The organism is Yinghuangia seranimata (assembly GCF_029953285.1).
Lineage (GTDB): Bacteria > Actinomycetota > Actinomycetes > Streptomycetales > Streptomycetaceae > Yinghuangia > Yinghuangia seranimata.
The window spans coordinates 230,687-283,126 of record NZ_JASAOI010000019.1; the positions used below are offsets into that span (position 1 = coordinate 230,687).

At 72.2% G+C, this 52,440-nt stretch carries 45 protein-coding genes (1 of these 45 running past the window's edge); 25 read left to right on the forward strand and 20 right to left on the reverse strand.

Features of this window, described 5'->3' with window-relative positions:
- From QI554_RS13870 to QI554_RS13900, 7 genes are all read left to right on the forward strand, one after another.
- Positions 1-3,315 carry the 3' portion of a type I polyketide synthase gene (locus QI554_RS13870; RefSeq protein ID WP_281469817.1) on the forward strand. The gene continues 1,872 nt to the left of window position 1, outside the view, so 3,315 of the gene's 5,187 nt are visible here — the last part of the coding sequence; its start codon lies off the left edge, out of view; the stop codon is at positions 3,313-3,315.
- A complete protein-coding gene (locus QI554_RS13875; RefSeq protein ID WP_281469819.1) occupies positions 3,312-3,662 on the forward strand; it encodes an acyl carrier protein in 351 nt (116 codons plus the stop codon). The genes QI554_RS13870 and QI554_RS13875 overlap by 4 nt, the downstream gene beginning before the upstream one ends.
- A gap of 4 nt (positions 3,663-3,666) precedes the next feature.
- Positions 3,667-4,638 carry an alpha/beta fold hydrolase gene (locus QI554_RS13880; RefSeq protein WP_281469821.1) on the forward strand — a complete coding sequence of 324 codons (972 nt, stop codon included), beginning with the start codon at positions 3,667-3,669 and terminating at the stop codon, positions 4,636-4,638.
- Positions 4,635-5,810 carry a glycosyltransferase gene (locus QI554_RS13885; RefSeq protein WP_281469823.1) on the forward strand — a complete coding sequence of 392 codons (1,176 nt, stop codon included), beginning with the start codon at positions 4,635-4,637 and terminating at the stop codon, positions 5,808-5,810. The genes QI554_RS13880 and QI554_RS13885 overlap by 4 nt, the downstream gene beginning before the upstream one ends.
- Positions 5,811-5,856: 46 nt before the next feature.
- Positions 5,857-8,343 carry a class I SAM-dependent methyltransferase gene (locus tag QI554_RS13890; RefSeq protein WP_281469825.1) on the forward strand — a complete coding sequence of 829 codons (2,487 nt, stop codon included), beginning with the start codon at positions 5,857-5,859 and terminating at the stop codon, positions 8,341-8,343.
- Positions 8,344-8,651: 308 nt separating this feature from the next.
- A complete protein-coding gene (locus tag QI554_RS13895; protein ID WP_281469827.1) occupies positions 8,652-9,707 on the forward strand; it encodes a hypothetical protein in 1,056 nt (351 codons plus the stop codon).
- A gap of 528 nt (positions 9,708-10,235) precedes the next feature.
- Positions 10,236-11,021: a DUF1775 domain-containing protein gene (locus QI554_RS13900; RefSeq protein WP_281469829.1), complete on the forward strand. Its 786-nt coding sequence runs from the start codon at positions 10,236-10,238 to the stop codon at positions 11,019-11,021.
- A gap of 10 nt (positions 11,022-11,031) precedes the next feature.
- Here QI554_RS13900 and QI554_RS13905 read toward each other — a convergent pair whose 3' ends face one another.
- Both QI554_RS13905 and QI554_RS13910 read right to left on the reverse strand, forming a co-directional pair.
- The gene (locus QI554_RS13905; RefSeq protein ID WP_281469831.1) at positions 11,032-11,919 is read right to left on the reverse strand and encodes a LysR family transcriptional regulator; all 888 of its coding nucleotides are present in this window, start codon (positions 11,917-11,919) and stop codon (positions 11,032-11,034) included.
- A gap of 120 nt (positions 11,920-12,039) precedes the next feature.
- On the reverse strand, positions 12,040-13,482 hold the full coding sequence (locus QI554_RS13910; protein WP_281469833.1) for a putative Ig domain-containing protein: 1,443 nt from the start codon (positions 13,480-13,482) through the stop codon (positions 12,040-12,042).
- A 378-nt stretch (positions 13,483-13,860) separates the two neighbouring features.
- Between QI554_RS13910 and QI554_RS13915 the strand changes: the two genes are divergently transcribed.
- From QI554_RS13915 to QI554_RS13960, 10 genes are all read left to right on the forward strand, one after another.
- A complete protein-coding gene (locus QI554_RS13915) occupies positions 13,861-15,546 on the forward strand; it encodes a putative Ig domain-containing protein (RefSeq protein ID WP_281469835.1) in 1,686 nt (561 codons plus the stop codon).
- Between the two features lie 210 nt (positions 15,547-15,756).
- Positions 15,757-17,070: an MFS transporter gene (locus QI554_RS13920; RefSeq protein ID WP_281469837.1), complete on the forward strand. Its 1,314-nt coding sequence runs from the start codon at positions 15,757-15,759 to the stop codon at positions 17,068-17,070.
- On the forward strand, positions 17,067-18,080 hold the full coding sequence (locus tag QI554_RS13925; protein WP_281469839.1) for a TolB family protein: 1,014 nt from the start codon (positions 17,067-17,069) through the stop codon (positions 18,078-18,080). The genes QI554_RS13920 and QI554_RS13925 overlap by 4 nt, the downstream gene beginning before the upstream one ends.
- A 41-nt stretch (positions 18,081-18,121) precedes the next feature.
- Positions 18,122-18,367, forward strand: a complete 246-nt coding sequence (locus QI554_RS13930; protein ID WP_281469841.1) for a FitA-like ribbon-helix-helix domain-containing protein — start codon at positions 18,122-18,124, stop codon at positions 18,365-18,367.
- Positions 18,364-18,786, forward strand: coding sequence for a type II toxin-antitoxin system VapC family toxin (locus QI554_RS13935; RefSeq protein WP_281469842.1), 423 nt, complete (start codon positions 18,364-18,366; stop codon positions 18,784-18,786). The genes QI554_RS13930 and QI554_RS13935 overlap by 4 nt, the downstream gene beginning before the upstream one ends.
- A 44-nt stretch (positions 18,787-18,830) precedes the next feature.
- The gene (gene hrpA, locus QI554_RS13940; RefSeq protein ID WP_281469844.1) at positions 18,831-22,748 is read left to right on the forward strand and encodes an ATP-dependent RNA helicase HrpA; all 3,918 of its coding nucleotides are present in this window, start codon (positions 18,831-18,833) and stop codon (positions 22,746-22,748) included.
- Positions 22,749-22,833: 85 nt separating this feature from the next.
- Complete coding sequence (locus QI554_RS13945; RefSeq protein ID WP_281469846.1) at positions 22,834-23,193, forward strand: hypothetical protein; 360 nt, start codon at positions 22,834-22,836, stop codon at positions 23,191-23,193.
- Entirely contained in the window at positions 23,190-23,471 is a 282-nt protein-coding gene (locus QI554_RS13950) for a hypothetical protein (protein WP_281469848.1), read from the forward strand. The genes QI554_RS13945 and QI554_RS13950 overlap by 4 nt, the downstream gene beginning before the upstream one ends.
- 134 nt (positions 23,472-23,605) lie before the next feature.
- Positions 23,606-25,471 carry an alpha/beta hydrolase domain-containing protein gene (locus QI554_RS13955; protein ID WP_281469850.1) on the forward strand — a complete coding sequence of 622 codons (1,866 nt, stop codon included), beginning with the start codon at positions 23,606-23,608 and terminating at the stop codon, positions 25,469-25,471.
- A gap of 21 nt (positions 25,472-25,492) precedes the next feature.
- Positions 25,493-25,990: a low molecular weight protein-tyrosine-phosphatase gene (locus QI554_RS13960; protein WP_281469852.1), complete on the forward strand. Its 498-nt coding sequence runs from the start codon at positions 25,493-25,495 to the stop codon at positions 25,988-25,990.
- Between the two features lie 70 nt (positions 25,991-26,060).
- Here QI554_RS13960 and QI554_RS13965 read toward each other — a convergent pair whose 3' ends face one another.
- On the reverse strand, positions 26,061-27,587 hold the full coding sequence (locus tag QI554_RS13965; protein ID WP_281469854.1) for an MFS transporter: 1,527 nt from the start codon (positions 27,585-27,587) through the stop codon (positions 26,061-26,063).
- Between the two features lie 152 nt (positions 27,588-27,739).
- Positions 27,740-28,339 carry a TetR/AcrR family transcriptional regulator gene (locus QI554_RS13970; RefSeq protein ID WP_281469856.1) on the reverse strand — a complete coding sequence of 200 codons (600 nt, stop codon included), beginning with the start codon at positions 28,337-28,339 and terminating at the stop codon, positions 27,740-27,742.
- 258 nt (positions 28,340-28,597) lie between these two features.
- Here QI554_RS13970 and QI554_RS13975 point away from each other — a divergent pair, with 258 nt between their 5' ends.
- Complete coding sequence (locus QI554_RS13975) at positions 28,598-29,185, forward strand: TIGR03086 family metal-binding protein (RefSeq protein ID WP_281469858.1); 588 nt, start codon at positions 28,598-28,600, stop codon at positions 29,183-29,185.
- Positions 29,186-29,192: 7 nt separating this feature from the next.
- On the opposite strand, the gene QI554_RS13980 is transcribed toward QI554_RS13975, so the two are convergent.
- Genes QI554_RS13980 through QI554_RS14005 form a run of 6 tightly spaced genes read right to left on the reverse strand, consistent with a single transcriptional unit; the run spans position 29,193 to position 34,346 of the window.
- On the reverse strand, positions 29,193-29,585 hold the full coding sequence (locus QI554_RS13980; RefSeq protein ID WP_281469860.1) for a hypothetical protein: 393 nt from the start codon (positions 29,583-29,585) through the stop codon (positions 29,193-29,195).
- Complete coding sequence (locus QI554_RS13985) at positions 29,578-30,447, reverse strand: heavy metal-binding domain-containing protein (protein ID WP_281469862.1); 870 nt, start codon at positions 30,445-30,447, stop codon at positions 29,578-29,580. Before QI554_RS13985 ends, QI554_RS13980 begins: the two co-directional genes overlap by 8 nt.
- Before the next feature lies 1 nt (position 30,448).
- Complete coding sequence (locus QI554_RS13990; RefSeq protein ID WP_281469864.1) at positions 30,449-31,321, reverse strand: heavy metal-binding domain-containing protein; 873 nt, start codon at positions 31,319-31,321, stop codon at positions 30,449-30,451.
- The gene (locus QI554_RS13995) at positions 31,322-32,713 is read right to left on the reverse strand and encodes a vWA domain-containing protein (protein ID WP_281469865.1); all 1,392 of its coding nucleotides are present in this window, start codon (positions 32,711-32,713) and stop codon (positions 31,322-31,324) included.
- 1 nt (position 32,714) lies between these two features.
- Positions 32,715-33,590, reverse strand: a complete 876-nt coding sequence (locus QI554_RS14000; RefSeq protein ID WP_281469868.1) for an AAA family ATPase — start codon at positions 33,588-33,590, stop codon at positions 32,715-32,717.
- A 51-nt stretch (positions 33,591-33,641) separates the two neighbouring features.
- The gene (locus tag QI554_RS14005) at positions 33,642-34,346 is read right to left on the reverse strand and encodes a nucleotidyltransferase domain-containing protein (protein WP_281469869.1); all 705 of its coding nucleotides are present in this window, start codon (positions 34,344-34,346) and stop codon (positions 33,642-33,644) included.
- Between the two features lie 299 nt (positions 34,347-34,645).
- Here QI554_RS14005 and QI554_RS14010 point away from each other — a divergent pair, with 299 nt between their 5' ends.
- Complete coding sequence (locus QI554_RS14010; protein WP_281469872.1) at positions 34,646-35,848, forward strand: alpha/beta hydrolase; 1,203 nt, start codon at positions 34,646-34,648, stop codon at positions 35,846-35,848.
- Between the two features lie 55 nt (positions 35,849-35,903).
- Here the strand turns inward: QI554_RS14010 and QI554_RS14015 are convergent, their stop codons facing one another.
- On the reverse strand, positions 35,904-36,026 hold the full coding sequence (locus tag QI554_RS14015) for a hypothetical protein (protein ID WP_281469874.1): 123 nt from the start codon (positions 36,024-36,026) through the stop codon (positions 35,904-35,906).
- Positions 36,027-36,081: 55 nt separating this feature from the next.
- Positions 36,082-36,663: a helix-turn-helix domain-containing protein gene (locus tag QI554_RS14020; protein ID WP_281469876.1), complete on the reverse strand. Its 582-nt coding sequence runs from the start codon at positions 36,661-36,663 to the stop codon at positions 36,082-36,084.
- Between the two features lie 62 nt (positions 36,664-36,725).
- Between QI554_RS14020 and QI554_RS14025 the strand changes: the two genes are divergently transcribed.
- Positions 36,726-37,331: an LURP-one-related family protein gene (locus QI554_RS14025; RefSeq protein WP_281469878.1), complete on the forward strand. Its 606-nt coding sequence runs from the start codon at positions 36,726-36,728 to the stop codon at positions 37,329-37,331.
- A 59-nt stretch (positions 37,332-37,390) separates the two neighbouring features.
- On the opposite strand, the gene QI554_RS14030 is transcribed toward QI554_RS14025, so the two are convergent.
- On the reverse strand, positions 37,391-38,908 hold the full coding sequence (locus QI554_RS14030) for an APC family permease (protein ID WP_281469897.1): 1,518 nt from the start codon (positions 38,906-38,908) through the stop codon (positions 37,391-37,393).
- Positions 38,909-39,024: 116 nt separating this feature from the next.
- Complete coding sequence (gene pucD / locus QI554_RS14035) at positions 39,025-41,346, reverse strand: xanthine dehydrogenase subunit D (protein ID WP_425527969.1); 2,322 nt, start codon at positions 41,344-41,346, stop codon at positions 39,025-39,027.
- A 149-nt stretch (positions 41,347-41,495) separates the two neighbouring features.
- On the opposite strand from pucD, the gene QI554_RS14040 reads away from it, so the two are divergent.
- Positions 41,496-42,431, forward strand: coding sequence for an alpha/beta hydrolase (locus tag QI554_RS14040; RefSeq protein WP_281469880.1), 936 nt, complete (start codon positions 41,496-41,498; stop codon positions 42,429-42,431).
- 32 nt (positions 42,432-42,463) lie between these two features.
- Here the strand turns inward: QI554_RS14040 and QI554_RS14045 are convergent, their stop codons facing one another.
- Together QI554_RS14045 and QI554_RS14050 are read right to left on the reverse strand one after the other, a co-directional pair.
- Positions 42,464-43,582, reverse strand: coding sequence for a PP2C family protein-serine/threonine phosphatase (locus tag QI554_RS14045; RefSeq protein WP_281469882.1), 1,119 nt, complete (start codon positions 43,580-43,582; stop codon positions 42,464-42,466).
- 66 nt (positions 43,583-43,648) lie between these two features.
- Positions 43,649-44,590, reverse strand: coding sequence for a DUF7064 domain-containing protein (locus QI554_RS14050; protein WP_281469884.1), 942 nt, complete (start codon positions 44,588-44,590; stop codon positions 43,649-43,651).
- A 90-nt stretch (positions 44,591-44,680) separates the two neighbouring features.
- On the opposite strand from QI554_RS14050, the gene QI554_RS14055 reads away from it, so the two are divergent.
- Positions 44,681-45,391: a M50 family metallopeptidase gene (locus QI554_RS14055; RefSeq protein ID WP_281469885.1), complete on the forward strand. Its 711-nt coding sequence runs from the start codon at positions 44,681-44,683 to the stop codon at positions 45,389-45,391.
- Positions 45,392-45,483: 92 nt separating this feature from the next.
- Here the strand turns inward: QI554_RS14055 and QI554_RS14060 are convergent, their stop codons facing one another.
- Together QI554_RS14060 and QI554_RS14065 are read right to left on the reverse strand one after the other, a co-directional pair.
- On the reverse strand, positions 45,484-45,921 hold the full coding sequence (locus QI554_RS14060) for an SRPBCC family protein (protein WP_281469886.1): 438 nt from the start codon (positions 45,919-45,921) through the stop codon (positions 45,484-45,486).
- 120 nt (positions 45,922-46,041) lie between these two features.
- Positions 46,042-47,169, reverse strand: coding sequence for an LLM class flavin-dependent oxidoreductase (locus tag QI554_RS14065; RefSeq protein WP_281469887.1), 1,128 nt, complete (start codon positions 47,167-47,169; stop codon positions 46,042-46,044).
- 93 nt (positions 47,170-47,262) lie between these two features.
- Here QI554_RS14065 and QI554_RS14070 point away from each other — a divergent pair, with 93 nt between their 5' ends.
- Positions 47,263-48,171 (forward strand): IclR family transcriptional regulator, encoded by a 909-nt coding sequence (locus QI554_RS14070; RefSeq protein ID WP_281469888.1) that lies wholly within the window; start codon positions 47,263-47,265, stop codon positions 48,169-48,171.
- A 243-nt stretch (positions 48,172-48,414) separates the two neighbouring features.
- Complete coding sequence (locus QI554_RS14075; RefSeq protein WP_281469889.1) at positions 48,415-50,775, forward strand: collagenase; 2,361 nt, start codon at positions 48,415-48,417, stop codon at positions 50,773-50,775.
- A 131-nt stretch (positions 50,776-50,906) separates the two neighbouring features.
- On the opposite strand, the gene QI554_RS14080 is transcribed toward QI554_RS14075, so the two are convergent.
- Positions 50,907-51,776 carry a hypothetical protein gene (locus QI554_RS14080; RefSeq protein ID WP_281469890.1) on the reverse strand — a complete coding sequence of 290 codons (870 nt, stop codon included), beginning with the start codon at positions 51,774-51,776 and terminating at the stop codon, positions 50,907-50,909.
- A gap of 37 nt (positions 51,777-51,813) precedes the next feature.
- On the opposite strand from QI554_RS14080, the gene QI554_RS14085 reads away from it, so the two are divergent.
- Positions 51,814-52,038: a hypothetical protein gene (locus tag QI554_RS14085; protein WP_281469891.1), complete on the forward strand. Its 225-nt coding sequence runs from the start codon at positions 51,814-51,816 to the stop codon at positions 52,036-52,038.
- 121 nt (positions 52,039-52,159) lie between these two features.
- Here QI554_RS14085 and QI554_RS14090 read toward each other — a convergent pair.
- On the reverse strand, positions 52,160-52,440 hold a 281-nt coding region (locus QI554_RS14090; RefSeq protein ID WP_281469892.1), incomplete at its 5' end, for a hypothetical protein.

Consider the following 52,440-nt stretch of genomic DNA (forward strand, 5'->3'; position numbering starts at 1 on the left):
ACCGCAAGCGTCGGCCCCGACAGTCTGCATGCCACGACTGCGACCAACGCGCACGCGGCCACGCAGGCGCACTCTGCCTCAACCACACCGCCCGTCAACGGCGCGGCGCAGCCCGCGGGGCGCATCAGCGCGGCCGCAGCGTCGGGTGCGAGTGCGAACGGCATCGCGCAGGTCGCGGGCTTTGTCGGAGGCATCGGGGCGGGCGGGGCTTCGCGGGAGGGGCGTTCGGCTGCCACGGCGCGGGTTCTGGATTCGCGGGTTCTGGTGCTCTCGGCCGGGAGCGTCGCGGAGTTGGCGACCTTGTTGGCCAAGGGGGTCACGTCGTCCGCGAGCGACGGGCCGTGCCGGCTTGCCGTTGTCGATCCCAATCCTCGTCGGCTCGAGCTTGCGGGCCGGGTGGTTGCGCGCGGGGAACCCTGGCGTGGGCGTAGCGACATCTGGTTCACGCCTCGGCCGTTGCTCGGGGCGCATGCGCGGCAGCCGGGGAAGGTGGCGTTCCTGTTTCCCGGGTTGGAGCCCGAGACGCAGCCGCCCCTCGACGATGTCGCGGACGCGTTCGCGTTGCCGCGGCTCGTCGCCAACGACGCCGGCGAGATCGTGGGGCGGGCGCTCGACGCGCTCGGGAGCGGGCGGTTGCTCGCGGCGGCGCTCGGCGGGCTCGGGGTCCGTCCCGACGTCGTCGCCGGGCACAGTCTCGGTGAGTGGACGGCCATGGTCGTCGCCGGGATGTACCCGACCAGTGCCGTGGACGTGTTCCTCGACTCGCTGCGGCCCGGGTCGCTCGCCGTGCCGGATCTCGTCTATGCCGCCGTCGCGTGCGGTGCCGAGCGTGCCGCGGCCGCGTGTGCGGTCGTCGGCGGGGTGGTGGTATCGCACGAGAACTGCCCGCACCAGTGCGTGGTGTGCGGTCCCGCCGACGCGGTGCGTCGGGTGTTGGAACGGCTGCGCACGGACGGCGTCCTCGGTCAGGAGCTGCCGTTCCGGTCGGGGTTCCACACGCCGATGTGGGAGCCGTACCTGGACCAGGTGCGCGGCGCGTTCGCGCGGCTGCCGTTGCGCGACGCGCGGGTCCCGGTCTGGTCGGCGACCAGCGTCGCGCCGTATCCGCGGCGGTCGGACGAGGTGCGCGACCTGACGATCCGGCACCTGTTGGAGCCGGTCCGCTTCGGCGCCCTCGTCGAGCGCCTGCACGGGTCGGGGGTGCGGGCGTTCGTCCAGGTCGGCGCCGGCAGCCTCGGCGGGTTCGTCGACGACACGCTGCGCGGCGCGGAGGCGTTGACGGTGGCCGCGCACAGTGCCCGGCATCCGGGGCTCGCCGGGTTGGTGCGGGTGCGGGCCGCGTTGTGGGCCGAGGGCCTGGTGACCGGGCCCGGCGCGGAGCCGCGGGAGAGCGCCGCGCCACGCTCGGCGGCCGCCGCCTCACCGGGCGGCCCGTCGGCGCGCCGTACCGGGCCCCCCGTACGCCTCGACCTCGGTTCCCCCATCGTGCGCCTGGATCCGGACCGGCTGCCCGCCCCGCCGCCGCGCGCGGTCGCCGCGCCGCCGCTGAACGGGCATCAGGCCGGGAACCCGGTGCTCACCGCGTTCGCCGCGATCCTGAACGAGGCGGGCGACGCCGCGACCCGGACGATGGAGGCCTGGCAGCGGCACGGGCCCGCCGCCCCGGAGTCCGCCGCCCCGGCCGTCGAGGCCCGGCCCGTCGAGCCCGAACGGCTGTCCCAGCGCCGTGAGTTCTCGCTGCGCAACCTGCCGTACGTCGCCGACCACTGCATCTACGAGCAGCACGACCAGTGGGCGGACGACTCGGACCGCTTCCCGGTCGTCCCCATGACGACGCTGCTCGACCTGACGGGCGAGGCGGCGCGGGCGCTGGTGCCCGGCACGATCGTCGCGGGCTACGACGAGGTCCGCGCGCTGCGCTGGCTGCCGGTCGCGCCGCCGACGGACGCCGAGGTGACCGCGACGCGCCTGGACGCCGTGCGCGTGCGGGTCGAGATCGCCGGGTTCACCTCGACCGTGGTGCGCCTGGCGCAGGCCCCCGAGGCGCCGCCGGAGCCGGACCGTACGCCGCTCGTCAACGAGGGCCCGGCCCCCGTGCGCGCCGCGGCGCTGTACGCGGACCGGTGGATGTTCCACGGCCCGGGGTTCGCCGGCATCGACGAGGTGACCGCGGTCGCCGACGACGGGATCCGCGGGGTGCTGCGCACGCTGCCCGCGCCCGGCGCGCTGCTCGACGCCGCCGGCCAGTTGTTCGGGCACTGGATGCAGCTGCGGCTGCCGACCGACCGGCTCGTGTTCCCGGTCTCCGTCGACCAGGTGCGGTTGTACGGGCCGCCGCCGCGCACCGGCGACCGGCTGCTGGCCACCGCGCGCATCCTGCACACCACCGCGACGACGGTGCGCGGCGACGTCGAGCTGTGCGACGCCCGCGACGGCCTGGTCCGGGCCCGGCTGCTGGGCTGGACGTACCGCCGGTTCGCCGCCGACGAGCGGGTGTGGCCGATGAAGTTCACGCCGCACACCACCGGGGTCGGGGAGCCGCAGGCGGAGGGCTGGTGCCTGGTGCGCACCCGCTGGCCGGACGCCGCGTCGCAGGAGCTGGTCATGCGCCGCTACCTCGGGGCGCGGGAGCGCGCCGAGTTCGCGACCCGTCCGCCGCGGTCGCGTTCCGGCTGGCTGCTCGGCCGGATCGCCGTCAAGGACGCCGTGCGCCGCTACCTGTGGTCGCGCGGCGAGGGACCCATCTATCCGGCCGAAGTCCAGGTGTCCAACGACGAGTTCGGCCGCCCGGAGATCGAGCACGTGGTGCCGGGCGACGAGTTTCCGCGCGGCCGCCCGCGGCTGCACGTCTCGCTCGCGCACAAGCACCGGCTGGCCGTCGCGATCGCGGACCGGGTCCCCGTCGGCATCGACATCGAGTCGTTGGACGAACGGTCCGACGCGTTCGAGCGGGTCGCGCTCGCCCCGGCCGAGCGCGACCTGCTCGACCGGCTCTCCGACGGCGACCCGGACCGGCGCCGCGAATGGCTGGTGCGGTTCTGGTGCGCCAAGGAGGCCGCGGGCAAGGCGGACGGCATCGGCCTCGCCGGGCGGCCGACCGACCGGCGGGTCGTCTCCGCCGCCGAGGACCTGCTGACCGTCGCCGGCCCGGGTCGCGCCGCGGCCCGCCCGCACCAGGCACCCGCCCCACCGGTACGCGCGGTTCGCACCCGCGTCGTGGCGGACGTGGCCGAGCGCTACGTCGTCGCGTGGACCGTCCCACCGTCCGGAGACGGCTCTCACCCTGTCCCCCCTCGTCCCGTGGAGTCATCGTGACCGCCGAAACCACCACCGTGCCCTTCACGCCCGTGCAACCGCGCCACGTCGCGGTGTCCGCCGACGCGATCCTCGCCGAGCTGGTCGCCATGCTGGTCGAGGTCGTGGGCGAGGAGCTGCTGATCGCCACGACGGTCGACCGGGACAGCTCGTTCAACGCCGACCTGGCCATCGAGAGCATCGAGTTCGTGGCGCTCGCCGAGAAGCTGGAGAACCGCTACGGCTCGCGCGTGGACTTCATGGCGTTCCTCGCCGAGCTGGAGATGGACGAGATCCTGGAGATGACCGTCGGGACGCTCGTCGACTACATCGCCGCCCAGCTGGGCGGCGCCGGCGGGGAGGGCTGAGCCCATGGCGGAGGTCCAGGCGAACGGGCTGCGGTTCCACGTCCAGCACCTGCGCGGCGGGCGCGCCACCACCGACCGGCCGACGGTCGTGCTGCTGCACGGCCTGGTGCTCGACAACCTGTCCAGCCTCTACTACACGCTCGCGCCGCCGATCGCGCGCGCCGGGTTCGACGTGCTGATGTACGACCAGCGCGGGCACGGCCTGTCCGACCGCACGCCGACCGGGTACGACGTGGACACGGCCGTCGACGACCTGACCGCGGTGCTCAAGGCGTGCGGCGTCACCAGCCCGGTGCACCTGCTGGGCAACAGCTACGGCGGGCTGACCGCGCTGCACACCGCCTACCTGCACCCCGAGCTGGTGGCGAGCCTGATCCTCGTCGAGGGCCAGTGCCTCGACCCCGAGCACAGCGGGGCCGCGCCCGGCGCGGGCGGGTACGCGGGCGGCTGGGTCGAGGACATCTCCAACACCCTCAACCTCATCGCCATCGGCCTGGAGTGCAACCCGCTCGGCACCGACCTGGTCTCGCGCACCGCGCGCAAGGCCGCGCGCATGCGGGCGACGGCGGACGCGCTGCTGAACCGGACCACCCTCATCGAGGACGTCACCACCGTGCGGCTGCTCACCTCGGAGCAACTGGCCGCCGTGCCGTGCCCCGTGCTGGCACTGTTCGGGGCCGGGTCCAACCTGGTCGACTCCGGGCCGCTGCTCGCCGAGCACCTGCCCGACTGCACCGTCGAGGTGTTCCCCGACGCCGCGCACGCGCTGCTGCGGGACGCGCCCGAGCGGCTGTTGGCCTCGGTGCTGACGTGGCTCGACACCCGCTCCCCCGCCTCCACCGCGTTCACCCGGCGCGGCACGGACTACGCGGCCCGCAGCTCCGGCTACGAGGCCGGGGCGGCCGGGCACGACGCGAGCATCGCGGCGTTCGACGAGGCCGACGACGCGGACGCGGTCGACGAGGGCGCCGCATGAAGTGCCTGTTCGTCGTGCCGCCGTTCGCGGGGCACGTCAATCCGACCGTCGCGGTCGCGGCCGAACTCGCCGCGCGCGGCCACACCGTGGCGTGGTGCGGGCCGCCGGAGGTCCGCGAGCTGCTGCCGCCCGACGCCGAACTGCACGCGTGCGCGACCACGCCCGACGGCGGATTCGGCGCCCTGCACGCCCGTTGGCGGAACCTGCGCGGCGTGCAGGCGCTCAGGTTCCTCGTCGAGGACGTACTGGTGCCGTTGGCCGCGACCATGCGGCCCGGGGTCGACGCGGCCCTGGCGGCGGCCCGGCCCGACGTGGTGGTCGCCGACCAACAGGCCTTCGCCGGCGCGCTGGGCGCGACCCTCGCGGGGCTGCCGTGGGCGACGTCGGCGACCACGTCCGCCGAGTTCACCCGGCCGTTCGAGGGCTTCCCGAAAGTGCACCAGTGGGTGCGGGACCGGGTCCGGGCGCTCGGGGTGGAGGCGGGGCTCGGGGCGGGCTGGGACCCGCGGTTCTCGCCGCACCTCGTGCTGATCTTCTCCACGCCGGAACTGGCCGGCGGCGCCGACGAGGCGCCGCCGCACCACCGTTACGTGGGGCCGGCGTTCGGCGCGCGGCCCGCTCCTGTCGACTTCCCCTGGGAGCGGCTCGCCGCCGACCGACGCCGCGTCCTGGTCTCCCTGGGGACGCTGAACCGGGAGGCCGGGACGCGGTTCTATCCAGCGGTCGCCGAGGCCACGCGGGCGCTGGCCGACCGGGTGCAGGTCGTCATGGCGGTGCCGGACACGTTGCTGTCCGACGTGCCGGGCGGGTGCGAGCACGTGATCACCCGCGAGTTCGTCCCGCAGCTCGACCTCCTGCCGCACCTGGACGCGGTCGTCACACACGGGGGCCACAACACGGTCTGCGAGGCCCTGGCGTTCGGCCTGCCGCTGGTCGTCGCCCCGATCCGCGACGACCAGCCGCTCGTGGCCCAACAGGTGGTGGCCGCGGGCGCGGGCGTACGGGTCAGGTTCGGCCGGGCGCACGTCCCGGAGATCCGCCAGGCGATCACGGACGTCCTGGAACGCCCCGAGTTCCGCGAGGGCGCCCGACGCGTCCGCGACTCCTTCGCCGCGGCCGGCGGAGCCTCGTCGGCGGCGGACGCCCTGGAGCACCTGGCGGCGACCCCATGACCGCCGCAACCCCCGCCCCATTCCTGCTCATTGGACGGGAGCCAGCATGAACATCGGTTTCACCCCTTTCCCCTGGCTCGCCCTGCTGCTGCTCCTCGGCATCGCCTTCGGCGCACTGAGGGCCCGCGCGCGAGTACGGAAACTCGACGTGCTGGAGACCCCCGACGAGACGGCTCGCGCGGCGGACAATGTGCCTGCCGACGCCCTGGCCGGCACGGCCGACGCCGCAAGCGGCTCGGGCGCGGCAAGGGGTGTCGGCGCAAGCGACGCAGCTGCCGACATCTCAGCGAACGGCCCGGCGGCCACAGGCCTCACGGCCGGTGCCGCAGGCGCGACGGCGACGAGCGGCCTGAGCGCGGCACAAGGGGGCCGGGCGGGCGTGGTCAGCGCAAGCATTGGCACGGCCGCAGGGCTCGTGCCCAGTCCCTCGGACACCACGACCACGGCGGCGAAGACCAGCCCCAACGCGGCAAGCAAGGACCCGGCGGGCGGCCTGTTCGGCGGAGACGAGGACGGCGCGAAGAACACCTCCGCGGAGAGCCGGTCCCCGACCGCTGCGGTCGCGCCCCCGGCCGTTCCGGCGACCTCGGCACCGCCGGGCACCAGCGCCCTGGTCAGCGCACCCGTCGGCGCGGCTGCGGACGGCGTGACGGGCACAGGCGATGACGCGGGTAACGCCGCCGCGATCGGGCACGGTGACTCGGCTGAGGGCAGGTCCGTGGCCGGGACGCCCGACGTCGTGGGCGGCTCGGGCGGGGCGGTGCCTGGCGTCGGCGTTGCGGGGGGCGGGGCGTCCGTCGATGAACTGCCTGACGGGTATCGCTGGGTCACCGCTGTCGGGGTGCAGCCTGACGAAGGGCTGCTGCGGGCCGCGTCGGAGTATGCGCGGGTGCGGGGGATCCTGGTGCTCGACCTCGTTCCGGCGGATCTGCCCGTCGAGGCGTTGCTCGACCTGGTGCGGGAGGTGGACCCTCAGGCCTTCCGGGGCGATGCGGTCGCGGCGGGGCGGGGCGCGGCTCATGCCCTGCTCGTGCACGACAGCGTGCTCCAGCGGGCCGACGTCGATCGGACGCGGGGGCTGTCGCAGGTCGAGATGGCCGCGTTGACCGCCAGGCTCAAGCGGTACGCGCCGCGCGAGACCGGGCATGTCGTGACGTCGGCGATTCCCGCGCGCACGCCGGATCCGGCGGAGGTCAAGGCGCGTGCCAGGGCGCTCGGGGCGCCGCCCGCCGCCGTGCTCGGGGGCTGGTTGGGCGAGTTCGGGGCGTTCCTCGGCGCGGCCTATGTCACGCCGTTCTGGGGCCTGGTGGCGCTCGGCGCGTGGTGGCTCCAGCCGTACGCCGTCCTGGCCGGGCGCACGCCGGTGCGGCCGCGCGGCCGGCACGCGGCGGTGCTGCTGCGGCCGCTGCACGCGGCCGTGTTCTGGCTGCGCGCGGCGGCCGGTCCGCGCGCGCCGAAGGCCGTCTCGGCCGACGAACTCGCCGAGAAACGCGCCCGGTACGCCGCCGACCTGGCCCTCGGCGTCGACCGGTTCCTGGAGCCGCGCCGGGACACCTGCCCGTGGTGCGGCTCGCCGCACCTGGAGGTGCGGCTGCGTACGCGCGACCGGCTGCAGGGCAAGCCAGGGCGGTTCACCCTGGAGCGCTGCCGCGACTGCGCGCACGTCTTCCAGAACCCGCGCCTCACGCTCGCGGGCCTGGACTTCTACTACCGCGACTTCTACGACGGACTCGGCGAGCACGGCGCGGAGGCCATGTTCGCGACGATGTCGCGGCACTACGTCGGCCGGGCACGCCTGGTGAAGCGGCATGCCGAGCCGGTGCGCTGGCTCGACGTCGGGACGGGGCACGCGCACATGTGCCTGGCCGCGAAGGCCGAGCTGCCGAGCACCGCCTTCGACGGTCTCGACCTGGGCGCGGGGGTCGAGGAGGCCGCGCGCCGCGGCTGGATAGAAAGAGCTTACGTCGGGCAGTTCCCGGACCACGCCGATCAGTTGTCAGGTTCATACGACGTGGTGAGCATGCACCACTACCTCGAACACACGCGCGATCCGCAGGCCGAGCTCGACGCCGCCGCCAAGGTCATCCAGCCCGGCGGCCACCTCCTCATCGAACTGCCGGACCCCGAGTGCCGCTACCGGCTGGTGCTGCGGAGCTTCTGGCACCCGTGGTTCCAGCCCCAGCACCAGCACTTCATGCCGCTCGGCAACCTGACCGTCGCCCTTGAGGCGCGCGGATTCCGCGTCGTCGAGGTCGAACGCGGGCCGGCGCACCAGAGCGGACTGCTCGTCGCGGCCCTGACCCAGGTCATGACGGCGGTGGCGCCGAGCCCCGCCCGGCCCTGGGCACGTGAACGCGGCCGTGTCGCCACGGCCGCCGTACAGGCGTGGCGGACGGCGGTGTTCGTCGCCCTCGTCCCCGCATACGTACTCGGCGCGGTCGGCGACGTGCTCGGCGCCGTCGTCGCCCGCCGGTTCGGACCCACCGGCGGAAGCGACGCCTTCCGCCTGCTCGCCCGCAAGGAGCCCGGTTGATCGACAGCAGCCAGCCCGTCCCCGTGAACCCGGTCGCCCCCTGGTTCACCCGGCCCACGCGGCGCCCCGCGCCGCCGCCGGAGGCGCGGCCCGCAGCGCACACCACGCACACCACGCACGCCGCGCACCCGTCGCCCCCGTCGCACGCACCGCACGGCCCCGGCCGGACCCGGCCGCCGCGCGCCTCCGGGCCCTCGGCGCGCCGGGCGTCGGCGGCGACGCGGGCGCCGGCGGTGGAAACCGGCGTGCCCGGCGCCGCATCGGGTGCCGGCGGCGCGAAGCACGCCGCAGACAGAGAGGACCAGCCCGTGTCACTCATGGAGCAACGCGACGCGGCGCCCGTACTGCGCGTGGTGCCGTACTCGTTCGCGCAGGCGTACGGCTATGCGCCCGCCGGTGTGTGGAGGGCGCCCTACGCGTTCCGCCTCGCCGGGATCCCGGGGCGGAGCGGCATCGTCACGGCGGCGGGCTGGCAGGTCGTCACGGCGGCCGCGCCGCGCGCCGACGGGATGCTGCGGGTCGGGTCGCTGAACCGGCCGGGGGACGCCGTCGAGGTGCCGGTCGGGCGGCCGGGGAACGTCCCGGCCTGGGCCGAGCCGATCGCCGCCGTCGCGCACGCGCTCGGCCGTACGGCGGGCCCGGGCGCGGGACTCGACCTGCTGCTGCACGCGGACCTGCCGGAGGCCGCGGGGCTCGCGCCGTCCGTGCCGATGGCGTGCGCGGCGGCGCTCGCCTGGACCACGTTCCACGGCCCGGAGGTGCCGACCGCCGCGCTCGACGCCCTGCTGCGCAACGTCGTGCCGCCGCCCGGCGACACGGCCGACGCGGACGCGCTGCGCACGGCGTCGCTGTACGGCGGCGAGGAGCGCGCGCTGATCATGGGCCCGTCCGGACCAACCGGCGAACTCCCGTTCGAGCTGGCCGCCGAGGGGCTCCGCCTCATGCTGGTCATCCCACGCGATCGCGGCACCACGCACACGCCGATGGCCTCGGTCGTCGAGTCGCTGCGCGGCGCACGCGACGAGGCGGAGCGGGCGCAGCGCATGGAGATGTTCCTCCGCGAACGCGAACTCCCCCGCGCGCTCAGCCTGCTGACCGCCTCGCAGCTGTCCCGCGTGCCGGGGTACGGCACGGGCTGGGCCGAGGCGGACACCACCGTCGACGCCGCCAAACGCGGCGGCGCCCTCGGCGCCCGCCTGGCCGGCGGCACGACGGGCTCGGCGGTCGTCGCGTTCGTACCGGGCCCGCTGCTGGCCGAGGTCAGGTCGAACGTCGTCGCGGCGTTCCGCCAACGCGGCCGGCTCACCCCGAGGTTCCTGACCGGCACCGGCGGCGCAGCGGCAGGGCCGGCCGAGGAAGACTGACCCGGGACGCGGCAGGCCTGACCCGGTAGCACGTGGGCGCCGACGGAGGGCGCCCACGTGCAGGACGCCAGACGGAGCCGTGGACCAGGTCGGCCTGTCGCCGTCCCGATCGGGCCTGCCGGGTCCGGCGGGTCTGTCGCCGTCCCGATCGGGCCTGCCGGGTCCGGCGGGTCTGTCGCCGTCCCGGTCAGGCCTGCCGGGTCCGGCGGGTCTGTCGCCGTCCCGATCGGCCTACCGGGTCCGGCGCGTCTGGCGCCGTCCCGGTCAGGCCTGCCGGGTCCGGCGCGTCTGGCGGGTCACTTCGGACGTGGCACGAGCGCTCACCCCACGACACGGGACGACCCGAAGCGATCCACCAGCCACGTCCGGTCGGCGCACGCCCTGCGCGCATCGATGCCGCCCGCAGCGCGCCGTGCACACCGTCGCCGCGCGCGGGGCTCGCCGCGCGCGGGGCTCCTCGCGACATTCCTTGCGCGTACGGTCCGCGGTGTTGGCTGCGCTCGCCCCATCTGCGCGAGGATGCGGCTTATGTCGCACCGTTTCCGCTCGTCAGCCGTCAGCCGCCTCGGGGTCGCGGGGCTCGCCGCCGGGGCGCTCGTGCTTGCCCTGGCCGGTCCTGCGTATGCGCACAACGAGGTGTCGGCCTCGGACTCGCACGCCCTTGCGACCGACGTCACGCTGACGTTCGGGGCGGAGGCCGAGTCGACGAGCACGGGCATCGTGGCGTTGCGCGTCGAGTTGCCGCAGGGCATCGCGCCGTCGGACGTCACCTATCTGACCGGCCCTGAGGGCTGGGCACTCGCGCCGAGCACCGGCGGGTACACGGTCGGCGGGCCCGCGCTCAAGGTCGGCACGGACGCGTCGTACCAGGTGAAGGTGCGGCAGCTGCCGGACGCTTCGTCGCTCACGTTCAAGACGCTGCAGGCGTACGCGGACGGCCGTGTCGACCGGTGGATCGACGCACCCGGCGCCGGGGCGGACCACGGCGACACGACCGGAAAGCCCGCGCCGACGCTGCGGCTCCAGCCGGCCCTGCCGGGCGCGACCCCGATGCCGCCGGCCGCGCCGTCCGCCGCCCCGGCCCCGACGCCGCCGACCGCAGCGGTGACACCGCCGGGTCCGGCTCCGGGATCGCCCGCGTCGGCGCAGACGCCCACCGCGACCGCGACCTCGGAGACGAAGTCCAGGCACACCGCCAACAATTCGGCCGCGCTCGTGGTCACCGTGGCCGTCGTGGCGGTGGTCGTGACCGGGGCGGTCCTGTGGTGGTGGCGCAAGCGCGCACCGGGGCGGGGGTCGGGCCCGGAGGCGTAGGCCCGTCGCCTCACGTGTACTCCGTCTCCTCCACCCCCGACTTCGCCCGCGCGAACGCGCACAGCGCGCCCACCTGCGGGCTGATCGGCTTGCGCAGCCACGCGAAGCCGATGGTGCGCTCCATCGGCGGCGTGAACGACCGTACGGTGACGGCCGACGAGAACCGCGTGGCCAGTTCGGCGTACCACAGCACCGATCCGATGCCGGCCGCCACGCAGGCGAGCCACGCGCCGCGTTCGTCGGTCTCCATGGCGACCTCGGGGCGGATGCCGCGGGTGGCGAAAAGCATTTCGAAGTCGCGGCGGCGGGCCGCGTGGGAGCTCGGCAGGATCATCGGCAGGCCGTCGAGCGCGGCCCACGGCACCGGGTCGGGCAGGTGGACGTCCTGCGGCGAGACCAGCACGACCTCGTGGTGCCGGACGGCGTGGACGCGCAGGTCGCCCGGCACGGGGAGGTCGGCGAGGACGAGGTCGGCCTGGCCCTTGCGGAGCCCCGCGAACAGGCTGTCGCGGCTGTCGTAGCACTCGACGGACACGTTGATGTCCGGGCGCTGCCGGTTGAAGGCCGGCAGCAGGTTGCTGATGAACTCGATCGCGAGCGTCTGGGTCGAGCCGAGCCGCAGCAGGACGGGCTCGGCGGTGCCCTGGGTGCGGACGGTGTCCTCGATGGTGCGGATTCCGGCCAGCACCTTCTTGGCCAGGTGGACGACGCGCACGCCCTCGGGGGTGAGCACCATGCCGCGTCCCGAGCGGACGAACAGCTCGATCTTCAGCTCGCGTTCCAGGGACTGGAGCGACCGCGACAGCGCAGGCTGCACCACATATAACGCGTGCGCCGCCGCGGTCATGCTCCCGTGCTCGACAACGGCGATCAGGTAACGCAGTTGTTGGAGAGTCACGTTCGCACCGTACTCCAGCGTATGTGAACGGTCATCACATCTGCACGGTTGTCATGTCCCGTTCCGTGTGCCGACACACGGTCGGCCCTACAGGTTCAGGAGGCCGGTGCCGTCGAGGGCTCAGAACCAGGTCACGGCCCATGTGAACGACGCCGTGCCCGACTTGCCCGCGCTGTCCGTCACGGTGACGGTCACCTGCGCCGTCCCCACACCCCACGCGGTGCCGGTGATCTGCCCCGTCGAGGAGTTGAGGGACAGCCCGAACGGCAGCCCGCTCGCCGCGTACGTCAGCGTCGCGCCCGACTGGCTCGGCGTCGCGCTGATCTTCAGGCTCACCTTCTGGTTGAACCTGCTGCTCTGGTTGCCCGGGTTGACGACCGAGACCTGGCCGCCGCCCGGACCGCCCTGCCCGATCGTCCACGTGAACGACGAACTGGCGCTGCCCGCGGAGTTGGTCGCCGTCACCATGACGGTCGACGTCCCGGCGGTCGTCGGCGTCCCCGACACCAGGCACCCCGGACTGACCGACAACCCGGCCGGCAGCCCGCTCGCGGTACAGGTCGGCGCCGGACTGCCGGTCACCTGGAGCTGCAGACTCACCGGCTGCCCGACCGGCGACGTCTGCGCGCCGGGGTTGGCCACCGTCGGCGCGCCACCACCACCGGGTGGGATCGCCTCGGGGGGCAGCGGGACCTTCCACAGCGGGCTGTTGGCGCCTTCCGAGCCGACGAGCAGCGCCTTGCCGTCCGCCGTGTAGGTCAGCGACTCGCCCTGCGACACGCTCGGCAGCGCGAACTGCGTGAGCAGCGTGCCGGGCGCGGTGTAGACGTACGCGTTGTTGTAGTCGCGGACGGTGAACGACCTGCCGTCGGGCGCGAACGCGCCGTCCGTGCCGGTCAGCGCCGACGCGCCGACGCGGGTGAACGTGTTGGTGCCGGACGTCGAGAGCGCCGCCGGGCCCTGGTACACCGAGCTGCTGCCGGTGCCGAACAGGATCTTCGACGCGATGTAGACCCGGTTGTCGCGCGGGTCGATCATCATCGTCTCAGCGTCGTGCTTGCCGTCGGCGTAGGCGACCGAGTACACGGTCGGCGTCACGTTCCCGTCGGCGAGCGTGTCGGGTTCGACGAAGCGGTAGATCTTCAGGTCGCCGCGCGAGGAGAGGTTGTCGCCGATGTCGCCGACGTAGAGGGCCGGGCGGCCCTGCTCGTCCTTGCCCATCGCGATGGCTTCCCAGTCGGTGTTGGTGGCGCCCGCGACGCGCAGCACCGCGCGCGTCTGACACGTCGCCGCGTCGACGGCGAAGATGTCGGGCGTATTGCCGCTGTCGTTCTGCGTGTACAGGACCCCGGGGTGCTTGACGCTCACCGCGAGGCCGCTCGACTCGCCGATGCGCGAGTCTCCGATGTTGCAGACGGTTGAGGGCGGGTCGGCGGCGTGCGCCGTGCCCGCCCCCAGGGTCGCGGCGCACAGCGCGGCGACGACCATGGCGGGGATGATCCGGACGGCGGTCCGGCCGGCCCGGCCGCCGTGCCCGGGTCGGAGTCTTCCGTGTCGGTCCATGCGTCCAAGGAGATGAGCGGGCGCTCCGCCCGGTCCAATACCGGTCGCTCATCGATCCATGACGGCAGTACATCGGCCCAGGCCCGACCGCTTCCGGTCCGAATCCGCCCACGACCCGGACCGATTCGGCATCGGTGCATGACGTCTGGGTCGGAATGCGGTGTTCCCCTCCGCGAACCCGCAGGTCAGAGCGGTGTGTTCGGTGCCTCGCGGCGGCACCCCGGATTCCGGTCGTTGACCGGTCCGGACGGCTGCCGCACCATGCCCCCGGTGCTGGCCATCCCTCCGCCACGCCCCGGCGCAGCCTCCGTCCGGCGCGCGCGAGCAACGAACCAATGCCCGTTCGCAGTGCACCCGCTCACTCCAAGGAGGCATCCCGTGCTCACACGCGCACGCCGGTCGTGGTCCGCGAAGGTGGCGGCACTCTGTGCCGGTACCGCCGCGGTCGCCACGGCCGGCATCGTGGCGATGACGGCCAGTCCGGCCGCCGCCGCCACCATCCCGACGTTCGACCACGTGGTCATCGTCGTGCACGAGAACACCAACTACGAGGACGTGGTCGGGAGTTCCTCGCTCCCGTACATCAACACGCTCATCAACGGCGGTGCCTCGTTCACCAACTTCCACGGCGAGTCGCACCCGAGCCAGGGCAACTACTTCGCGATGTTCTCGGGCGCCACCCAGGGCGCCACGTCGGACTCGTGCCCCGAACCCGGCCAGCCGTTCAGCGCCGACAACCTCGGCAAGCAGCTGCTCGACGCCGGCAAGACGTTCGGCAGTTACAACGAGGACTGGGACGGCAACCAGGCCACCTGCACCACGGCGAAGTACGCGCGCAAGCACAACCCGTGGATGGCGTTCAGCAACGTGCCGATCAGCACGGCGCACAAGATGTCCGCCTTCCCCACCGACTACACCCAGCTGCCCACCGTGTCCTTCGTCGTGCCGAACCTGTGCGACGACATGCACGACCCCGGGTGCACCACCACGGGTGACACCTGGACCAAGAACAACCTCGACGGCTACGCGCAGTGGGCCAAGACGCACAACAGCCTGCTGATCGTCACCTGGGACGAGGACGCGTTCCGCTCGCAGAACCAGATCGCCACGGTCTTCTACGGCGCGAACGTCAAGCCGGGCACGTACGGCACCAACTACAACCACTACAACACGATGCGCACCCTCGAGGACATGTACGGCCTGCGCACCGCGGGGCAGTCGTCCAGCGTCCCGGCGATCACCGAGGTGTGGAACACCTCGACGCCGACGACGCCGGTCATCGCCAACCCGGGACCGCAGGCGTCCGTCGTCGGCCAGGCGGTCAACGTGCCGCTGTCGGTCAGCGGCGGCACCGCGCCGTACACGTGCACGTTCAGCGGCCTGCCGGCCGGGCTGTCCAACCCGTCGAACGGCTGCACGGTGCAGGGCACGCCGACCACGCAGGGCACGTCGAACGTCACGGTGACCGCCAAGGACGCCGCGAACCAGACGTCCGCCGCGGTCGGCTTCTCCTGGACGGTCAACCCCAGCGGCGGCAACACCGCGCCGACCGTGACCAACCCGGGCAACCAGACCACCGCCAAGGGCGCGTCGGTGAACCTGCAGGTGCAGACCACCGGCAACCCCGCGCCCACCTGCTCGGCGAGCGGCCTGCCCGCCGGGCTGTCGATCAGCTCCGGGTGCCTGGTCACCGGTAGCCCGACGACCGCCGGGACGTCGAACGTGACGGTCACGGCGACGAACGCGGCCGGCAGCGCCAACGCCGCGTTCACCTGGACGGTCACCGACGTGACTCCGCCCGGCGGCGTCAAGGTGGCCAACCCCGGCAACCAGAGCAGCAAGTTCAACCAGAAGGTGAGCCTGCAGATCAACGCGTCCGGCGGCACCGCGCCGTACACGTGCTCGGCGACGGGGCTGCCCTCCGGGCTGTTCCTCAACCCGTTCAACTGCCAGATCACCGGCAACGCGTGGGGCGTCGGGACCGCCTCCGTGACGGTCACCGCGAAGGACAGCGCGGGCGCGACCGGAAGCACGTCGTTCACCTGGACGGTGACGTGGTTCTGACCGTGACCGGGCCCTCGGGCCCGGCCCCGGCCGAACCCCGCCACCCCCGGCACTGACACCGGCCGGGGGGGGGGGGGGGGGGGCGCGCCCCGCGCCGCGCGCCCGGGACGCCCGCCCCCGCCTCGCCCGCCGGCCGGGGTCGCGGCCGGCTGCCCCCCCCGGGGCCGGGCCCGCCGGTCCGGCCCGCCACGGACGGTCCAGGAGCGCACCGTGTACCTGTCCTCCAGCCGCAGCGGCGACGTGACGACCGGCGTACGCCCGGCACGCGACGGGCGTGTGCCGCAGGCCGCCACGCCGCCCGCCCGCGCCTCCCGCGTCGCGCGCGTCGTCGCGCCCAACGTCATCGCCCTCGGGCTCGTCTCCCTGGTGACCGACATCTCGTCGGAGATGGTCACCGCGATCCTGCCCGTGTACCTCGTCCTCGGCCTCGGCCTGTCGCCGCTCGCCTTCGGCATGCTCGACGGCCTCTACAACGGCGCCACCGCGTTCCTGCGCGTCGCCGGCGGCCACATCGCCGACCGCACCCGCCGCCACAAACCCGTCGCGGGACTCGGCTACGGGCTGTCCGCGGCGTGCAAACTCGCGCTGCCGGCCGTCAGTTCGGTGCCCGGCATCGGCGCCGTCATCACCGCCGACCGGATGGGCAAGGGCATCCGGACCGCGCCGCGCGACGCGCTGATCTCGCTCTCCAGCCCGGCCGACCAGCAGGGCCGGGCCTTCGGCGTGCACCGGGCGTTCGACACCACCGGGGCGCTGCTCGGGCCGTTCGCGGCGATGGCCGTGCTGTGGTTCACGGCGCAGGCGTACGACGCGGTGTTCGTGGTCAGCTTCTGCTTCGCCGCTTTCGCGGTGCTGCTGCTGGTGCTGTACGTCCGCGAAGCCCCGGCCGCGCCCGAGGCCAAGGCCGCGACGGGCCGCCCGCGGCTGCGCGAGGCCGTCGCCGTACTGCGCGTGCCCGGCTTCGCGCGGGTGTGCGCCTACGCGCTCGTCCTCGGCGCCGCGACCATCGGCGACGGCATGGTCTACCTGCTCCTCCAGCGGCGCGTCGACCTGCGGCCGCACCTGTTCCCCCTGCTGCCGTTCGGCACCGCGCTCGGGTTCCTCCTGCTCGCCGTGCCCGTCGGGCTGCTCGCCGACCGCGTCGGACGGCTCCGCGTCTTCCTCCTCGGCCACGGCGTGCTCCTCGCCTGCTACCTCACCCTGCTCACCCCGCTCCCGCGCGCCGCCGCCGTCGCCCTCCCCCTGCTCCTCCTCGGCGTGTTCTACGCCGCCACCGACGGCGTCCTCATGGCCGTCGCGGCACCGCTCGCCCCGGCGCGGCTGCGCGGCGGATCACTCGCCCTCGTCCAGACCGGCCAAGCCGCCGGACGCGCCCTCGGCGCGGTCGCCTTCGGCGCCGCCTGGACCGCCTGGGGCCCCCACCAAGCCCTCGTCGCCGCCGCCGTCACCCTCGCCGCGGCCGGCGCCGCGGCGGCCCTCACCGCCCACCGCTACGACACGTCCCCCCGGGAGCCCGCACGATGACCCGCACCACCCGAACCCTCGTCCTCGTCATCGTCACCGCACTCCTCGCGGCGGTCGCCGTCGTCTACACGATCCGCGCCGCGGGGCGCTCCGACGGGGGGCCCAGCCAGGACATCACCGAGGTCACGCTCGACCAGCCCGGGCGCATCCTGTTCCGCACCACCGCCGCGGGCACCGGACGCGACCACCTCGCGGCCGTCGACCTCGCCCGCACCGGCAAGGACGACGGGGCCGACGACCGGCGGATCTCCCCGACGTCCTGCCTCGTCTTCCACGCGGCCCACGGCACCGGCGTGTGCCTCAAGCTGGCCAACGCCGCCCTGCACACCTACAACGCGGTCGTCCTCGACAACCGGCTCCTGCCCGTCGACTCGCACGAGACCGCGGGCACGCCGTCCCGCGCCCGCGTCTCCCCCGGCGGCAACCTCGTCGCCTGGACCGTGTTCGTCGGCGGCGAGTCCTACGCGGGCCTCGACTTCTCGACCCGCACCTCGATCCTCGACCGGCGCAGCGGCACGCTGTACGACAACCTCGAGACCTTCACCGTCATCCGGGACGGCAAGCCGTACACCGCCGCGGACATCAACGTGTGGGGCGTGACCTTCGCCGCCGACGAGAACCGCTTCTACGCGACCGTCTCCACCGACGGCCACCGCTACCTCGCCGAAGGCGACCTCGCCGCGAAGACCCTGCGCACGATCCACGACAACGTGGAATGCCCCTCCCTCTCCCCGGACGGCACCCACATCGCCTACAAGAAACGCATCGCCGGCACGGACCCGTCCCGCCCGTGGAAGCTCTTCACCCTCGACCTCCGCACCGGCACCGAAACCCCGACCTCGGAAACCCGCACCCTCGACGACCAGGCCGAATGGCTCGACAACACCACCGTCCTCTACACCCTCCCCGGCGACCTCCGCGCCGACGTCTGGGCGGTAAACGCCGACGGCACGGGGCAGCCGAAGATGATGGTGCGGTACGCCCTCTCCCCGACGGTCTTGCGGCCTTGAGTCTGCTAGCAAATCGCTAGCAACGCTACTATCATGCTTGCATGACAACCGTTTACATCCGCGACGTCTCCGAGGAGACGCTGACGGTCCTCAAAGTCCGGGCCGCCCAGGCCCGCCAGTCGCTGCAGGCGTACATGCGCGACTTGATAGAGCGCGAGGCCGCGCTCCCGACGCTCGAAGAAGCCGCTGCACGCGCTGCGGATATCGCCAGGCTGAACGCCTCGAGCGGCCCGATCACGAACGACGACGTTCTCGCCGCCATCGACGAGGGGCGGAGGGGCCGATGATCGTCATCGACTGCAGCGCGCTCGTCCAGATGTACACCGACGCAGGTGCGGTAGGGGCTTCGGTTCGCAGCCGGTTGGCCAAGGCCGACATGCTCCTCGCGCCTCATTTATTGGATGTCGAGGTGATGTCGGCCTTACTCGGCATGGCCCGCGGAGTCCGGGGCGGGGTGCCCAAACTGACGCAGCCGGCCCTGGAAGCGGCACTCCAGGCATACGCGGCTCTCCCGATCCGGCGCATGGAGCACATGCCGTTTGTGGGCCGGGTCCGCGAACTGTCCGCGAACCTGTCGACCTACGACGCGGTGTACGTCGCATTGGCCGAGGCGTACAACGTGCCCCTCGTCACGACGGACGCGCGTATCGAGCGCGCCGGCGTCGCGCGCTGCGACATCGAGACGATCATCGCGCCGGAGCAATAACCGGTGGCTCGGTGCGGCGTGCCCATGCCTATCCTGGTGACCGTATGGATACGCCGCCTGCCTCCGCTCCGCTCGCTGATCTGCGGGCTCGTCTGACCGGTGTGACCCTGCGTGACGAGCGTCGGTTGGCGCGGCGGATCGACGGGGCACGCCGGGTTCGCGACCCCGAAGCACGGGCCGCCATCGCCGTCGAGCTGGCCGGGGAGGTGGAGAGCGCCGAGCTGAAGGCGCAGCTGCGGGTCGAGGCCCGGCCGGCGATCACGTATCCCGAGCAGTTGCCGGTGTCGCAGAAGAAGGACGACATCCTGGCCGCGATCCGCGACCACCAGGTGGTGATCGTCGCGGGTGAGACCGGGTCGGGGAAGACGACGCAGCTGCCGAAGATCTGCCTCGAGCTGGGCCGGGGGGTGCGCGGCCTCGTCGGGCACACGCAGCCGCGCAGGCTGGCCGCGCGGACGGTCGCGGACCGGATCGCCGAGGAGCTGAAGACGCCGCTCGGGTCGACGGTCGGGTACAAGGTGCGGTTCAACGACCAGGTGTCGGACGAGTCGCTGGTCAAGCTGATGACCGACGGCATCCTGCTCGCCGAGCTGCAGAACGACCGCGAGCTGCTGCAGTACGACACGCTGATCATCGACGAGGCGCACGAGCGCAGCCTCAACATCGACTTCATCCTGGGCTATCTGAAGCAGCTGCTGCCGCGGCGTCCCGACCTCAAGGTCGTGATCACGTCGGCGACGATCGACCCCGAGCGGTTCTCGCGGCATTTCGGGGACGCGCCGATCATCGAGGTGTCGGGCCGCACGTATCCCGTCGAGGTGCGCTACCGCCCGCTGGTCGCGGACGACGCGCACGAGGAGGACGGGAACGAGGACCGCGACCAGGTGCAGGGCATCCTGGACGCGGTCGACGAGCTGCAGGCCGAGGGCCCGGGCGACATCCTGGTGTTCCTGTCGGGTGAGCGGGAGATCCGCGACACCGCCGAGGCGCTGACGAAGCGGAACCTGCGGAACACCGAGATCCTGCCGCTGTACGCGCGCCTCTCGTCGGCCGAGCAGCACCGGGTGTTCCAGCAGCATTCCGCCCGCCGCGTCGTGCTGGCCACGAACGTCGCGGAGACGTCGCTGACGGTTCCGGGCATCAAGTACGTCGTGGATCCCGGCAGCGCCCGCATCTCGCGGTACAGCCACCGGACGAAGGTGCAGCGCCTGCCGATCGAGGCGGTGTCGCAGGCGTCGGCGAACCAGCGCAAGGGCCGGTGCGGCCGTACGTCGGACGGCATCTGCATCCGGCTGTACAGCGAGGAGGACTTCGTCGCGCGCCCGGAGTTCACCGATCCGGAGATCCTGCGCACGAACCTGGCGTCGGTCATCCTGCAGATGACGGCGATCGGCCTGGGCGACATCGCCGCGTTCCCGTTCATCGACCCGCCGGACCGGCGCAACATCAAGGACGGCGTCGACCTGTTGCAGGAGCTGGGCGCGATTGACCCGGCGCAGACGGACGTCCGCAAGCGACTGACGCCGGTGGGCCGCAAGCTGGCGCAGCTGCCGGTGGACCCGCGTATGGCGCGCATGGTGCTGGAGGCGGAGCGCAACAACTGCGTGCGCGAGGTGATGGTGATCGCCGCCGCGCTGTCGATCCAGGATCCGCGCGAGCGGCCGGCGGACAAGAAGGAGCAGGCGCAGCAGCAGCACGCGCGGTTCGTCGACAAGGAAGCCGGCTCGGACTTCCTGACGTACCTGCGGCTGTGGGACTACCTGCGCGAGCAGCAGAAGGAGCGTTCGTCGTCGGGCTTCCGGCGGATGTGCAAGCAGGAGTTCCTGAACTACCTGCGGATCCGCGAGTGGCAGGACGTGTACAGCCAACTGCGGCAGACCGTACGGCAGATGGGCATCTCGATCGGCGACCAGCCGGGCGACGCGCAGCGCATCCACAGCTCGATCCTGGTGGGCCTGCTGAGCCACATCGGCCTGTACGACGCGGCGAAGCGCGAGTACGGCGGCGCGCGCGGCACCCGGTTCGCGGTGTTCCCCGGTTCGTCGCTGTTCAAGAAGTCGCCGCGCTGGGTGATGTCGGCGGAGCTGGTCGAGACGACGCGGCTGTGGGCGCGGGTGAACGCGCGCATCGAGCCGGAGTGGATCGAGCCGCTGGCCGAGCACCTGGTGAAGCGTTCGCACAGCGAACCGCACTGGGAGCAGCGGGCGGGCGCGGTGATGGCGTTCGAGAAGGTGACGCTGTACGGCGTGCCGATCGTCGCGCAGCGCAAGGTCAACTACGGGAAGATCGACGCGGAGCTGTCCCGCGAGCTGTTCATCCGGCACGCGCTGGTGGAGGGCGACTGGCGGACGCACCACAAGTTCCTGAAGGAGAACCGCGCGCTCCTGGAGGAGGTCGAGGAGCTCGAACACCGGGCGCGGCGCCGGGACATCCTCGTGGACGACGAGACGCTGTTCGACTTCTACGACCAGCGCGTCGGCCGGGACGTGGTGTCGGGGCGGCACTTCGACACGTGGTGGAAGAAGGCCCGGGCGACGCAGCCCGATCTGCTGAGCTTCGAGAAGTCGATGCTCATCAACGAGCGGGCGGGCGGCATCGACGAGGCCGACTATCCGGACGTGTGGCGTCAGGGCGGCCTGGAGCTGCCGCTGACCTACCAGTTCGAGCCGGGCAACGCGGCCGACGGCGTGACGGTGCACATTCCGCTGGCGGTGCTGGGCCAGGTCGTGCAGGACGGCTTCGACTGGCAGATCGCGGGCCTGCGCGAGGAGTTGGTGACGGAGCTGATCCGGTCGCTGCCGAAGACACTGCGCCGCAACTTCATTCCGGCGCCGGACGTGGCGCGGGCCGCGCTGGCGCGCATGACGCCGCGTCAGGAGCCGTTGGCGGCGGCACTGGGCCGCGAGCTGCAGCGGCTGAAGGCGATCCCGGTGCCGCCGGAGAGCTGGGACTTCTCGCGGATACCGGACCACCTGCGCATGACGTTCCGGGTCGAGGACGAGCGCGGGAAGATGCTCGCCGAGGGCAAGGACCTCGCCGAGCTCAAGCTGCGGCTGAAGCCGAAGTCGCAGGCGACGCTGTCGCGGGCGGCGGACACCGTCGAACGGGCGGGCCTGACCGAGTGGGGCGACCTGGGCACGCTGCGCCGCACCTTCGAGAGCACCCGGAACGGCCATCCGGTCAAGGGCTATCCGGCGCTGGTGGACGAGGGCGACACGGTCGCGGTGCGGGTCTTCGAGACGGAGGCCGAGCAGCAGGACGCGATGTGGCGCGGCACGCGCCGGCTGCTGACGCTGGGCGTCAACTCACCGGTGAAGGCGATCGCGGGGCGGCTGCCGAACCGCGCGAAGCTGGCGCTCAGCCACAACCCGCACAAGAACATCAACGACCTGTTCGACGACTGCGTCTCGTGCGCGGTCGACAAGATCATGGCGGACGCGGGCGGCCCCGCGTGGGACGCCGAGGGCTTCGCGAAGCTGCTCGCGAAGGTCCGCGCCGACCTGCCGGCGACCACCGAGGACACGGTGGTCAAGGTCGAGCGGATCCTGACCGTGCACCACGCCCTCGAGGTCAAGCTGAAGGGCACCACGAGCCTCGCGCTGGTCCCCGCGCTCACCGACGTCCGCGCGCAGTTGGCGGCTCTGGTGCACCGCGGGTTCGTCACCGAGGCGGGCTGGCGCCGGCTGCCGGACGTGCTGCGTTACCTGCGCGGTGTGGAGCGCCGCCTGGCGAAGCTCCCGAACGACCCGCACGCCGACCGCCACCGCATGCTGAAGGTCGCCGACCTCCAGGAGGCCTACGACGCCCGCCTGGCGAACCTGCCCAAGGGCCGCCCGGTCCCCGACGAACTCCGCCAAGTCCGGTGGATGCTCGAGGAGTTGCGGGTGAGCTACTTCGCCCAGTCGCTGGGCACGCCGTACCCGGTCTCCGACAAGCGGATCCTGAAGGCGCTGGAGGACTGACGAGCCCGCCCGCGCACGAGCCGAGCGGCATACTGTGGGGGCGGATCCCCTGCACGTGCAGCGCCAGGCTCAGGGAGGAGCAGCCATGACCGCACAGCCGTTCGATGAAGGTCGGGCGACCATAATCCCGCAGCCTCCGATGGACGCGGATGCCCTGCGGGTGGCTGTCGCCAGGCTGACGCCTGAGGACTCGGCGCTCTTCGAGCAGAAGTACCGCGAGGCATGGAACGCCGCGTACCGGACGTCGAGCACGCAGCCGATGCGGGCGTTCCTGGTGGACTGGTCCATCCGGGTGGCCGTCCATCGCATTCCGGAACGCGCCCGGCGATGGCGCGACCTTGAGTACCTGTCCATGGCCGCGCCGAACCGCGAAGCGTCCCGGGCGGCCTCGGCCGCGCTCGGTGAGCTGCTGCGCGCCGCCGAACGCGAGGTACTGGGCCGTTGAGCAGGTGGGTCTGGGAGTTCGAACCGAACCATGAGTTAGTCGTCGAAGGGCTGCCGAAGACCGCGGCCGACCGGCTCGACGAGGTCGCCGCCAGGCTGGCAGCCGCCGCGGAAGTCGCGTACCCGACGCTGCCGAAGCCACCGCCAGGGGTGTCGAAGCTGCTTTCGTTCGCGGAGGGCGACCTCCTGGTCTACTACCAAGAGGACTACCGCGACCTCGACGAGATCGACACAGGCATCATCGTGATCGTCCGCGCTGTGTACATCGGCCTTGAGTGACTGCGTGCCGGCGCCGCCCCATCAGCGGCCGTTGACCGATCGGATGTGAACCCCGTGCACGCTCTTGTAAGTGCGCGGGGTCTGCCCTACGGTCCGCCGTCGTGGGACGTATACGCGGGGGAACCTTCGGGGTTGTGTCGGCCTGTGTCGCGGTGCTCGTCGCCGCGGTGGGGCTCGGTCCGGCGGCGCATGCGGTGCCGTCCGTGGTCGTGCCGACGGTCAGCGGGCCGGTGACGGGTCCCGGTGAGCCGTGGGGCGCGGTGTCGGACTCGGGGGCGTCGCGCGGGTACAGCCAGCGCGAGTACTTCCTTTCCGGGACGGCGACTTCGTACCGGGCGACGGGTCCGTGGGACGCCTCCGGCGTGTGGGGTGCGGCGCCCGACGCGACGGCGCCGTACACGACGCGCGTGCTGGTGCGCGCGCCGAGTGATCCGGCGCGGTTCAACGGCACGGTGGTCGTCGAATGGCTGAACGTCAGCGCCGGGTTCGAGACCGCGCCGGACTTCCTCTACAACGCCGAGGAGATGCTGCGGCGCGGGTACGCGTGGGTCGGCGTCTCGGCGCAGCTGGCCGGCATCTCCGGGACGGGCGCGTACGGCACGCTCGGCATCCCGCCGCTGAAGGGCTACAACCCCGCCCGCTACGCAGCGTTGGACCATCCCGGCGACGCCTACTCGTACGACATCTTCACGCAGGTCGCCGGCGCGCTGCACGTGACCGGCGGCGCGGGCGACCTGCTCCCCGGGTTCCCGGCCGCGCGGCGGCTGATCGCGGACGGCGAGTCGCAGTCGGCGTTCCGGCTGACCACGTACGTCAACGCGATCCAGCCGCTGGCGGGCGCGTACGACGGCTTCCTGATCCACAGCCGGTTCGGCGGCGCGGCGCCGCTCGGCGCCGGGCTGACGGACGTGGTGCCGGTCGCGCACGTCCGCACCGACCTGACGGCGCCGGTGCTGGTCGCCGAGTCGGAGACGGACGTGCCGTACCACCTCCCCGCGCGCCAGGACGACTCGGCGTCGTACCGGCTGTGGGAGATGCCCGGCACCGCGCACGCCGACGCGTTCGCGGGCGCGAGCGCGCTGGGCTGCGTCAAGCCGGTCAACGACGGCCCGCAGCGGTACGTGATGCGGGCAGCGTTGCGCGCGTTGGACGGCTGGGTCGCCGGTGCGGGCGCGCCGCCGTCGATGTCGCGGGTCGCGACGACGGCCGCGGGCGTCATCACACGCGACGCCCACGGCAACGCCCTCGGGGGCATCCGCACACCGCAACTCGACGTCCCCACCGCGACGTTGACGGGCGACGGCAACACCGGGGCGGGCAACTTCTGCTTCCTCACCGGCACCACGACGCCGCTCTCGGCCGACACCCTCCGCGCGCTGTATCCGACGCACGCCGCCTATGTGTCGGCGTTCGACGCGGCTGCCGACGCCGCCGTCTCGACGGGCGCGGTGCTCGCGGACGACCGCGCGGCGATGCACGGCGAGGCGGACGCCGCGGACGTGCCCCCGGCGTTCGGCACCGGGCCGGTGCTGACCGACATCACGATCCAGGCGGCCGTCCACCCGGGCCCGCTGTCGATGACGCAGACGGACGCCGGCATCACGCTCTCCCCCATCACCATCAACGGCACCGCGCAGACGATGACCGGCAAGCTGAACCCGGTCTCCGTGGCCGACTTCCGCGGCTCGGTCCTCGGCTGGTCGCTGACCGGCCAGCTCACCGACTTCCGGTCCGACACGGGCGGCCTCATCCCGCGCCGCGCGTTCTCGTGGACGCCGCGCTGCGCGGTGACCGACCCGGACTCGCCGAGCAGGCCGCAGGCGGGGGCGCAGGCGGACTTCGGGGGTGCCGCGGGCATGACGCTCTGCGCGCAGCCGACGGCGACCGGCGTCCAGGTCACCGGCGGCGCCTTCCAGGCCGACGCCGACGTGAAGCTGGCCGCGCCCGCCTACCCGCTCGCCGGGACGTACACCGCGACGCTGACGCTCTCGCTCAGCTGAGCACCCCGTACTCTGCCGATCATGGGAGATCCGTACCGCATCACGTTCGTCTGCACCGGCAACATCTGCCGTTCCCCGATGGCCGAGTGGGTGTTCCGGCGGCACGTCGAGGACGAGGGGCTCGACGGTGCCGTCGAGGTGGACAGTTCGGGCACCGAGGGCTGGCACCGGGGCAAGCCGGCGGATCCGCGCACCGACGCGACGCTGGTCAAGTTCGGGTACGAGACAGGGCATGCGGCGCGGCCGTTCGACGCCCGCTGGTTCCCGGCCTACGACCTCGTCATAGCGCTCGACGAGGACCACTTCCGCGAGCTGCGGCGCCGCGCCCCCGACGAGGCGTCGCGCGCGAAGGTGCGGCTGCTGCGCGAGTTCGACCCCGACGCGGAGGCCGGCGACCTCGACGTCCCGGACCCGTACTACGGCGGGATCGACGGCTTCGAGGACGTCCTGGCGATGATCGAAGCCGCCACCCCGGGCATGCTCGCCGAGGTCCGCAGGGGCCTGGACGCCCGGGCCTGAGCCCGAACGAAAGCGCGGGCCGCACCGGAGGGAGATCCGGTGCGGCCCGCGCTCAGGGTGTGCGGACGGGTCAGCCCACGTGCACGGCCGGGCCGCCGCCCGACGGCAGGGCGTCCTTGCCGGCGTTGACGAAGATCGCGCTGACCACCGCGCCGACCACCATGATGGCCGAGGCCCACGCGAACGCCGTGGTGTAGCCGTCGAGTTGCGCGTGCGCCACGGTGTTCTGGAGCACCGCCGGGTCGGCGAGGGCCGGGCCGAGCTGCGCCTTCTTGTCGGCCATGTAGTCGGCGATGGCCGTGGTGGCGAAGCTGTTGAGCAGCGCCGTGCCGAGCGCGCCGCCGACCTGCTGGACGGCGTTGATCGAGGCACTCGCGGCACCGGCGTCGCGCTCCTCGATGCCGATCAGCGCGGTGCTGGCGACCGAGGTGAACACCAGGCCGAGGCCCAGGCCGATGATGACCATGCCGGGCAGCACGTGGGTGGCGTACTGCGGTTCGACGGTGACGAAGGTCAGCCAGAAGGTGCCGACCGCGGCCAGGACGGCGCCGGTGAACAGCGGGACGCGCGGGCCGATCTTCGGCAGCAGCGCCGCGGAGGCGCCGGCCGTGATGAACACGCCGACGGTGATGCCGAGCGCGCCCGCGCCCGCCTTGACCGCGCCGTAGTGCAGCACGCCGCGCATGTAATAGATCATGAACAGCGTCGAGCCGATGAACGCGGCGCCGACCAGCAGCATGACCAGGAGCGAGCCGCCGCGGTTGCGGTCGGCGACGATGCGCAGCGGCAGCAGCGCGTGCTCGGTGCGCTTCTCGATGAAGACGAAGACGATCAGCAGCAGCACACCCGCGACCAGCATCGCCACGGTGAGGCCGTCGCTCCAGCCTTCCTCGGCGGCGCGGGTGAAGCCGTAGACGAGGGCGGCGAGGCCCAGGGTGACGGCGATGGCGCCGGGGATGTCGTAGCGGGTGTCGCCTTGGGCGCGGCTCTCCTTGACCATCGGCATCGCGGCCAGGATCGCGATCACCGCGATCGGGACGTTGACCAAGAGGCACCAGCGCCACGTCGCGTACTGGGTCAGGACGCCGCCGAGCAGCAGGCCGATGGCCGCGCCGCCCGCGGAGATGCCGCCGTAGACGGCGAACGCCTTGGCGCGCTCCTTGCCTTCGGTGAAGGTGACGGTCAGCACCGCGAGCGCGGCCGGAGCGAGCAGTGCCGCGAAGACGCCCTGGAGGGCGCGCGAGCCGAACAGCATGGCCTCGTTCTGGGCGGCGCCGCCTATCGCGGACGCGGCGGCGAAGCCGATCATGCCGGTGACGAACGCCTTCTTGCGACCCCAGAAGTCCGCGATGCGGCCGCCGAGGAGGAGCAGGGCGCCGAACGCGAGCGCGTAGGCGGTGACGACCCACTGCTTGTTGGCGTCGGACATGTCCAGCGCCTTCTGGGCGTCGGGCAGGGCGACGGTGACGATGGTCGCGTCGAGGACGACCATCAGCTGGGCGATCGAGACGATGACCAGCACCCACCAGCGGCGCGAGTCGGCCTCCGGCGCGCCGCCGGACAGCGGCGGCTTTTTGTCGAGTGTGGTTTGGGACATGGCGGTACCCCCGGTGGTGGGTGCGGTGAAATCCGGCTGGCGGGCAGCCGGGTGATGTCGGAACGGCGCGGTTCAACCGCGCGTCCCGCGATCCGATTCCCGGATCGGGCCGGGCGGGCGCGGACGGGACGGGGTCCGCGGGCCCGGGACGGTCAGCTGTTGCGCAGCGCGGGCAGGATGACGGTGTCGACGACGGAGATCAGGAAGTCCTCGTCCACGGGATGGCCTTCGCAGACCGGACGGTGGATGACCTGCTGGACGAGGATCGGCCCGCAGTGTTCGGTGGCCGCGGGCCGGTGGGCCAGTTCGCCGCGGTCGATGGCACGGCGGACGAGGTCCTCGAAGGCCTCGCGCTCGGGCCTGATGAGCTGTTCGCGCATCGCGTCGCCGAGTTCGGGGTTCTTCATGACGGCGTGCCCCATGGCGGTGAGCAGTTCGCCGTCCGGCTGCGCGAACCGCGCGAGCGAGCGGGCGATGGCGTGCAGGTCGCCGACCAGGCTTCCGGTGTCGACCGTCAGGGAGACGGGCTTGGCCCGGTGCATGGCGGCGATCACGAGGTTGGTCTTGTTCTGCCACTGCCGGTAGAGGGTGGCCTTGCTGGACTTGGCGCGGGCGGCGACCGCGTCCATCGTGAGGGCCTCGTAGCCGACCTCGCGGAGGATGTCGACGACCGCGTCCAGCACCTCGGCGGTGCGTTCGGACGTCAGCCTGCTGCGGCGCTCGCTGTCGGCCTTGACCTGCTCGGGTGACACCCGGCCCCTCCCTTCGGCACACCGGTGTACGGACGCATGGAGACTAGCGGAGCACAAAACCGGGAACGAAACGGTTTCGTACCGATAGCCATGAGCATACACCCATCGAAACGAAACCGTTTCGTACTTTCGAGGGTGACCGCCGCCACATGCGGCACCGGGGCCGGACCGGGCGGCCCAAGATCGCGTGGCGGCCCGGGACCGCGCCTAGGCTGAAGGCTCCGAGCACGTCCCCGACTTCGACCGAGGAGTTCCCGCATGGGTTCAGCCGACGGCTTCGTCCTGCTCGCCGACGCACACGCCTACCTCCGCGCCGCCGTCCGCGGCGTCCCCGCCGACGCGTGGGGCAGCGCCACCCCGTGCGACGAGTGGACGGTGCGCCAGGTCCTCAACCACGCCCGGCTGGACCAGCAGGCACTGCTGATACAGATCGCGCAGATCGGCCCGATGTCCGACCCGTTCGAGCCCGAGGACGCGGTCGCCGCCGACCCGTACGCGGAACTGGACGGCATCCTCACCGCCGCCATGGCCGCGTGGGAGGCCGTCCGCGACCAGGAGGTCGTGCAGACCCCCATGGGCCCGATGCCGCCCACCGCCGCCACCGCGGCCGCCGCGCTGGACGCCGGGCTGCACGCGTGGGACATCGCCCGCGGGACCGGCCAGGACCTCCCGCTCTCCGACGAACTCGCGGACGGCCTCGGCGACATCGCCAACCATCTGATCCCGTTCGTGCGCGACTCGTTCGGCAAGTACGCCGCCGAGGTCCCCACCGACGCCGCCGGTCCGGCCGCCGCACTGCTGGCGTTCTCCGGCCGCGACCCGCTCTGGAGCCCGAAGGCCTCCTGAACAGCGGTCAGTTCAGGAAGCGTTCGACGGCCTCGCGGGCCCGGGCGTTCGAGGCCGCGGCAGCGGCCAGCGCCCGGGCCAGCACGTCGATCCACTCGTCCAGGCCCACCTGGCGCCGCGAGAGCACGACGCCGCGGACCTCGTGGCAGACCTCCCCGACGACCCGGCCGTGCTCCACCCGCAGCGCGAGCCGCTGCTCGCCGAGCGCGACGTCCAGTTCGGCGACCGAGCCCTCGCGGCCGGCCAGCCGCTCCGCCAGCGAACGCCTGCGCGTGACCGTCACGGCACCGGGCGGCAGCGAGTCGGCGAGGTTCGCCGACAACACTGTGGCGTAGAGGTTCAGGTCCGCGCTGTCCCGGCGCAACGCCGCGGCCAGCAGCTCCACCTCGAAGTCAGGCATCGAGGCTCAGCACCATGGTCGGCCGGTCGATGACGTGGTCGTCGCGGAGCGGGCGCACCGCGGTCCCGATCGCGAAGAACTCGGTGGTGTGCGACCCCCACGTGTGCGAGTGCTGCCGCAGCTGCACCGCCACGATCCCCTCGGCCTCCAGGGCGCTCGCCTCGGCTTGCATGCGGGTCATCGCCAACTCGCGTGCGTCGTAGAGGGCTTGGGTGAACTGCTCGATCTCGACGTTGCGTCCCGCCGTGTTGAGCACCTGGCCGAGGCGCTGGTGCGCGACGTGGTAGACGCACGACCCCATGACCATGTCCAGCGGCGCGTACCCGGCACGGATCAGGGTCCAGAAGTCCTGGCCGGACAGGTCCGAGGTGAAGGGCCTGCCCTTGTTGTTGAGCCACGTGCCGCCGGCTCCCGGGTCGGCGCCGTCCGCCTTCACCGCGGTGCCGACCGCGATGAACTCGGCGATGTCGGAGCCGAACTCCTTGAACTGGATGTCCAGCCGCACGCCGACGACGCCGTCCGCGCCCAAGGCGCTCGCCTCGGCCTCCATGCGGCTCATCGCCAGCTCGCGCGCGTGGTACATCGCCTGCGAAAGCTTCGTCAGCTCCTGGTTCTTCGACCACCGGCCGAGCTGGATGCCGACGTGGTAGACCGAGGAGCCGAGCACCAGGCCGAGCGGCCGGAACCCGGCCTCGCGCACCAGCAGGAACTCGTTCACCGTCAGGTCCGACGTGAACAGCGAGCCCTTCTCCCCCGGCCGCAGCTGCGCAAGCCGCCGCATGGCGTCCTCGGGGACGCCCTCCATGGCCGGCTGCGCGCTTTCCCCCGTCCCGGCCGGTTCCCACCCTGCTCGCTCGGTCATGTCAGCGCTCGCGCTCCAGTCTCATGATGGTCAGTGTTCCAGGCCCGGCCGCCCGTTCGGAGCGGCGGAACCCGGCGATCGAGGTGCCGACGAAGACCGCCTCCACGACGACGTCGCGCGAACCTTCTGCCGCGGGGCACTCGTTCTCGCGCACATTCAGGTCGATCTCGTCCAGCACCACCCCGTCGCCGCCGTGCTTCCCGGCGTCGAGGGCCAGTTGCCGCCGCGCGTCGCGACGGGCGCTGTTCATCAGCCAGGTGTAGCCGTCGATCTCCTGGTTCTCGAGCCGCCAGGTGTTCCGGCCGAACCTGCGCCAGTCGTCGTGCCGGGTCGCGATGGCGATGCCGAGGACGAGTCCGGTGGGGACCCATCCGCTGTGCACGAGCTTGGCGAAGTCCTGGCCGCTCAGGTGCGAGGTGAACGGTCTGCGCGGCCGGACGCGCGAGTGCGCCCGGACCGCGGTGCCCAGCGCGGTGAACTCCACGCCCCCGGCCGGGAACCGACCGATCCGCAGCTTCACCCCGACGATCCCGTCGCCGCCGAGCTCGCGGCACTCCGCGACCGCGCGGGCCAGCGCCAGCCTGCGCGCCTCGTACAGCGTCGCGACCATCGGCCCGAACGACGGCGCCGACCACGAGGATCGGACGCTCGTCACGCCGGGCGCCGACCACGGTCCCGGGCAGCTCCAGGCGCCCGTGTACCCGATGTGGAAGACGGCCGTGCCGAGCACCTGCCCGACCGGCTCGAACCCGGCGCCCTTGATCGCCACGAACTCCTCGGCCGACAACGCCGAGTCCCAGGTGCCGGCGCCCCGGGGTCCCGCCGAACCGCCGGCGGCGTCCCCCGGCCCGCCTATCCCGCCCCCCGCTTGCACCTACGCCAACTCCTCGACGAACGCGGCCAGTTGGGCAAGATTACGGCACTCCACCATTGGGACCACCCGGTCGTAGGTCGACGCCGCCGAGTCTCCGGTGTCCCAGTCGCGCCGCGGCTCGGGGTTGAGCCAGTGCGCGCGGCGCGCCGCCTCGACCAGCTTCGCGAGCGTCGGGAGCGCGAGCTGCCCGTAGTTGGAGCGGGCGTCGCCGAGGATCAGCAGCGCCGTCTTCGGGCCCACGACGTCCGGGTACTTCTCCGCGAACAGGTCGAACGCGCGCCCGTAGTTGGTGCGCCCGGTCACCCACACGATGTCCGCCTCGGACGTCATGCGCTTCATCGCGTCGCCGACGTCCACGCCCGGCGCGAAGAACCCGGTCACCTCGTCGAGGTTGTCGACGAACGCGAACACCCGCACCTTGGTGAACTGTTCACGCAGCGCGTAGGCGAGCAGCAGCGTGAAGTGCGCGAACGACGCCACCGAGTCGCTCACGTCGCACAGCACGACCAGCTCGGGCTTGTGCGGCCGGCGCGGCCGGTGGAACGTGCGCACCGGCACGCCGCCGGTCGACAGCGACGCGCGCACGGTGCGCCGGAAGTCGAGCCGCCCGCGCCGCCCGGCCTTGTGCTTGACCGCGAGCCGGGTCGCCAGGCGGCGGGCCAACGGGTGGACGGCGCGCCGCAGTTCGGCCAGGTCGTTGCGGGTCGCGCGGAGGATGTCGAGGTGCTCCAGGGGCGGCCGCACCGCGACCTTCGCGACCCGTTCGGCGCCGGCGTCCTCGGCGAGCCGACGGCGCACCTCGGCGGTGATCATCTGCTGCAGCACCGCGAGCCGGTCCTCGAGCGCGCGCCGCGCGGTGCGCTCCGCGAGCCCGCCGCGGTCCTGTCCGGCGAGCACTTCGCGCAGCAGCCCGGCCATCAGGGTGCGGGCGTCGAGCGCGGAGCCGACCGCGTACGCCGACCAGGTCTGCCGCGGCGCCGACGCCGGCGAGCGCCCGTACGCGGCCACCGCCTCGCGCACCAGCTGCCGCATGCCCGCTTCGTCGCCGTCGAGCAGCAGGTCGAACAATCGCTCGCGCATCGCCTCGGCGACCGGGTCGGGGGTGAGCGGGCCCGTCCGCAGCGGCCGCTCCGCCCGTTCACCCGCCGGCGGGGTGGCGACACCGTCCCCGACGGCCGCCGGGAACCACAGGTCGAACAGCGTGTCGAAGGTCCCGCGGTGCGTCGGCCGCTTCACCAGCGTCGTCGCGTAGGCGGCCCGCAGCGCCTCGCGGTCCACCAGGTCGAGGACGGTCAGCGCGCGCGCCGCGTCCAGGCCCTCCGCGAGCGAGACCGGGAGCCCGGCGCCGCGCAGCGCCTCCAGGAACCCGACGTGCCGTTCGAGGAGTGCCATGTCAGCCCAACTCTGCGGTGGGCAGCCCGAGTTCCTTGGCGGCGCGGTTCTGGTCGGAGACGTGCTTGAGGACGACGCCGAGGGTGCGCGCGATGGCCTCCTCGTCCAGCGCGTCCGCCTCCAGCGCGAGCAGCGTGCGCGCCCAGTCCAGCGTCTCGGCGATCGACGGCGACTTCTTCAGGTCCAGCGCGCGCAGCGTCGCCACGGTCCGCACCAGCTGCTCGGCGAGCGCGTCGGTGATGCCCGGCACCTGGGCGAGCACGATGTCGCGCTCCCGCTCGGGCGTCGGGTAGTCGAGGTAGAGGTACAGGCAGCGGCGCTTGAGCGCCTCGGACAGCTCGCGCGTCGCGTTCGAGGTGAGCACGACGAACGGACGGCGCGCCGCGGTGACGGTGCCCAGCTCGGGGATGGTGACCTGGAAGTCCGACAGCACCTCCAGGAGCAGGCCCTCGACCTCGACGTCGGTCTTGTCGGTCTCGTCGATCAGCAGCACCGTCGGCTCGGTGCGCCGGATCGCGGTCAGCAGCGGCCGGGCGAGCAGGAACTCGTCGCTGAAGATGTCGTCGTGGGTCGCGTTCCAGTCCTGGCCCTCGGGGGTGGCCTGGATGCGCAGCAGCTGCTTGCGGTAGTTCCACTCGTACAGCGCGCGGCCCTCGTCGAGGCCCTCGTAGCACTGCAGGCGCACCAGGTCGGCGCCGGTGGCCGCGGCGACCGCCTTGGCGAGCTCGGTCTTGCCGACCCCGGCCGGGCCCTCGACGAGCAGCGGCTTGCCGAGGGCGTCGGCGAGGAAGACGGTGGTCGCGATGTGCGCGTCGGCCAGGTAGTCGCCGGCCGCGAGCCGGGCGCGCGCGTCCTCGGGCGAGGTGAACAAGGACACGGCGGCTCCCTCGGCTCAGCTTGACGTGGTCAAGATGCTACCGAGCCGTAGTCAGCGCATCGAGGCCAGGCGCAGCTCGACGACCACGCGTTCGACGCGCGCGTGGTCGGGGTGCTCGGGCAGCACCGAGTCCACCGTCTCGAGCGCGGCGAACTCGCTCTCGAACAGTGCCGCGAACGCTTCCGGGTCGGACGCGGCCAGCTCGCCGGCCGCGAACAGCTCCTCGCGCTGCGCGGACATGTCGATCGCCAGGTGACCGGTCGCGAGCAGGCCGCGCGCCTGGCGCAGCAGCCGCAGGCAGTGCCGGCCGTGCTTGGCGGTGCGCTTGGCCAGGTCGGACGAGAAGCCGCGCTGCCCCGCCCCGTGCCGGGACAGCAGCTTGCGGGACTGCTGCAGGGCGTAGCCGCCGTACGCGCCGCGCACCGCCGCCGTCGACAGGAACGCCTCCCGGACCTCGCGCAGCGCGCGGCCGCCCTCGGTCTCCACGACGTAGCCGTCGAGCCACAGCAGTTCGCTGACCGTCGGATTGCCCTTCAGGGCGAGGGTCGTGAACTTGTACAGCTCGTGCACGGTGACGTCGGGGTCGGTGGTGACGCGCGAACCGGTCAGCACCGAGGGCCCGCGCAGCCCGAGCACGTCGGCGGGCGGCGCGAGGTAGACGCCGAGCCGGTCCTCGTCGGAGCCCTCGCCGGCCAGCCCGTACGCGGTCGAGCCGACCACACCTAGCAGCAGCGTCGCTCCGGTGTCCTGAGTCACGACCGTAGGCCTTTCGCGTGGTGAGGCGGCGCCGACGCTCCCGGGTCCCCGGGTTCGGCTTCCGGTCCGGGTGGGGTCGGGTCCGGACATGAGTATCGGGGAGGGCTGCGGCCCGAAGACAGTGGATTTCCCCGACGACAAAGCCGCCTTGCCTACGCCCAAATGGTGAGAGGAGGCCACGACCCTCGGCCGATGACCGCGATCCGGTTCCGGCCGAGGATGGAGCGAGCCTCACACAACGGGGATGAGGGGGACGGTGGTGCAGGCCGGTCCCTTCGCTTGATCGGAAGGGAAGGTCGATGGGCTACGGGCTGGCCGCTCGACCGGCATGGGACATGGACATCACAAGCTGGTGGTTCGTACTGGGCATGGCGCTGGCGACGGTGGGGGCCGCCGTCGCGACCGTGCTGACCTGGCACCGCAGGCGGCTCAAGAGGACCCGCCGGGTCACCGCGCTGATCGTGACGCAGCTGATGGTCACGCTGACGATCCTGGCCGCGGTCAACAGCCAGATGTACTTCTACAGCACGGTCTCGGACGTCCTGTCGATCGCCGACGGGCCGCCGGGGCCCAAGCTGCACGTGCCGCACGTCGACGGCCCGGACCGGCTGCGCGCCGACGCGGCGACACCCGGGCCGGGGGTCCCCGGCTGGCTCTCGGCGCACAAGAGGCTCGACACCCGGCACGGCGTCCTGGTGTCGACGACGGTGACCGGCGCGAGGTCCCGGCACTCGCTGCCGGCGCACGTGTACCTGCCCGCCGCGTACTTCGACCCGGCGCGGGCGGACGAGCGGTTCCCGGTGATCCAGTTGCAGTCCGGCTACCCGGGCACGCCGAGCACGTGGGTGCGGCGCATGCGGATAGAGCGGATCCTCGCCGGGCTGATGGGCTCGGGCCGGGTGCCTCCGGTCATCGCGGTGCTGCCGGAGCAGAACCCGGTGCAGGGGCGGGACAGCGAGTGCGTGGACGCGGTGGACGGCGCGCGCGCCGCGACCTACCTCGGGGAGGACGTGCCGGACGCGGTCGCGGCGAACTTCCGGACCGCGGAACGCCCCGCGCGCTGGGGCATCATGGGCTACTCGACGGGCGGCTTCTGCGCCGCGAACCTCGCCATCCGCTACCCGGACCGGTTCGGCGCGGCCGCGAGCCTGTCGGGCTACTACAAGGCGATCACCGACATGACGACGGGCGACCTGTACAAGGGCGACGAGCAGGCGCGCAAGGACAACAGCCCGATCGTGACGATCGACCGGCCGCGTGAACGGCCGCTGCGGATGTACCTGTTCGCGGCGCGCGGCGAGGGGCACGCGGTGCGGGACATGCAGAAGTTCGCGCTGAAGTTCCGGGCGCCGAACGAGGTGACGACGGTGGTCGCGCAGTCGGGCGGGCACAACTTCCACACCTGGTCGGCCGGCATCCCGGCGGCGCTGGAGTGGCTGGGGGCGCGCGTCGGGGAGCCGCCGCGGGACGTCGTGCAGGCCCGTACGTCGCCGTCGCGCTGAGGACCGCGCGCACGGTGGGATCAGTCCGTGCGCGCGGTCGGTTCGGGGGTGCCGGTCAGCGGTTGGCGGCCGCGACGATCATCAGGGTGCCGAAGATCACCGCGAAGCCGAGCACGTAGATCGACAGCCGGATCCACATGCCGTTCTCGCGGCTCTTCTCGTTTTCGGGCAGCGCCATGGGACACGCGTCCTTTCGGTCGGAGCGCAGGAGGGGGTGCGGCGGGGTCGGTGGGTCAGTGCGTGGCGGGGGGCAGGCAGGCGGTGAGTCCGACCATCGCGGGCGCCGCGTGCACCATGAGGAACTCGACGGGCGTGTGCTCGTCGGCGGACTCCATGACGTGCGGCATCGCCGAGTCGAAGTGCGCGACGTCGCCGGGCGCCAGCATCCGGACGGTGTCGCCGAGGGTCAGCCGCAGCTGGCCGGCCGTGACGTACAGCCACTCCTCCCCGGGGTGGACGCGCGCCGGGCCCCGCGCGCGTCCGGGTGGGACGCGGACGCGCAGCGCCTGCATGCCGCGCCGCGGGCTGCCGGCCCGCCAGTACGTCCAGCCGTGCGCCTGGAAGGGCTCGGCCTGCTTGGCGCGGACGACCGGCTCGTCGCCGGCCGCGCTCTCGCCGAGCAGGACGGAGACCGCGGTGGCGTAGACGCGGGCCAGGGTCAGGAGGGCGGGCAGCGACGGCTGGCGCTGCGCGTTCTCGAGCCGGGACAGGTACGGGACGGACAGGCCGCTCGCGTCCGCGGCCTCGTCGAGCGTCAGCCCCAGCGCGAGTCGGGCCGACTTCAGGCGTTTGCCGAGGCCGGGGGATTCGGGCATAGCATCACGCTAGCCAGCCGCACCACACGTGGCAATTTTCTTGCCTTGGAGGCAAAACCCTCATGGACATAGCCCTGCTTCAGGGACAGTCGCAGCTGATCATCCGGCAGAACTTCCGGCTGATCGTCAACCAGTACGTGGTGCACCTGGTGAACCCCGACGGCTCGCACGGCGCGGTCGTCGGATACGCGCAGCAGAAGCGCGGCAAGCTCAAGGAAGAGGTCGTCCTCTACACGGACGAGAGCAAGCAGTTCGAGCTGGCCCGCTTCAAGGCCCGGCAGGTGCTGGACGTGCGCGCACAGCACGACGTCACCGCCGTGGACGGCACGCCGCTCGGGGTGTTCTCGAAGAACTTCAAGAAGTCGCTGATCCGTTCGACGTGGCACCTGGAGCGGCCGGGCGCCGAGCGGGCGACCGGGCAGGAGCGCAGCCTGTTCGGCGCGATCCTGCGGCGGCTGTGGGGGTTCATCCCGGTGGTGGGCGACTTCCTGCCGGCGCCGACCTACCACTTCGACTTCGTCGGCGACGACACCAAGGCTCCGGTGCTGCACGTCGAGCGGCAGATGAAGCTGCGCGACCAGTACTTCGTGACGTTCACCGACCCGACGATGGACCGCCGCTTCGGGATCTGCGTGGCGGTGGCGATGGACGCCATCCAGAACCGCTGACGGCACGCCGCGCGGGCCCCGGGTATCCGGGCCCGCGCTCCGGCGTCCGGGGCGGGAGGTCAGCCCTCGTCGGGCACCAGCACGGGCGTGTCGACCTTGAGGACCTCACCGCGGAAGAAGCGCGGGTTGCGGCCCCGGATGACCTCCATGACCACGACACCGATGACCAGGACGCCGACGCCGATGACGAACACGCTGCCGACGCCGAGCACCGAGCTGCCGCTGCCGTAGCCCGGGCTCCACGCGTCCACGAGTGTCTTGACGAAGATCGCGCCGAGCATGAGTCCGCCGGCCAGCGGCATGAGGCCCTTGATGAGGAAGTCCCGGGGGTCGCGCAGCAGGTCGTGGCGGAAGTAGCGGACGCTGGAGAACGCGGTCAGCGCGTAGTAGAAGCAGATCATGAGGCCGAGCGCGGCGATGGTGTCCTGCAGCACCGACGTGCTGACCAGCGTCATCACGGTGTAGAAAACGCCGGTGACGACGCCCGCGACGATCGTCGCGTAGCCCGGGGTCCGGTACTTCGGGTGCACGCGGGCGAACGCGGGTGGCAGCGCCTCGTAGGTGGCCATCGCGAGCGCGGTGCGGGCGACCGGGATGAAGGTGGTCTGCAGGCTCGCGACCGAGCTGGCCAGCACCGCGACGTAGAGCATCGTGCCGAGCCCGGAGCCCATGACCGGGTCGGCGAGCTTGGCGAAGATGTTCTCGTTGTCGGTGTTGAGGCCGAGCCCGGTGTCGCCGACGCCCGCGACCATGAGCGTGGCGATGCCGGTCAGCAGGTACGCGGTCACGACGACCAGCAGCGTGAGCATCGCGGCCCGGCCCGGCACGTTGCGGCCGCCCGCGGTCTCCTCGTTCATGGTCAGGGCGGTGTCCCAGCCCCAGTACATGAAGATCGACAGTGACAGGCCGGCGGTGAGCGCCGCGAAGTTGTCGATGCCGAACGGGTTGAGCCAGCCGGCCGAGAAGGACAGCGACGTGTCGAAGTCACCGGCCTGCGCCTTGGTGACCGCCATGACGATGAACAGCGCGAGCACCGACAACTGGAGGATGACGAGGAAGTACTGCACGCGCTTGGTGACCGTCATGCCGCGGTAGCTGATCGCCGTCGCGGCGGCGATGAAGACCATGGTGGTCGGGATGTGGATCGCCTTGTTGTGGTCCCACGACGCGACCCAGTCGCTGCCGGCGAGCTTGCCGAGCGTCAGGTAGAAGAACGACGTGCCGATGCCGGCCAGGTTGGACAGCACGATGATGGTGGCCATCACCAGTCCCCACCCGGTCATCCAGCCGACCCGGGGGCCGAACGCCTTGACCGTCCAGGTGAACGACGTGCCCGCGTCGGGAACGACCTTGTTCAGCTCGCGGTACGCGAACGCGACCAGCAGCATCGGGATGAAGCCGATGAGGAAGACCGCCGGCAGGTGCAGGCCGACCTCGCGGACGGTCGGGCCGAGCGCGCCGGTGAGCGTGTAGACGGGGGCCACCGTCGAGATCGCGACCACCACGCTGCCGACCAGGCCGATCGCGTTGTGACTCAGGCCCTTGTCCCGGATATCGGGTTCGTCCCGATAGTGCAGATGATCGGAGCCGTGATGGTCATGCGTGTGCTGATTGGTCACAATCGACCAGAATAAGTCAGCATCGATGGAATTTTGACCGGCACGCCTGGGCTTCCCAGGACAAACCGGGACATCTACAGAAGGTCCTCCGGGCGGATCGGGATCCGGTCCACCGCCCGCCCCGTCGCCGCGCGGATCGCCGCGACCACCGCCGGCGTCGACGAGACCGTGGGCGCCTCGCCCACCCCGCGCACGCCGTACGGCGCGTTCGGGTCCGGCAGCTCGAGGATCTGCACCGGCATCGCGGGCGCGTCGGCGATCGTCGGGATCAGGTAGTCGGTGAACGAGCCGTTCACCACCAGCCCGTCGCGCACCACGATCTCCTCCGTCAACGCCAGGCCGATACCCTGGGCCCCGCCGCCCTGGATCTGCCCGACCACCGCCTGCGGGTTCATCGCCCGCCCGACGTCCTGCGCGGCGGCCAGCTCCACCACCTTCACGATCCCCAGCTCGGTGTCGACGTCGACCACCGCGCGGTGCGCACAGAACGTGTACTGCACGAACGCGTCGCCCTGCCCCGTCACCGGGTCGAGCACGGCGGTCTTCCGGTGCCGGTACTCGGCGGTGTGCTCCACCGGCGTGTCGCCCAGCACCCGCGCGAGGTCGTCGAGCACGCGGCCGTCCGCGCCGACGATCTTTCCGCCGGACAGCAGGCAGTCGCCCGACCGTCCGGCCCGGCGCAGCACCTCGTCCCGCACCAGGCGGCACGCGTCGCGCACCGCGCCGCCGCTGACGTACGTCTGCCGCGACGCCGACGTCGACCCGGCCGAGCCCACCCGCGTGTCCGCCGGATGCAGCACGACCCGGTCCACGCCCAGCTCGGTGCGGGTGATCTGCGACCACACGGTCACCCCGCCCTGCCCGACCTCGGCGGCCGCGGTGTGCACTGTGGCGACCGGCTCCCCCGCGACCACCTCCAGGCGCACCCGGGCGGTCGAGTAGTCGTCGAAGCCCTGCGAGAACGCCACGTTCTTCACGCCCACCGAGTAGCCCACGCCGCGCCGCACGCCCTCGCCGCGCGTCGAGTACGAGTAGCCGCCGGGCAGTTCGCGCTGGTCGGTGGGCTCCGCGGGAAGCGGCAGCGCGCGCACCATGCCGAGCAGCTCGGCGACCGGCGCGGGCGCGTCCAGCACCTGCCCGATCGCCGTCACCCCTCCCTGCGCGAGCGCGTTGCGCTGCCGGAACTCGACAGGGTGCAGCCCGAGTTCGGCGGCCACCCGGTCCATCTGGCTCTCGTACGCGAAGCACGCCTGCACCGCGCCGAAGCCGCGCATCGCGCCGCACGGCGGGTTGTTGGTCACCATGCCGATCGCCTCTAGCGCGACGTTCGGGACGTAGTACGGGCCGATGCCCAGGCCGGCCGCGTTGCCGACCACCGCAGAGGTGGTGGACGCGTAGGCGCCGCCGTCGAGGACGATGCGCGCCTTGACGTAGACGAGCTTCCCGTCGCGGTTCGCGCCGTGCTCGTAGTCGAGCGTCGCCGGGTGCCGGTGCACGTGCCCGAGGAACGACTCCTCGCGCCCGTAGATCATCTTCACCGGCTTGCCGGTGTGCAGTGCCAGCAGGCACACGTGCGCCTGGAGGGTGATGTCCTCGCGCGCGCCGAACGCGCCGCCGACCCCGCCGAGGGTCAGCCGGACCTTCTCCTCGGGCAGCCCCAGGACCGGGGCCAGCTGCGCACGGTCGATGTGCAAATACTGCGTCGCCACGTACAGGTCGACGCCGCCGTCCTCGGCGGGCACGGCGAGCGCCGCCTCGGGGCCGAGGGGCGCCTGGTCCTGCATGCCGATCACGTAGTGGCCGCGCACGACCACGTCGGCGCGCGCGGTGTCGGGGTCACCGCGCCGCACCGGCTGGCGGGCGACCACGTTGCCGGGGAAGTGCGGGTTGAGCGTCGGCGCGCCGGGTCCGAGCGCCTGTTCCTCGGTCACCACGGGGGTCAGCGGCTCGTAGGTGACCTTGATGCGCGCGGCGGCGCGGCGCGCGGTCTCCGGGTGGTCGGCGGCGACGACCGCGACCGGTTCGCCGTGGAAGCGCACCTCGCCCTCGGCGAGGACGGGGGTGTCGGCGGTCTCCAGGCCGTACAGGTTCTGCCCGGGGACGTCCTCGTGGGTCAGCACCGCGAACACGCCGGGCAGCGCCAGCGCTTCGCCGATGTCGACGGCGGTGATGCGGGCGCGCGGGTGCGGGCTGCGCAGTGTGGCGCCCCACAGCATGTCGTCGGCCCACAGGTCGGAGGCGTACGCGAAGGCACCCTTGACCTTGAGGATGCCGTCGGGGCGCGGCGGGGTGGTGCCGATGCCCCCGTCCGCAGGTCGGGCGGGCGTCTCGGTCGACGTGCCGGTGCCGGTTCCGACGCCTGTGCCGGTTCCGGTTCCGCTGGTCGGGTGGTCCACGCGTACCCCCTCGTCGGAGTCTCGTTCCCCGTCCACTCCCTCAAGGATCCCGCCGCGGGGCTTCACCTTGCAGGGGGCGCGCCGTACAGTGCCGCACGAATGACACCGAGTGCCACGATCGCGGTACCGCCGGACCCCGGGGAGAGACCATGTCGCTGCCGCCTATGGACGCCCAGCTCAGCGCGTTCCTCACGCTCGCGCCGCCGATGGCGTACGCCGGCGATCCCGTCGAGTTCCGCGCGGAGATGCGGCGCCGGCTCTCGGTGCGCCCGATGACGACGCCGCTGCCGCGCGTCGAGGACCGCACGATCCCCGGCCCCGACGGCGCCCCCGACCTTCCGGCGCGCGTCTACTGGCCGAGCGACGAGGTCGGCCTGCCCGTGCTCGTCTATTTCCACGGCGGCGGCTTCTGCATCGGCGACATCGAGTCGCACGACGGCGTGACCCGCAAGCTGGCCGAGCAGGTCGGCTGCGTCGTCGTGTCCGTGGAGTACCGGCTCGCACCCGAGCACCAGTTCCCGGCCGCGTACGAGGACTGCTACGCGGCCTACCTGTGGGTCCGCGAGAACGCCGCCGAGCTGGGCGGCGACCCTTCCCGTGTCGCGGTGGGCGGCGACAGCGCGGGCGCCTCGCTGTCCGCCGGCCTGTGCCTGATGGCCCGCGACCGAGGCACGGCGCAGCCGACCTTCCAGCTGCTGTGGTACCCGGCGACCGGCCTGGTCGGCACCGACTCGCAGAAGGCGAACCAGGCCGACCCGCTGCTGCCGCCGGACGCCATCGCGTGGTTCGAGGACATGTACTTCTCGCGGACGCCGCGGGAGCGGTTCGTCCCGTACGGCGCGGTCGCGCTGGCCGAAAACCACACCGGCCTCGCGCCCGCGCACGTCGTCGTCGCGGGGCACGACCCGCTGCACGACGAGGGCGTCGCGTACGCCGCGCAGCTGACCGCGGCCGGCGTGCCGACGACGCTCGACGACGCCCCCACGATGTGCCACGGGTTCGTCAGCTTCGCGGACTTCGTGCCGGGCTGCGCCGAGGCGGTCGAGGGGTCGTACGCGGCGCTGCGCGCGGCGTTCGCCCGCTGAGACCCGCCGGGACGCGGGTGGCCCGCGCCGGATCAGTCGGCGCGGGCCAGCGCGATCACGGCCACGTCGTCGGGCGTGCCGACGGCGTACTCCGCCAGGTCCTCGCGCACGAAGCCGGCGACGGCGCCGGGGTCGAGCACGTCGCACCCGCCGAAGTGCGCGGCCAGCCGGTCGGCGAGCGGATAGAACTCGCCGTCGGTGCCGCGCGCCTCGCTGACCCCGTCGGTGTGCGCGACCAGCACCTCGCCGGGCGCGAGCGGGTGCCGGGTGACCTCCGTCGGGGCGCCGCCCAGCGCGCCGAGTCCGAGCGGCACGCCGGGACGGGTGGGCAGTTTGGCCGCGCCGCCGTAGCGGACCAGGACCGGCGAGGGGTGGCCGCGGTCGGCGATCCGGACCTCGGGCGCGTCGGGCGGGAACTCCAGGAAGAGCGCGGTGACGAACAGCTCGGCGTCGCCCGCGTCGGCCGCCTCGCGCGCGAGGCGGCGCTCCATGCGGTCGGTGAGCTCGGCGAGGTCGGGGATCTCGTGGGCCGCGTCGCGGAAGCTGCCGAGCACGGTGCCGACGTGCTGGATGGCCGCCAGGCCCTTGCCGCGCACGTCGCCGACGAGCACGCGGACGCCGTACGGGGTCGCGCACAGGTCGTACAGGTCGCCGCCGACCTGCGCCCGCGTGTCCGCGGCCTGGTAGTAGCCGGCGGCGCGGACCGGGCCCAGCGCGGCCGGGATCGGGCGCAGCAGCATCAACTGCACGGCCTCGCCGACCGAGCGGGCCTGGACGAGCTGCCGCGCGTCGCGTTCGCGCTGCACGGACAGCTCGACGCTGATCACGCCGACGATGCCGGTGGCGACGTATATGCCGACGTGGTGGACCTCGGACAGGTGGTCGAAGCGCCAGGCGAACAGCAGCTGGAGCCCGACGGCGACGAGCGTGAGCGCGGCGACGAGCCGCGCCGGCCGGGTGATGGCGGCGAGCACGGGGACGGCGACGAGCACGAAGCCGGAGGCCCAGCTGCGCGGCAGCAGGATCTCGCACACCACGTCCAGCACGATGACGGCGTACGGCGCCCACCACACCCAGGCGGCGGTGTACGGGGAGTCGGGCCCGCGGCCGAGGCGTCCGGCAAGCGGCGCGGGTCTCGGCTTGGTGCTCACAGGTCCCACGATATCGGGACATGTCCGCGCCGCCAGCCGGCCTCCGCCGCCGGCCGGACCGCGTCGTCAGGCCTTCTCGCCGCGGAACTCCCGGCTGAAGCGCCGCATTTCGGCGGCCGAGAAGTTCTCGTGGTCCTCGCCGTAGGCGGTCACGCCGTCGAAGGTCCACTCCGCCAGGCAGTTGACGGTGAACAGGTTCGGGTTGAGGAAGAAGCCGAGCCGGTTCTCCATGCGCCCCTCGGCGTGCAGCTCGCGGCCGAGCTCGTCGACGCCCTCCAGGACGACACGTGTCGCCCAGCCGCTGACGTCGTCCCGTTCGACGACCTCGCGGCGGCCCTTGGCGAGCTTCGACCACACGCCGTCGCGCAGCACGTACCCGTGGATCGCCACGCATCCGGTGCCGAAGTCCATCGTGATGGCGTGGAAGGCGTCGTTCTCGGACGCGGTCGCGTAGCTGTAGCCTCCGCGCTTGGCCGGCGAGGTCATCAGGCCCTGGCCGAACTGCGAGCGCACGCCCCACGAGCGGTCGCGGAAGCCGTACGCGTCGACGGGGATCACCTCGCCGCGCAGCACGATCTCGCCGGTGTAGCGGCCGGGCTGGTCAACGTGCTTGTCGCCGAGGTAGTGGGGCGGCAGCACGCCGGTGAAGGTCAGGTCGACGGAGATCTCGTCGCCGCCGTCCGGGTCGGCGTACTTGACCTCGTACACCTTCTGCGGCTCCAGGCAGCGGTAGCTGATGCCGTTGGGCAGCTGGATGTCGCTGAGGGGCTGGTCGGGGAGCGGGAGGTGCCAGAAGTTCTTGGCGTACAGGCAGTCGTGCATGTGGCGGCCCGTGTCGTCCCAGAAGTAGGCCCCGCCGGCGGCGACTTTCTGGTTCGGCCTGAAGAAGGGGTACAGCTGGCCCGACAATTTGCGCTCGGGAACCGTGAACGTGAACCAGCACGTCTCCGTCCAGTACGGGTCGTCGCTGGTCGGCGGGTGGAACTCGTCGTCGGGGTGCGTCGTCATGACGCCTGAGTACTACGAATACTTGGCAAGGTCAATTATCACGGGTGTGCAGGATGCGCCCGGTGCGCGCGGCGGGAGGTCGGAGCGGGCGTGGAGACGGTGTCGCTGCAAGAACTGTGGGACCGGGTGACGGGAACCCAGCCCGATCCGCCGCGCTGGCTGATCCTCGCGACGGGCCTGGCGGCCGTGCTCGCGGTGCTCTACCGGCCGGTGTGGCGGCCGCTGCGCACCGTGGTGACGATCGCGCACGAGGGCGGGCACGCGCTTGCCGCGCTCGCGACGGGGCGCCGGCTGACCGGCATACGGCTGCACTCGGACACGTCCGGTGTGACCGTCTCGGTCGGCAAGCCGACCGGGCTCGGCATGGTGCTCACGGCGTTCGCGGGGTACGTCACCCCGTCGCTGCTCGGCGCGGGCGGCGCGGCGCTGCTCGCGAACGGGCACATCACGATGACGCTGTGGATCACGCTGCTGTGGCTCGCGCTGATGCTGACCATGATCCGCAACCTGTACGGCGCGTTCGCGCTCGTCCTCGTCGGCGGCGTGGTGTTCGCGGTGTCGTGGCTGGCCAAGCCGGACGTGCAGGCCGGATTCGCCTACCTGCTGGTGTGGTTCCTGCTCGCGGCCGGCATCCGGCCGGTCGTCGAGCTCCAGCAGATGCGCCGCCGGCGCCAGGCGCAGTGGTCGGACGCGGACCAGCTCGCGACGCTGACGCGCATCCCCGGCGCGGCGTGGGTGGGCCTGTTCGGCATCGTGTCCGCGGTCAGCGCGGGGACGGCGGCGGGGTGGCTCGTGGCGTGACGTCCGGGACGTCCGACGGCTGACGACTCGTAGCCGCCGGAAACGACCGAGGCCGGGCCCTGGGGCCCGGCCTCTTCCGTCTCCGGCACCGGTCAGGCGGTCTCGTCGAGCTTCACGAGCACGCCGTCGTAGATCTTCCGCAGCCCGGACGGCGCGAACAGCTTCTCGAAGAAGCCGCCGACGCCGCCCGCGCCCTGCCAGCGGGTGTTGACGTTGACGCGGCTGCGCCCGGGACCCGACGAGACGACCGTCCACGTGGTGACCATCGTGGAGTTGCGGTCGGTCTCGACGAGCGTGCGGTCGGCCGGCTGCGTGACGTCGAACAGGCACTCGCGCGAGCGCTTCTCGGTGGCCTGGAGGCGCCAGTAGACGACGGTTCCGGCCCCCTGGCCGCCCTCGCGGACCTCGTAGCCGGAGAAGTGCTCGGTCAACAGCTTCGGGCGGGTCGCGACGTAGTCGGACAGCGCCGCGAACACCGCGTCCGGCTCTCCCGCGACATCGCGCGACGCATCGGCGTTGACCTGCCCCATGACCACTCCTCGTACTCGGACAACTGATGGCCACCAAGCAAACCACCTCCGCGCCCGGGGCTCCGAATCCGCGACGGGTTGACGCGCGTCAGTGTCGGGCAGGTCTCGGCCGGACGCCCCTCAGGCCGGTGCGGACTGCGGCTTCGGGGTGTACTTGTCCAGTTCCGGGATGACTTCCTTGCCGAGGATCTCGATCGTTTTCAGGATGTCCTGGTGGTCCAGGAAGCCCCACTGGACGTAGCAGATGAGTTCGTCGACGCCGAGGTCCGCGTAGCGCTTCATCTTCTCTATGCAGGTCTCGACGTCGCCGATGACGATCATGTCGGCGGCGTCGAACGTCTCGACCGGGACCTCGCCCTCGAACAGCGGCTTGAGGAGCGGGAAGGTCCGGTCCCGCTCCTCGGGCGTCAGGTGCGGCAGCTCCCACTCGAGCGTGAACATCGCGAGGTTCTTGTACCACCAGGCGACCGAGTCCCAGACCTTCTGCGACACCTTTTTGGAACCGGTGGTGTGCACAAGCGTGTAGGCCGCGACCTTGTCGGTCGTCACGTCGGTCAGCGGCGTCGCGTTCGCGGCGGCGGCGCGGTACGCCGCGACCTGGGCGGCCATCACCTCGAGCGGCTGCATGATCGAGAACGACAGCATGCCCAGGCCGTTCGACCCGGCGACCTCGGCGGAGCCCTGCGACGTCGCGGCCATCCACACCGGCGGGTGCGGGTCCTGGAACGGCTTCGGGGTCACCATGCGGCGCGGGAACGTGAAGCGCTCGGACTGGTACTCGAAGTGCTCCTCGCGCCACATGCCGCAGACGATCTCAATGGCCTCGCGCCAGTCGTCGCGGGACGTGGCGATGTCGACGCCGAACGCGGTCTGCTCCATCGGCGTCGAGCGGCCCGTGCCCCACTCGACGCGCCCGTTGGACAGGATGTCGACGGTGGCGACCTTCTCCGCGATGCGCTGCGGGGGCGTGAAGCCGAACGGCGTCAGCGTGACGCCGAAGCCCATGCGGATCTGCTCGGTGATCCCGGCGAGGTGGCCGAGGAACACCTCGGAGGACGGCATGTGCGAGCGGCCCTCGCGGAAGTGGTGCTCGACGGCCCAGACGGTGTTGAAGCCCACGCGGTCGGCCAGCCTGATCTGCTCGACCGCCTCGCGGTAGGCGCGCTGCTCCTCGCGGCGCTGGCCGTACGGGTGTTCGCCGTGCCAGGGGCGCGGGACGTCGACTTCGTAGAGCACGTCCAGTTTCATCGGCGAACTCCTCGGGTTTTGATATTCTGAAAACCGATTTGAAATCTGATAGAAGTCTGACGAGAGCACCGGCACAGAGCAAGGGAGTCCGCCATGGTCCGCCCCGCACTCGCGGCCGGTCGCGCGATCGACATCCTCAACTTCTTCGCGGCGCACCCCGGCGGCACGTTCACGCTGTCGGAGCTGTCGGCGTCGCTCGGCATCAACCTCGCCTCGGCGCTCTCGGTGCTCCAGGCACTGGAGGACGCGGGCTACCTGGTCCGGCATCCGCGCCGCAAGACATACGAACTGGGGCCCGCGCTGGTCGCGTTGGGCGACGCGGCGCTGCGCAGCAACCGTGCGGTCGACCTGGCGCGCGGCGAAATGCGGCTGCTGGCGGAGGAGTTCAGCACCGAGGCGATCATCAGTGTGTCGGTCGGCGACGACCTGGTGATCCTGGCGGTCGAGGGGCGGCCGCAGTTGACGTCGGCGGACATCCGGGTCGGGCAGCGCATGCCGCTGGTCCCGCCGCTCGGGCAGGTCTTCTTCGCATGGTCGGCGCAGGAGGACGTCGACGCGTGGCTGGGCCGGCTGGACCGCCGCATGCAGGCCACCGCACGCGTCCACCTGCCGGTGACGCTGGCGGCCGTGCGCGAGCGCGGCTACTCGATCACCGTGGAGAGCCCCACGCGCACCGAGATCGGCGCGACGCTCGAGCGGCTGGCCGACCGGCCGCGCGAGGCGCCGCGGCTGCGCGAGCGGCTGGCCGAACTGGCGGCGGCGCTCGGCGAGGAGGACTACGAGCTGGTCGGCGTCGAGCCGGACGCGACGTACGACATCACCACCATCGTGGCCCCGGTCTTCGACGCCCACGGACAGGTCGCCCTCGCGTTGACGCTGAACGGGCTGCGGCAGGTGACGGGCCGCCAGGTCACCGCGCACGGCGACCGGTTGGCGGCGACGGCGCGCCTGGTGACGAAGCAGACCGGCGGGCGGACGCCGGATCCGCTGTACGACCTCTAGCCGTTCGCAGGCAGCCCTCACACACACCACACAGGGCCGATTTCCGGCCACGCGGCACGGCCGAACTCCGCCCCGCGACAACCAACGCGATGGAGGGTTTTCGCCTGCGAACCAACGGGGCGTTTACCAGAGATTTACGGTGCTGCAGTGTTGTTGTCACATGTGACATGTGCAATTGTTCTGCGCGTCCTGCTCCATCACCCGTGGGCCGCCGACCGCGGCCCCGCCCCTGGAAGGGCACGAATGGGCATACGCGTGCGCCGCAGGCCGCTGATCGCCACAAGCGCGTCACTGGCCGCACTCGCGCTGGCAGTTCTGCCGGCGACAGGCGCCTCCGCCGCCGGGCTCGCACCCGCACCGGCACCCCACAGCACCACGTCGGCCGCACCGGCCGGCGGCACCACGGCCACCCCGCAAGGCGGCACCGCCGACGACGTCGACCACCTCGGCAAGGGCACCGCCGGCTCGGCCGCCGACAGCCGCCCAGGGTCGATCACCGTCGCCGGCAAGGACGTTCCCGCGACCGGCAAGGCCCCCAACGGCCCGGCGGCCGCCCCGGCGCCGGCGGTCTCGCGGTTCGCCGCCCCGGCCGCGGTACCGGGCTGCACCCTGGCCGAGTTCTCCCAGCTGTCCCCGAAGCAGCTGGCGGACTTCCTGGTGCGGCCGGACGTCAAGGCGTCCACCTGTCTCAAGCCGTTCCTGTGGACCTACTCCCCCGAGCTGGCCCGCGTCCTGACACCGGGTCACCTCAAGGCGGTGCTCGACCGGATCGTCCAGCTCGCCCCGAGCTACGACGGCACGGACAACCAGAACCTTTACGAGCTCTGGTACTTCACGCACGCCGCGCTCTACATCGACTGGAACGCGAACGACGTCAACCTGCGCGTCCCGGCCGTGCTCGACCCGCTCAGCGCGGCGATCGACGCGTACCGCGCCAACCCCAAGGCGTTCGGTGCGACGACGAACTCCGCGGCGACCATGCTCGAGGTCGTCATCTCCGCCGGCACGGACACCGTGCGCCCCCGGCAACTCGGGCTGTTCGCGGGTGTCTTCAACGCCATGAACGGAAGCACGACGGCCTGGCAGGACCCGGCCTGGCAGAACGTCACCCTGCAGTCCCAGGTCCAGGTCTACAACGGGATGGTCTACGAGGCGGACGCCTACCGGGCCGCCGTCGCCGCCGACCCGGCGTACCGCGCCGCGCTCAAGGCGTTCGTCGGCTACACCCACCTGAACGCCAACGCCGGCGGCCTACTGCGCAACGGCATCTTCGAGTACGGCCGCATCGGCCTGGTCCCGGCGGTCCGCGCCGAGGTCACCGCCGGGCTCGCCGACCTCCTCACGGTCACCGAGAACGCCTACGGCAAGTACGGCGTCGTGTGGAGCGAGACCGCGCACTGGCTCGAGTACTACGGGCTCTGCAAGCAGTACGACGTGTGCAAGGCCGACCTCGAGGCCAAGCTGTTCCCGCACACCTACAGCTACGACAACGGCGACTTCGAGGTGCACACCGGCCTCGACGCGGCCACCGTCGAGCAGCTGTACTACGCGTCCAAGCAGGTCAAGACGCAGTTCCTGCGGATCGTGGGCAGCGACCAGCCGGTCGCCGGCGACGTCAACCACAAGCTGACGATGCGCCTGTACGAGGCCATGGCCGACTACAAGAAGTACCAGTACTTCCTGTACGGCTACGGCACCAACAACGGCGGCCTGTACATCGAGGACGGCGCGACGTTCTACACGTACCAGCGCGTCATCCCGCGCGACTCGCTCCTCACCCTCGAGGAGCTGTTCCGCCACGAGTACACGCACTACCTCAACGGCCGCTACGCCGTGCCGGGCCTGTTCGGCGAGGCCCCCTGGTACACCGACAACCGCACCACGTCGTTCGACGAGGGCACCGCGGAGTACTTCGCCGGCTCGACCCGCGACCAGGGCGTGAAGGTCCGCAAGTCGCAGATCGACCGGATCATCAAGGACCTGAAGACCAACAGCCGTCCGTCGGTCAACGAGATCCTGCACTTCAAGTACGACGACGCCGGCTACTTCTTCCGCTACTACTCGTACGCGTGCGCGTTCTGGGCGATGCTCGGCCGCGACCACCCGGACGAGCTGCGCGAGATGTACAGCGACCTGCGGGCGAACAACGTCGCCGCGTTCGACGACTTCCTCAACCGCATGGGCACCAAGTACCAGGCGGCGTACGACGCCTTCCTGGACCAGCAGATCGCGGGCGTCGACCAGCTCACCATCCCGAGCGCGTCGTACACCCCGGTCGCGCAGCTGGCGTCGGCGAACACGGCCGAGGTCCAGCAGGCGTTCGCGACGTCCACCTGGGCGACGCCGACGTGCGCGACCACCGCCACCGACGGGCACCCGCGGTTCACCTGCAAGGGCATGATCACGGCGAACATCGCCTCGACCCAGCCCGGCCAGGTGCACAAGGACATGGACGCGACGGTCGACTACTTCATCCTGACCCGGGCCGGAGCGGCGACCAACAACCTCGCGGACATGAACTGCTACTACGCCGACCCGGAGCTGTGGAGCAACGGCAAGGCGGCGACGTCCTGGTACACGTGCGAGGGGCCGCTGCGCCCGTAGCCCGTCGTACCGCTGCGGTACCGGTCGTACCTGACGACCACTCATGAACGGTCCGGGCGCCCCGCGGTGATAGCGCGGGGCGCCCGGACCCCCATCGTGGCACGGCGTCAGGCACCGCGCGGGAGGTCCGCTCACCCCTCCGGGGGGATGTAGACGGCGCACGTCGAGAACGGCTGGTTCTGGACGCACATGTACAGGCTCTTCCACTTGGTGTCGTTGTCGGCGAGAGCCCTGGTCAGCGCGTCGGCGCACGAGGGGTCGGTCAGGCCCCAGAGGGATCCGTCCGGCCATCCGGCCTGCGTGGTGCGGTCCGCGATCGCCTGGAGGCAGGCGTCGGACGGGTTGTAGCGCTTCACCTCGTTCAGGAACCGCAGGTAGTCGTTGTTCTGAACGGCGTTCGTCCGCGCGTCCACGATCGCCTGGACCTGCTGCTGGGCCTGCTGCTTGGCTTCCGGCGTCGCGTTCGGGTCCTGGAGGACCGCAAGCGCGGCCGCGGCAGTGGTGTTCGTGTCCTGGAGGATCTGCTTGACCTTCTGCTGGTCCTCGGGCTTCTTCGGCGCCGTCTTCGGATCCACCGCCGCCAGCAGGCCGTTGGTGATCGAGTCCGCGATCTTGATGTAGAGGCCCTTGTACACGGCGGGAAGGCCGGGATCCTGGAGGTTGGTCGTGTAGGACGCCAGCGCACTCGCGAGTTGCAGGTAGACGGCCCGGTCCGTCGCCGAGAGGTTCGCGTCCTGCGTCAGTCTGGTCGCCTCGTTGATCCCCTGCACGTACTTCAGGTACATCGCGCGGTCCGCCTGCGACGTGGTCGGGTCCTGGATCAGTTTCAGCGCCTGGTTGATGCTGTCCACGATGTACATGAAGGAGTTCTTGTCCTTCTGGGGTGTGGCCGGGTTGTTGATGGCGTTCACCGCCACGGCCAGCCCCTCCCGGAGCCTCTGCTTCACGTCCTCGGAGACGTTCAGCCCCTTGATCTCCGCTTCCACTTCCGCGGGCGTCACCGCTGCGTCGTACTTCTGCCCTTCCGGTGGACTCGTCGTGATCTTCGTCTTCGTTTTCGTCGTGTACGAGGTTGTGAACTCCGACGGTGTGCCGGAGCTCGGAGAGGTGGCGGGCTTCCCGCTCGTCGGCGGGCCCTCCGAGTGCTCCGACGTATTCGGCGCCTGCGACGTGGCGCCGCCGGTCGGCGGCTCGCTGCTCGGCGGCTGGCTGCTCGGCGGCGGAGTGTCCACGGACGCCGCGTTCGGAGCGCGCGCCGGGTGATCGGGCGCCGTGGCCGCCACGGCGGCCGCCGGCAGGGCGACCGCGGCGGCCAAGCACGACGTCCCGACCATGCGGGAGATCCGTCGTTGAGGGGATGTGGACATGCCGGATCCAGGTGCTGTCACTGCGGGGGGATGTAGGCGGCGCACGTCGAGAACGCCTGGTTCAGGACGCACGAGAACAGGGCGTTCCACGCGCTGCTCTTGTCGGCGGCCGCCTTGGTCAGGGTGTCGGCGCACGAGGGGTCGGTCAGGCCCCAGAGGGATCCGTCCGGCCATCCGGCCTGCGTGGTGCGGTCCGCGATCGCCTGGAGGCAGGCGTCGGACGGGTTGTAGCGCTTCACCTCGTTCAGGAACCGCAGGTAGTCGTTGTTCTGAACGGCGTTCGTCCGCGCGTCCACGA

What these genes read in the sequence shown, in the direction of transcription:
- QI554_RS13985 (WP_281469862.1), bottom strand. Translation starts at nt 30,447, where the DNA reads ATGACCGAGCGAGCAGGGTGGGAACCGGCCGGGACGGGGGAAAGCGCG.
- QI554_RS14075 (WP_281469889.1), top strand. Translation starts at nt 48,415, where the DNA reads ATGGGCATACGCGTGCGCCGCAGGCCGCTGATCGCCACAAGCGCGTCA.
- QI554_RS13885 (WP_281469823.1), top strand. Translation starts at nt 4,635, where the DNA reads ATGAAGTGCCTGTTCGTCGTGCCGCCGTTCGCGGGGCACGTCAATCCG.
- QI554_RS13935 (WP_281469842.1), top strand. Translation starts at nt 18,364, where the DNA reads ATGATCGTCATCGACTGCAGCGCGCTCGTCCAGATGTACACCGACGCA.
- QI554_RS13910 (WP_281469833.1), bottom strand. Translation starts at nt 13,482, where the DNA reads ATGGACCGACACGGAAGACTCCGACCCGGGCACGGCGGCCGGGCCGGC.
- hrpA (WP_281469844.1), top strand. Translation starts at nt 18,831, where the DNA reads ATGGATACGCCGCCTGCCTCCGCTCCGCTCGCTGATCTGCGGGCTCGT.
- QI554_RS14010 (WP_281469872.1), top strand. Translation starts at nt 34,646, where the DNA reads ATGGGCTACGGGCTGGCCGCTCGACCGGCATGGGACATGGACATCACA.
- QI554_RS13900 (WP_281469829.1), top strand. Translation starts at nt 10,236, where the DNA reads ATGTCGCACCGTTTCCGCTCGTCAGCCGTCAGCCGCCTCGGGGTCGCG.
- QI554_RS13965 (WP_281469854.1), bottom strand. Translation starts at nt 27,587, where the DNA reads ATGTCCCAAACCACACTCGACAAAAAGCCGCCGCTGTCCGGCGGCGCG.
- QI554_RS14050 (WP_281469884.1), bottom strand. Translation starts at nt 44,590, where the DNA reads ATGACGACGCACCCCGACGACGAGTTCCACCCGCCGACCAGCGACGAC.
- QI554_RS13945 (WP_281469846.1), top strand. Translation starts at nt 22,834, where the DNA reads ATGACCGCACAGCCGTTCGATGAAGGTCGGGCGACCATAATCCCGCAG.
- QI554_RS13930 (WP_281469841.1), top strand. Translation starts at nt 18,122, where the DNA reads ATGACAACCGTTTACATCCGCGACGTCTCCGAGGAGACGCTGACGGTC.
- QI554_RS14040 (WP_281469880.1), top strand. Translation starts at nt 41,496, where the DNA reads ATGTCGCTGCCGCCTATGGACGCCCAGCTCAGCGCGTTCCTCACGCTC.
- QI554_RS14065 (WP_281469887.1), bottom strand. Translation starts at nt 47,169, where the DNA reads ATGAAACTGGACGTGCTCTACGAAGTCGACGTCCCGCGCCCCTGGCAC.
- QI554_RS13960 (WP_281469852.1), top strand. Translation starts at nt 25,493, where the DNA reads ATGGGAGATCCGTACCGCATCACGTTCGTCTGCACCGGCAACATCTGC.
- QI554_RS14015 (WP_281469874.1), bottom strand. Translation starts at nt 36,026, where the DNA reads ATGGCGCTGCCCGAAAACGAGAAGAGCCGCGAGAACGGCATGTGGATC.
- QI554_RS14020 (WP_281469876.1), bottom strand. Translation starts at nt 36,663, where the DNA reads ATGCCCGAATCCCCCGGCCTCGGCAAACGCCTGAAGTCGGCCCGACTC.
- QI554_RS13890 (WP_281469825.1), top strand. Translation starts at nt 5,857, where the DNA reads ATGAACATCGGTTTCACCCCTTTCCCCTGGCTCGCCCTGCTGCTGCTC.
- QI554_RS13925 (WP_281469839.1), top strand. Translation starts at nt 17,067, where the DNA reads ATGACCCGCACCACCCGAACCCTCGTCCTCGTCATCGTCACCGCACTC.
- QI554_RS14060 (WP_281469886.1), bottom strand. Translation starts at nt 45,921, where the DNA reads ATGGGGCAGGTCAACGCCGATGCGTCGCGCGATGTCGCGGGAGAGCCG.
- QI554_RS13880 (WP_281469821.1), top strand. Translation starts at nt 3,667, where the DNA reads ATGGCGGAGGTCCAGGCGAACGGGCTGCGGTTCCACGTCCAGCACCTG.
- QI554_RS14070 (WP_281469888.1), top strand. Translation starts at nt 47,263, where the DNA reads ATGGTCCGCCCCGCACTCGCGGCCGGTCGCGCGATCGACATCCTCAAC.
- QI554_RS13980 (WP_281469860.1), bottom strand. Translation starts at nt 29,585, where the DNA reads ATGCCTGACTTCGAGGTGGAGCTGCTGGCCGCGGCGTTGCGCCGGGAC.
- QI554_RS13995 (WP_281469865.1), bottom strand. Translation starts at nt 32,713, where the DNA reads ATGGCACTCCTCGAACGGCACGTCGGGTTCCTGGAGGCGCTGCGCGGC.
- QI554_RS14025 (WP_281469878.1), top strand. Translation starts at nt 36,726, where the DNA reads ATGGACATAGCCCTGCTTCAGGGACAGTCGCAGCTGATCATCCGGCAG.
- QI554_RS13975 (WP_281469858.1), top strand. Translation starts at nt 28,598, where the DNA reads ATGGGTTCAGCCGACGGCTTCGTCCTGCTCGCCGACGCACACGCCTAC.